Origin of the sequence: Nonomuraea sp. NPDC049419, assembly GCF_040676995.1 — a bacterium.
Lineage (GTDB): Bacteria > Actinomycetota > Actinomycetes > Streptosporangiales > Streptosporangiaceae > Nonomuraea > Nonomuraea salmonea.
In genome coordinates this window covers 340,395-396,691 of record NZ_JBFAQB010000003.1, presented here as the reverse complement: position 1 = coordinate 396,691, position 56,297 = coordinate 340,395, and the positions used below count along the sequence as shown (strand labels likewise).

The 56,297-nt window shown below is 73.3% G+C and carries 52 protein-coding genes and 1 pseudogene (2 of these 53 cut by a window edge); 19 read left to right on the top strand and 34 right to left on the bottom strand.

Annotation, left to right across the window (positions count from 1 at the left end; all coding sequences use genetic code 11):
* Positions 1-246, bottom strand: the beginning of a protein-coding gene (locus AB0K12_RS11870; RefSeq protein ID WP_364558698.1) for a MurR/RpiR family transcriptional regulator. Its footprint begins 636 nt before the window's first position; 246 of the gene's 882 nt are visible here — the first part of the coding sequence; its start codon is at positions 244-246; its stop codon lies off the left edge, out of view.
* Positions 247-415: 169 nt separating this feature from the next.
* Between AB0K12_RS11870 and AB0K12_RS11865 the strand changes: the two genes are divergently transcribed.
* From AB0K12_RS11865 to AB0K12_RS11845, 5 genes are all read left to right on the top strand, one after another.
* Positions 416-1,822: an MFS transporter gene (locus AB0K12_RS11865; protein WP_364558695.1), complete on the top strand. Its 1,407-nt coding sequence runs from the start codon at positions 416-418 to the stop codon at positions 1,820-1,822.
* Positions 1,819-2,241, top strand: a complete 423-nt coding sequence (locus AB0K12_RS11860; protein WP_364558692.1) for a GAF domain-containing protein — start codon at positions 1,819-1,821, stop codon at positions 2,239-2,241. The genes AB0K12_RS11865 and AB0K12_RS11860 overlap by 4 nt, the downstream gene beginning before the upstream one ends.
* Complete coding sequence (locus tag AB0K12_RS11855) at positions 2,238-3,443, top strand: amidohydrolase family protein (RefSeq protein WP_364558689.1); 1,206 nt, start codon at positions 2,238-2,240, stop codon at positions 3,441-3,443. The genes AB0K12_RS11860 and AB0K12_RS11855 overlap by 4 nt, the downstream gene beginning before the upstream one ends.
* A gap of 171 nt (positions 3,444-3,614) precedes the next feature.
* Positions 3,615-4,403 (top strand): alpha/beta fold hydrolase, encoded by a 789-nt coding sequence (locus tag AB0K12_RS11850; protein WP_364558686.1) that lies wholly within the window; start codon positions 3,615-3,617, stop codon positions 4,401-4,403.
* A gap of 81 nt (positions 4,404-4,484) precedes the next feature.
* The gene (locus tag AB0K12_RS11845; protein WP_364558683.1) at positions 4,485-4,622 is read left to right on the top strand and encodes a hypothetical protein; all 138 of its coding nucleotides are present in this window, start codon (positions 4,485-4,487) and stop codon (positions 4,620-4,622) included.
* An 18-nt stretch (positions 4,623-4,640) separates the two neighbouring features.
* On the opposite strand, the gene AB0K12_RS11840 is transcribed toward AB0K12_RS11845, so the two are convergent.
* Together AB0K12_RS11840 and AB0K12_RS11835 are read right to left on the bottom strand one after the other, a co-directional pair.
* Positions 4,641-5,303 (bottom strand): GntR family transcriptional regulator, encoded by a 663-nt coding sequence (locus tag AB0K12_RS11840; protein WP_364558680.1) that lies wholly within the window; start codon positions 5,301-5,303, stop codon positions 4,641-4,643.
* Entirely contained in the window at positions 5,300-6,439 is a 1,140-nt protein-coding gene (locus AB0K12_RS11835; RefSeq protein ID WP_364558677.1) for a CoA transferase, read from the bottom strand. The genes AB0K12_RS11840 and AB0K12_RS11835 overlap by 4 nt, the downstream gene beginning before the upstream one ends.
* A 114-nt stretch (positions 6,440-6,553) precedes the next feature.
* Here AB0K12_RS11835 and AB0K12_RS11830 point away from each other — a divergent pair, with 114 nt between their 5' ends.
* Entirely contained in the window at positions 6,554-7,717 is a 1,164-nt protein-coding gene (locus tag AB0K12_RS11830; protein ID WP_364558674.1) for an acyl-CoA dehydrogenase family protein, read from the top strand.
* A 4-nt stretch (positions 7,718-7,721) separates the two neighbouring features.
* Here the strand turns inward: AB0K12_RS11830 and AB0K12_RS11825 are convergent, their stop codons facing one another.
* The 5 genes from AB0K12_RS11825 to AB0K12_RS11805 form a co-directional block, all read right to left on the bottom strand.
* On the bottom strand, positions 7,722-8,786 hold the full coding sequence (locus tag AB0K12_RS11825; protein ID WP_364558671.1) for a C45 family peptidase: 1,065 nt from the start codon (positions 8,784-8,786) through the stop codon (positions 7,722-7,724).
* A 496-nt stretch (positions 8,787-9,282) separates the two neighbouring features.
* The gene (locus AB0K12_RS11820) at positions 9,283-9,948 is read right to left on the bottom strand and encodes a lytic polysaccharide monooxygenase (protein WP_364558669.1); all 666 of its coding nucleotides are present in this window, start codon (positions 9,946-9,948) and stop codon (positions 9,283-9,285) included.
* Between the two features lie 358 nt (positions 9,949-10,306).
* On the bottom strand, positions 10,307-10,978 hold the full coding sequence (locus AB0K12_RS11815; RefSeq protein ID WP_364558666.1) for a response regulator: 672 nt from the start codon (positions 10,976-10,978) through the stop codon (positions 10,307-10,309).
* Positions 10,975-12,093: a hypothetical protein gene (locus tag AB0K12_RS11810; protein WP_364558663.1), complete on the bottom strand. Its 1,119-nt coding sequence runs from the start codon at positions 12,091-12,093 to the stop codon at positions 10,975-10,977. Before AB0K12_RS11810 ends, AB0K12_RS11815 begins: the two co-directional genes overlap by 4 nt.
* The gene (locus AB0K12_RS11805) at positions 12,090-13,244 is read right to left on the bottom strand and encodes an ATP-binding protein (RefSeq protein ID WP_364558660.1); all 1,155 of its coding nucleotides are present in this window, start codon (positions 13,242-13,244) and stop codon (positions 12,090-12,092) included. The genes AB0K12_RS11810 and AB0K12_RS11805 overlap by 4 nt, the downstream gene beginning before the upstream one ends.
* Positions 13,245-13,599: 355 nt before the next feature.
* On the opposite strand from AB0K12_RS11805, the gene AB0K12_RS11800 reads away from it, so the two are divergent.
* From AB0K12_RS11800 to AB0K12_RS11785, 4 genes are all read left to right on the top strand, one after another.
* The gene (locus tag AB0K12_RS11800; protein ID WP_364558656.1) at positions 13,600-14,325 is read left to right on the top strand and encodes a SpoIIE family protein phosphatase; all 726 of its coding nucleotides are present in this window, start codon (positions 13,600-13,602) and stop codon (positions 14,323-14,325) included.
* A gap of 38 nt (positions 14,326-14,363) precedes the next feature.
* The gene (locus tag AB0K12_RS11795; protein WP_364558653.1) at positions 14,364-15,155 is read left to right on the top strand and encodes an SAM-dependent methyltransferase; all 792 of its coding nucleotides are present in this window, start codon (positions 14,364-14,366) and stop codon (positions 15,153-15,155) included.
* A gap of 7 nt (positions 15,156-15,162) precedes the next feature.
* A complete protein-coding gene (locus tag AB0K12_RS11790; protein ID WP_364558651.1) occupies positions 15,163-16,149 on the top strand; it encodes an endonuclease/exonuclease/phosphatase family protein in 987 nt (328 codons plus the stop codon).
* Positions 16,150-16,305: 156 nt separating this feature from the next.
* Complete coding sequence (locus AB0K12_RS11785) at positions 16,306-17,742, top strand: vanadium-dependent haloperoxidase (protein WP_364558648.1); 1,437 nt, start codon at positions 16,306-16,308, stop codon at positions 17,740-17,742.
* 54 nt (positions 17,743-17,796) lie between these two features.
* Here the strand turns inward: AB0K12_RS11785 and AB0K12_RS11780 are convergent, their stop codons facing one another.
* A complete protein-coding gene (locus AB0K12_RS11780) occupies positions 17,797-17,985 on the bottom strand; it encodes a hypothetical protein (RefSeq protein WP_355418876.1) in 189 nt (62 codons plus the stop codon).
* Between the two features lie 493 nt (positions 17,986-18,478).
* On the opposite strand from AB0K12_RS11780, the gene AB0K12_RS11775 reads away from it, so the two are divergent.
* Genes AB0K12_RS11775 through AB0K12_RS11765 form a run of 3 tightly spaced genes read left to right on the top strand, consistent with a single transcriptional unit; the run spans position 18,479 to position 20,847 of the window.
* Complete coding sequence (locus AB0K12_RS11775) at positions 18,479-19,453, top strand: winged helix-turn-helix domain-containing protein (RefSeq protein WP_364558645.1); 975 nt, start codon at positions 18,479-18,481, stop codon at positions 19,451-19,453.
* Between the two features lie 15 nt (positions 19,454-19,468).
* Complete coding sequence (locus tag AB0K12_RS11770; protein ID WP_364369237.1) at positions 19,469-19,750, top strand: hypothetical protein; 282 nt, start codon at positions 19,469-19,471, stop codon at positions 19,748-19,750.
* Positions 19,747-20,847, top strand: a complete 1,101-nt coding sequence (locus AB0K12_RS11765) for a transglycosylase SLT domain-containing protein (RefSeq protein WP_364558642.1) — start codon at positions 19,747-19,749, stop codon at positions 20,845-20,847. The genes AB0K12_RS11770 and AB0K12_RS11765 overlap by 4 nt, the downstream gene beginning before the upstream one ends.
* Positions 20,848-20,891: 44 nt before the next feature.
* On the opposite strand, the gene eccB is transcribed toward AB0K12_RS11765, so the two are convergent.
* The gene (gene eccB / locus AB0K12_RS11760) at positions 20,892-22,292 is read right to left on the bottom strand and encodes a type VII secretion protein EccB (RefSeq protein ID WP_364558640.1); all 1,401 of its coding nucleotides are present in this window, start codon (positions 22,290-22,292) and stop codon (positions 20,892-20,894) included.
* Positions 22,293-22,314: 22 nt separating this feature from the next.
* Complete coding sequence (gene eccD / locus AB0K12_RS11755) at positions 22,315-23,700, bottom strand: type VII secretion integral membrane protein EccD (RefSeq protein ID WP_364558638.1); 1,386 nt, start codon at positions 23,698-23,700, stop codon at positions 22,315-22,317.
* A 103-nt stretch (positions 23,701-23,803) separates the two neighbouring features.
* Between eccD and eccCa the strand changes: the two genes are divergently transcribed.
* Entirely contained in the window at positions 23,804-27,778 is a 3,975-nt protein-coding gene (eccCa, locus tag AB0K12_RS11750; protein WP_364558636.1) for a type VII secretion protein EccCa, read from the top strand.
* Positions 27,779-27,897: 119 nt separating this feature from the next.
* Here the strand turns inward: eccCa and AB0K12_RS11745 are convergent, their stop codons facing one another.
* The 8 genes from AB0K12_RS11745 to mycP are packed head-to-tail and all read right to left on the bottom strand — an operon-like array spanning position 27,898 to position 33,072.
* A complete protein-coding gene (locus tag AB0K12_RS11745; RefSeq protein WP_364558633.1) occupies positions 27,898-28,323 on the bottom strand; it encodes a hypothetical protein in 426 nt (141 codons plus the stop codon).
* Positions 28,320-29,192 (bottom strand): hypothetical protein, encoded by an 873-nt coding sequence (locus tag AB0K12_RS11740; protein ID WP_364558630.1) that lies wholly within the window; start codon positions 29,190-29,192, stop codon positions 28,320-28,322. The genes AB0K12_RS11745 and AB0K12_RS11740 overlap by 4 nt, the downstream gene beginning before the upstream one ends.
* Complete coding sequence (locus tag AB0K12_RS11735; protein WP_364558627.1) at positions 29,189-29,536, bottom strand: hypothetical protein; 348 nt, start codon at positions 29,534-29,536, stop codon at positions 29,189-29,191. The genes AB0K12_RS11740 and AB0K12_RS11735 overlap by 4 nt, the downstream gene beginning before the upstream one ends.
* Positions 29,537-29,541: 5 nt before the next feature.
* A complete protein-coding gene (locus AB0K12_RS11730) occupies positions 29,542-30,846 on the bottom strand; it encodes a hypothetical protein (RefSeq protein ID WP_364558624.1) in 1,305 nt (434 codons plus the stop codon).
* Positions 30,847-30,854: 8 nt separating this feature from the next.
* Positions 30,855-31,196: a hypothetical protein gene (locus AB0K12_RS11725; RefSeq protein WP_364558620.1), complete on the bottom strand. Its 342-nt coding sequence runs from the start codon at positions 31,194-31,196 to the stop codon at positions 30,855-30,857.
* Positions 31,197-31,202: 6 nt separating this feature from the next.
* Complete coding sequence (locus AB0K12_RS11720) at positions 31,203-31,493, bottom strand: WXG100 family type VII secretion target (RefSeq protein WP_345399826.1); 291 nt, start codon at positions 31,491-31,493, stop codon at positions 31,203-31,205.
* Positions 31,494-31,504: 11 nt separating this feature from the next.
* Positions 31,505-31,846, bottom strand: coding sequence for a WXG100 family type VII secretion target (locus AB0K12_RS11715; RefSeq protein ID WP_345399823.1), 342 nt, complete (start codon positions 31,844-31,846; stop codon positions 31,505-31,507).
* 59 nt (positions 31,847-31,905) lie between these two features.
* Positions 31,906-33,072, bottom strand: coding sequence for a type VII secretion-associated serine protease mycosin (gene mycP, locus AB0K12_RS11710; protein WP_364558617.1), 1,167 nt, complete (start codon positions 33,070-33,072; stop codon positions 31,906-31,908).
* Between the two features lie 133 nt (positions 33,073-33,205).
* Between mycP and AB0K12_RS11705 the strand changes: the two genes are divergently transcribed.
* Positions 33,206-33,829 carry a hypothetical protein gene (locus tag AB0K12_RS11705; protein WP_364558614.1) on the top strand — a complete coding sequence of 208 codons (624 nt, stop codon included), beginning with the start codon at positions 33,206-33,208 and terminating at the stop codon, positions 33,827-33,829.
* On the opposite strand, the pseudogene AB0K12_RS11700 reads toward AB0K12_RS11705, so the two are convergent.
* A pseudogene (locus AB0K12_RS11700) lies at positions 33,819-34,474 on the bottom strand (RNA-guided endonuclease TnpB family protein); the annotation flags it as partial. The gene AB0K12_RS11705 and the pseudogene AB0K12_RS11700 overlap by 11 nt on opposite strands.
* A gap of 57 nt (positions 34,475-34,531) precedes the next feature.
* On the opposite strand from AB0K12_RS11700, the gene AB0K12_RS11695 reads away from it, so the two are divergent.
* Both AB0K12_RS11695 and AB0K12_RS11690 read left to right on the top strand, forming a co-directional pair.
* Positions 34,532-35,749: a hypothetical protein gene (locus tag AB0K12_RS11695; RefSeq protein ID WP_364558611.1), complete on the top strand. Its 1,218-nt coding sequence runs from the start codon at positions 34,532-34,534 to the stop codon at positions 35,747-35,749.
* On the top strand, positions 35,746-37,929 hold the full coding sequence (locus AB0K12_RS11690; protein ID WP_364558608.1) for a protein kinase: 2,184 nt from the start codon (positions 35,746-35,748) through the stop codon (positions 37,927-37,929). The genes AB0K12_RS11695 and AB0K12_RS11690 overlap by 4 nt, the downstream gene beginning before the upstream one ends.
* A gap of 99 nt (positions 37,930-38,028) precedes the next feature.
* On the opposite strand, the gene AB0K12_RS11685 is transcribed toward AB0K12_RS11690, so the two are convergent.
* From AB0K12_RS11685 to AB0K12_RS11635, 11 genes are all read right to left on the bottom strand, one after another.
* A complete protein-coding gene (locus AB0K12_RS11685; protein WP_364558605.1) occupies positions 38,029-40,185 on the bottom strand; it encodes a transglutaminaseTgpA domain-containing protein in 2,157 nt (718 codons plus the stop codon).
* A gap of 98 nt (positions 40,186-40,283) precedes the next feature.
* Positions 40,284-41,405: a DUF58 domain-containing protein gene (locus AB0K12_RS11680; protein WP_364558603.1), complete on the bottom strand. Its 1,122-nt coding sequence runs from the start codon at positions 41,403-41,405 to the stop codon at positions 40,284-40,286.
* Positions 41,402-43,558 carry a hypothetical protein gene (locus AB0K12_RS11675; protein WP_364558601.1) on the bottom strand — a complete coding sequence of 719 codons (2,157 nt, stop codon included), beginning with the start codon at positions 43,556-43,558 and terminating at the stop codon, positions 41,402-41,404. The genes AB0K12_RS11680 and AB0K12_RS11675 overlap by 4 nt, the downstream gene beginning before the upstream one ends.
* 103 nt (positions 43,559-43,661) lie before the next feature.
* On the bottom strand, positions 43,662-44,414 hold the full coding sequence (locus AB0K12_RS11670) for a HipA domain-containing protein (protein ID WP_364558599.1): 753 nt from the start codon (positions 44,412-44,414) through the stop codon (positions 43,662-43,664).
* Between the two features lie 49 nt (positions 44,415-44,463).
* A complete protein-coding gene (locus AB0K12_RS11665; protein ID WP_364558597.1) occupies positions 44,464-44,778 on the bottom strand; it encodes a hypothetical protein in 315 nt (104 codons plus the stop codon).
* Between the two features lie 171 nt (positions 44,779-44,949).
* On the bottom strand, positions 44,950-45,702 hold the full coding sequence (locus AB0K12_RS11660; protein ID WP_364558595.1) for a methyltransferase domain-containing protein: 753 nt from the start codon (positions 45,700-45,702) through the stop codon (positions 44,950-44,952).
* Positions 45,699-46,763 (bottom strand): LacI family DNA-binding transcriptional regulator, encoded by a 1,065-nt coding sequence (locus AB0K12_RS11655; protein ID WP_364559822.1) that lies wholly within the window; start codon positions 46,761-46,763, stop codon positions 45,699-45,701. Before AB0K12_RS11655 ends, AB0K12_RS11660 begins: the two co-directional genes overlap by 4 nt.
* A 9-nt stretch (positions 46,764-46,772) precedes the next feature.
* A complete protein-coding gene (locus tag AB0K12_RS11650) occupies positions 46,773-47,492 on the bottom strand; it encodes a cupin domain-containing protein (RefSeq protein WP_364558594.1) in 720 nt (239 codons plus the stop codon).
* Positions 47,489-48,391, bottom strand: coding sequence for a PmoA family protein (locus AB0K12_RS11645; RefSeq protein ID WP_364558593.1), 903 nt, complete (start codon positions 48,389-48,391; stop codon positions 47,489-47,491). The genes AB0K12_RS11650 and AB0K12_RS11645 overlap by 4 nt, the downstream gene beginning before the upstream one ends.
* Positions 48,388-49,479, bottom strand: a complete 1,092-nt coding sequence (locus AB0K12_RS11640) for a Gfo/Idh/MocA family oxidoreductase (RefSeq protein ID WP_364558591.1) — start codon at positions 49,477-49,479, stop codon at positions 48,388-48,390. Before AB0K12_RS11640 ends, AB0K12_RS11645 begins: the two co-directional genes overlap by 4 nt.
* A 111-nt stretch (positions 49,480-49,590) precedes the next feature.
* Positions 49,591-50,610 carry a LacI family DNA-binding transcriptional regulator gene (locus AB0K12_RS11635; RefSeq protein WP_364558589.1) on the bottom strand — a complete coding sequence of 340 codons (1,020 nt, stop codon included), beginning with the start codon at positions 50,608-50,610 and terminating at the stop codon, positions 49,591-49,593.
* A gap of 113 nt (positions 50,611-50,723) precedes the next feature.
* Here AB0K12_RS11635 and AB0K12_RS11630 point away from each other — a divergent pair, with 113 nt between their 5' ends.
* Both AB0K12_RS11630 and AB0K12_RS11625 read left to right on the top strand, forming a co-directional pair.
* On the top strand, positions 50,724-51,983 hold the full coding sequence (locus AB0K12_RS11630; protein ID WP_364558586.1) for a serine hydrolase domain-containing protein: 1,260 nt from the start codon (positions 50,724-50,726) through the stop codon (positions 51,981-51,983).
* Between the two features lie 121 nt (positions 51,984-52,104).
* Positions 52,105-52,503 carry a hypothetical protein gene (locus AB0K12_RS11625; protein ID WP_364558583.1) on the top strand — a complete coding sequence of 133 codons (399 nt, stop codon included), beginning with the start codon at positions 52,105-52,107 and terminating at the stop codon, positions 52,501-52,503.
* Between the two features lie 47 nt (positions 52,504-52,550).
* On the opposite strand, the gene AB0K12_RS11620 is transcribed toward AB0K12_RS11625, so the two are convergent.
* From AB0K12_RS11620 to AB0K12_RS11610, 3 genes are all read right to left on the bottom strand, one after another.
* Positions 52,551-55,478, bottom strand: coding sequence for a M36 family metallopeptidase (locus tag AB0K12_RS11620; protein ID WP_364558580.1), 2,928 nt, complete (start codon positions 55,476-55,478; stop codon positions 52,551-52,553).
* Positions 55,479-55,700: 222 nt separating this feature from the next.
* Positions 55,701-56,213, bottom strand: a complete 513-nt coding sequence (locus tag AB0K12_RS11615) for an NAD(P)H-dependent oxidoreductase (RefSeq protein WP_364558577.1) — start codon at positions 56,211-56,213, stop codon at positions 55,701-55,703.
* Positions 56,210-56,297 carry the 3' portion of a hypothetical protein gene (locus AB0K12_RS11610; RefSeq protein WP_364558574.1) on the bottom strand. The gene runs 59 nt beyond the window's last position, so only the last 88 of its 147 coding nucleotides appear in the window; its start codon lies off the right edge, out of view; its stop codon occupies positions 56,210-56,212. The genes AB0K12_RS11615 and AB0K12_RS11610 overlap by 4 nt, the downstream gene beginning before the upstream one ends.

Sequence of the window (56,297 nt, the reverse complement as noted above, 5' to 3'; positions counted from 1 at the left end):
GGACAGGTAGCGGGCGCGCAGCTCCTGCTGGAGTGCGGGCCAGCCGGCGAAGCCGAGGGCCTGCGCCGTACGGGTGACGGTCGCCACGTTGACCCCGGCGAGCTGGGCCAGCTCCTGCGCCGACCCGAACGAGGCCCGGCGCGGCTGGGAGAGCAGCACTTCGAGCAGGGCGGCCGACTTGCCGCGCAGCCCGCGCGCCGGCAGCCGGTCGCGCAGCCATTCCTCGAAGCTGTCGGTGCCCGTCATCCCTCTCCTCGCCCGGCTCCTTGAGGCCCTTCGCGGGCATTCGGCGGGACACATGGTACGTGCTCCCGCCGAGGCAGACTTGCAAAGAACATTGCAATTTTAGCGAAACGCACTATATGTTGCTTCGCATTCGACCTGCAGGGCCAAGACCTGGGGAAAGGTGTGTTCGATGACCTTGTTGGCCCGTCTGGACCGGCTCCCGCTGAGCCGTCCCCACTACCTCCTCCTCCTGATCGGCGGCCTCGGCTACACCTTCGACGGCATGGACTCCGCCGTCGTCGCGTTCCTGCTGCCGAGCGCCCAGGATGCCTGGGGCCTGTCGAACGGCCAGCTCGGCATCATCGGGTCGGCGACGCCGTTCGGGTTCCTGTTCGGCGCGACGGCGGCCGGGCTGCTGGGCGACCGGATCGGGCGCAAGAAGGTCATGATGTACGCGCTCGCCTTCTACGCCGTCTTCTCGGTGATCGCCGCGTTCGCCCCCAACTATGAGATCTTCCTGGGCGCCCGCGTGCTGGCCGGAGCCGGCGCCGGCGCCGAGAGCGCGATCATCGCGCCGTTCCTGTCGGAGTTCGTGCCGGCCAAGCGGCGCGGCTGGTTCGTCGGCGCGCTGTCCGGGTTCTTCTCGTTCGGCTTCGTGGCGGCGGCGCTGATCGGCCGGTTCGTGGTGCCGACGTTCGACGAGGGCTGGCGGATCGCGCAAGTCGTCACCGCGCTGCCCATCCTCATGCTGCTGTGGTGGCGCCGCTCGCTGCCCGAGTCGCCGAGATACCTGCTCCAGCAGGGCCGTACGGGCGAGGCCGAACAGGTGGTCGCCGACCTGGAGCGCCGCGTCGAGCGCGCCACCGGAGCGCCGCTCCCGCCGGTGCCCGAGTCCGCGACCGCGCCGGCCGCGGAGACCCCCAAGGTGAACCTGCTCAGCGCCCTGCGCTTCCTGTGGAGCAGAGCCATGGCCAGGCGCACGGCGGTCATCTGGCTGATCTGGTTCGTGATCACGTTCTCGTACTACGGGTTCTTCTCCTGGATCCCCACGCTGCTCGTGCAGCGCGGCATCACGGTCACCAAGAGCTTCGAGTTCTCGATCATCATCTACCTGGCGCAGATCCCCGGCTACTTCTCCGCGGCCTGGCTGTCGGAGCGGCTCGACCGCAAGAACACCATCGCCATCTACCTCGCGGGCTCGGCGGTCAGCGCGTTCTGGCTGTCGCAGATGGACTCGCCCGTCACGATCACGCTCGCGGGCGCGGTGCTGTCGTTCTTCCTGAACGGCACGTACGCCGGCGTCTACTCCTACACCCCCGAGGTCTTCCCGACCTGGATCCGCGCGACCGGCACCGGCCTGTCCAGCGCGTTCGGCCGGGTCGGCAGCATCATGGCACCGGCGATCATCGGCTGGTCGGCCGCGAGCCTCGGCTTCGCCGGCGTGTTCGGGCTGACCACGGCGGTGCTGGCGGCCGGCGTGATCTGCGTGATGGTGTTCGGCCTGGCCACCGCGGGCCGATCGCTGGAAGAGCTGACCGAATCCACCACCACCGGATCCACCACCACCGGATCCACCACCGAGGAGGCGACCAAGTGAACGACCTGGACGAGCTGGAGCGGCGGGTCCGCGAGGAGGTGGGCGTGCGGCTGTTCACCGTCCTCGCCTGGGTGCCGGAACGCCGGGCCCTGCGCCGCGTGCACAGCAGCCACCCGGCCGAGTACCCCGTGGGCGGCGAGAAGACCGTCGAGGTGGCCCAGCAGTGGCTGAGCACCTGCATCGAGGGGCGCGAGCCGTACTTCGGCCGCGACAGGGCCGCCGTACGGGAGATCTTCGCCGACCACGAGCTGATCGAGAGCCTCGGCTGCGGCTCGATCATCAACGTGCCCGTGCTCGGCCGGGACGGCGAGGTCGCCGGGGTGCTCAACATCCTCGACGCCGAGGGCGCCTACGACGACGCATCGGTGGCCGCCGCCCAGGCGATCGCCAAGGAGTTCACGTTCGGAGGTGCCGCATGAGCCTGCTGCTGCGCAACGCGCTGCTGCTCGACGTCGAGACCGGCGAGTACGCCGAAGCCGACCTGCGCTGCGCCGGCGGCCGGATCGCCGAGACCGGGCGCGGGCTCGGCGCGCCCGACGGCACGCGGGTGATCGACGTGGCGGGCGCGCGGGTCGTGCCCGGCCTGATCGACGCGCACGTGCACGTCACCGCCTCCAGCGCGGACCTCGGCTCGCTGCGCTCGTTGCCCCCGTCGTACGTCACCGCCCACACCGCCCGCATCATGGGCGACATGCTGAGCCGCGGCTTCACCACCGTGCGCGACGCGTCCGGCGCCGACTTCGGCCTGGCCGACGCGCAGGCCGAGGGGCTCATCCGGGGACCGCGCCTGCTGTTCTGCGGCAAGGGGCTGAGCCAGACCGGCGGCCACGCCGACTTCCGCGGCCGGGGCGAGCACCTCACCGACGACCACCCGTGCTGCGCGGGCGTCGGGCGGGTGGCCGACGGGGTGGACGCCGTGCGTGCCGCCGCCCGGGACGAGCTGCGCAAGGGCGCCCACCACATCAAGGTGATGGCCTCGGGCGGCGTCGCCTCCCCCACCGACCGCATCGACTCGACCCAGTACTCCATGGACGAGCTGCGCGCCGCCGTCGAGGAGGCCGAGGCCGCCAACCGGTACGTCGCCGCCCACGCCTACACCGCCCGCGCCGTCAACCGGGCGCTTGAGGCCGGGGTGCGCTCCATCGAGCACGGCAACCTCATCGACGACTCCAGCGTGGAGCTCTTCCTGCGGCACGACGCGTTCCTGGTGCCGACGCTGGTCACGTACTGGGCGCTGAAGGAGGAGGGCCGCGACTTCGGGCTGCCGGAGAGCAGCTGGCGCAAGGTGGACGAGGTGCTCGAAGCGGGCATCGTCGCGCTCGAACGGGCCGCGCGCGGCGGGGTGCGGCTGGCGTACGGGACGGACCTGCTCGGCGGCATGCACCGGCACCAGAACCAGGAGTTCCGGCTGCGGGCCGAGGTGCAGTCGCCCCTCGACGTGCTGCGCGCGGCCACCACGGGGGCGGCTGAGCTGGTCGGGCTGACCGGCGAGCTCGGCACGCTCGCCGTGGGCGCGCACGCCGACCTGCTGGTGCTCGACGGCGACCCGCTGGAGGACGTCGGCGTCCTCGCCGACCCGAAGCACATCCGCCACGTCGTCCAGTCGGGCACGGTCGTCTAGCCACTGAGCGTCCGCGACCGGTCCGCAACGTCCGGCCGCTCGGCGCCCCAAGGCGAGATCCGGGGCGTCCGCTCGGCCCTCGGGGCGGGGCCGCGCGTCGCGGGGCCGCGCGTCGCGGGGCCGCGCGTCGTGGGGGTGCGGGCCGCCGGGCGGGTGCGTAACGTGAGGGGTGTGACGACGCTCGTGCGTGCCGCCCTGGTCGTCGCCGCGGTGGCGGTCCTGCTCCTCGCGCTGCTGTGGGTGTTCCAGCGGCGGCTGATCTACCTGCCCGACCGCGCCGCCCCGCCGCCGGCCGGGACGGTCGTGCCGGGGGCGCGTGACGTCACGTTCACCACCCGGGACGGGCTCGAACTCACCGCCTGGCACGTGCCGGGCCGGCGTGACGTGACCGTGCTGGTGATGGGCGGCAACGCGGGCAACAGGCTGCACCGGGCGCCGCTGGCGAGCGCGCTGGCGGCGCACGGTCTCGGGGTGCTGCTCATGGACTACCGCGGCTACGGCGGCAACCCCGGAGCCCCGGACGAGGAGGGCCTGTTCCGCGACGCGCTGGCGGCCCGCGACTGGCTGGGCGAGCGCCGGGTGGTGTACGTCGGCGAGAGCCTGGGCGCGGCGGTCGCGACCCGCCTCGCCATGGAGCGCCCGCCGCACGGGCTGCTGCTGCGCTCGCCGTTCCCCGACCTGGCGGCGGCCGGCCAGGTCAACTACCCCTTCCTCCCGGTACGCCCCCTCCTGCGGGACCGCTTCCCCGTCGCCGAGCAGATCCGCCGGGTCCGCGCGCCGGTCGTCGTCGTGTACGGCACAGCCGACACGATCGTCCCCGCCCGCCTGAGCCGCACGGTCGCCGAGGCCGCCGGCGCCACGGTCGTGGAGATGGACGGGGCCGGTCACAACGACCTGGAGATGCTGAACGGCCCCGCGTTGATCAACGCCGTGCTCGGCCTGGCGAGCCGGCCGGGCTAGAGCGGATGTATCCCCCGCGGCCTGTTCTGGCTCTGGACGTCTGGCTGCTGTCGCCGGCGCCTGTCGGCCGAGGTCGGCAGCGTGCGGATCGACGCGCGCGACGTCGTGGTGCCCGAGCACGGCCTGCGGGCCCTGGCCTGGTGGCCCGCCCGCGAAGGCGTGGAGGCGCTGCTGCTCGACCACAAGGGCCAGCCGCTGTCGTCGGTGACCTTGCGTTGACCCTGCCCTTCCTGGGGGTCAGGTGTCGAGCAGGGGGGCGAGCGCGGCCACCGCGTGGGCGCGGTGCACGTCGAGGGTGGCCACGGCGTCGTCGGCGGAGCGGCGGCGCAGCGCGTCGAGCGTCGCGCGGTGCTCCTTGATCACGCGCTCGCGGTTGCCCGCATCGCCGTAGTACATCGACCGGTAGGCGTCGGTCGAGTCCCACAGCGTACGGATCAGCCGGGCCAGCCGCGGCATCCCCGCGCAGTCGAACAACGTCATGTGGAACGCCCGGTTGGCGGTGGCCATGGCCGGCACGTCGCCCGCGGCGGCGGCCCGCTCGACGTCGTCCTGCGCGGCCTCGAGCCGGGCGAGGTCGGCGTCGGTGAGCCGGGAGACCGCCCGGCGCACGGCCTCCTCCTCCAGCAGCTCCCTGATGCGGTAGACCTCGCGCAGGTCGTCGAGGGAGAGCGTCTCGACGAAGTAGCCCCGGTGGGCCTCGTAGGTGACGAGGCCCTCGCCCTGCAGCGTTTTGAGCGCTTCGCGCAGCGGGACCCTGCTGACCTGGAGCTCCTCGGCGAGCGCGTCCTGCCGGATGGGGGCGCCGGGGCGCAGCCTGCCGGTGGTGATGGCCCGCCGCAGCTCGCCCAGCACGAACTGCTGGGCCGTGGGCGGCCTGCGTCGTGCCTGATCGGGACTCACCGCCCCAATATCTCACGAACCCATGCCTCGTCCTGCCCGAGCTCCGGCGGCCTGCGGCGGTAGGCGGGCGGGGTGGCGCTGAGCCGCAGCGGGTTCGCGACCTGGCCGACTCCGTCGAGGTCCACGGCCGGGCCGAGGCCGAGGCCGGCGGCGAGGGAGAAGGCGGCGGCCAGGTCGTTGATCGGGCCGCACGGCACGCCGGCCTCGGTCAGCCGGCCGAACCACTCGTCGGCCGTCCGCTCGGCGAGCGCCGCGTTCAAGGCGGCGACGAGCGGCTCGCGGGCGGCGACGCGGCCGGCGTTGGTGGCGTAGCGGGGGTCGCCGGCGAGGCCGGGCCGGTCCAGCGCGGCGCACAGGGCGCGGAACTGGCGGTCGTTGCCCGCCGCGATGACGATCGGGCGGTCGGCGGCCTGGAACACCTCGTACGGCACGATGCTCGGGTGCCGGTTGCCCATGGCGCGCGGCACGACCCCGGCGGCGGCGTAGGCGGAGGCGTGGTTCGTGAGCGCCGACAGCAGGGACGACAGCAGCGACACCTCGATGCGCTGCCCCTCGCCGGTCCTGTCGCGGTGGCGGAGCGCGGCGAGGATGCCGAGGCCGGCGTGCAGGCCGGTGATCACGTCCACCAGCGCCACGCCCGCCTTGGTGCCGGGACCTTCCGGCTCGCCGGTGACGCTCATGAGCCCGCCCACGGCCTGCGCGATGAGGTCGTAGCCGGGCAGGTCCGCTCCGGCGCCGGAGCCGAAGCCGGTGATCGAGCAGTAGACGAGCCCGGGGTTCAGCTCGCGCAGCGTCTCGTAGCCGAGCCCGAGCCGGTCCATGGCGCCCGGCTTGAAGTTCTCCACCAGCACGTCGGCCCGGGCGGCGAGCGCCTTCGCGACCTCGGCGTCCGCCTTGAGGTCGAGGGCGATCGAGCGCTTGTTGCGGTTGACGCCCAGGAAGTACGTGGCCTCGCCGCCGGCGTACGGCGGCCCCCAGGCCCGCGTGTCGTCACCGGCGCCGGGCCGCTCGACCTTGATCACCTCCGCGCCCAGGTCGGCCAGCAGCATGGTGGCGTAGGGGCCGGCCAGCACCCGGCTGAAGTCGGCGATCAGCAGCCCCGACAGCGCGCCGCTCATGCCGGCCCCGCGCCCCACGCGCCGTCCCCCTCGGCCCAGCGGCCGGCGATGAGATGCAGAACGTCCATGGTCAACGCACCCTAACTATGCCATATTGGATTTTCAATATTGGATCCAACATACGGAGAGGTTATGATCGCACCCACCGACCTGTTCTCCCTGGACACCCTGCTGACCGAGGAGGAGCGCGAGATCAGGAGCACGGTCAGGCGCGTGTGCGACCGGGAGATCCGGCCGCACGTCGCGGGCTGGTTCGAGGCCGGCGAGCTGCCCGCCCGCGAACTGGCCCGCACGCTCGGCTCGCTCGGCGTGCTCGGCATGCACCTCGACGGGTACGGCTGCGCCGGCATGGGCGCGGTCGCGTACGGCCTCGCCTGCCTGGAGCTGGAGGCCGCCGACTCCGGCCTGCGCAGCCTGGTCTCCGTGCAGGGCTCGCTCGCCATGTACGCCATCTGGAAGTACGGCAGCGAGGAGCAGAAGCAGGAGTGGCTGCCCGCGATGGCGGCAGGCGAGCGCATCGGCTGCTTCGGCCTGACCGAGCCCGACTTCGGCTCCGACCCGGGCGGCATGCGCACCACGGCCAAGCGCGAGGGCGGCGACTGGGTGCTGAACGGCACCAAGATGTGGATCACCAACGGCTCGGTCGCCGACGTGGCGGTGGTCTGGGCGCGTACGGACGAGGGCGTGCGCGGCTTCCTGGTGCCGGCCGGAACGCCCGGCTTCACGGTCAACGAGATCAAGCACAAGATCTCGCTGCGCGCGAGCGTGACCAGCGAGCTGGTGCTCGACGGCGTGCGCCTGCCCGCCGACGCGATGCTGCCCGGCGCGCGCGGCCTGTCGGGGCCGCTCGGCTGCCTGAACGAGGCCAGGTTCGGCATCGTGTTCGGGGCGATGGGGGCGGCGCTCGACTGCCTGGAGACGACGCTGTCGTACGTGGCCGGCCGCGAGGTGTTCGCCAGGCCGCTGGCGTCGTACCAGCTGACCCAGGAGAAGCTCGCGGACATGGCGCTTGAGCTGGGCAAGGGGCTGCTCCTCGCGGTGCACCTCGGCCGGCTGAAGGAGGCGGGGACGCTCACCCCCGAGCAGGTGAGCACCGGCAAGCTGAACAACGTGCGCGAGGCCCTGGTGATCGCCAGGAAGTGCCGCACGCTGCTCGGCGCGAACGGCGTCACCCTCGAATACCCGGTGATCAGGCACGCGGTGAACCTGGAGTCGGTGCTGACCTACGAGGGCACCTCCGAGGTCCACCAGCTGGTCATCGGCAAGGCGCTGACCGGCGTCGCCGCCTTCAAGTAAGGGCTCAGAACGTCTGCCAGGTCGCCTCGGTGACCTGGCAGGGCCCGCCCTGGTGCACCCGCAGCCGCCCGGCGGGCAGGTCGAGCCCGATCGTGGCGAGCGTCTCCCACCGCTGGTTGAGCGGCTGGGTGAGGTCGGGATGCGCGCAGACGGGCGCGCCGGGGGCGTGGCTGAGCATGGCGAGCGCCCGCGCGTTCTGATCCTCCTGGCTGAGCCCCTCGACGTGGTCGCTCAGGTGGCGGAACCGGTCGTAGGTGCCGGGCCGCTGGGTGGCGTGCCGCTCCCCCACCGCGAGGTCCGCGTCCAGGAAGTGGTTGCAGTGCAGCAGGACGCCGTCGGGCCCCGGCGGGATGACGGCCACGCCGGCCGGGGAGATCTCGATGGATCCGGCGTCCGACTCCGTCACCACCGTGATGACGGTCGAGGCCGAGACCCGGGCCGAGCGGGCGATCCCGGCGGCCTCCTCGACGGTCGCCGCCTCGTCGAGGATGCGGCGGGCGATCAGGTGCACGGGCACGCCGAGGTCGGCGGTGTCGGAGTCGTGGCGCAGGATGTTGAAGTGCACGCCCAGCCCTGCGGTGCCGACCCCGATCTTGGCCAGCGCCCCTGCCTCGGTGAACGTGCGCACGACGTGGCCTGGGCGCGGCTCCAGCTCCCACAGGATGGGCGCGTCGCGCAGGTGGTCATGCCAGTCCCAGGTCTGCACCGTACGCGGCGGGCCGCTCTCGGGCAGCACCACCGAGGTCGAGCACTCACCGTGCCCGATCGCGTCGATGGCGGCCAGGATCTCCGTGCGCGCGTTGACGACGGCGACCTGCCACGGCTCCAACCCGGCGCCCGCGGCGATCCCGGCCATCTCCTCCGCCAGGTTCGGCGCCCAGCCGGCACTGCGGTCAAGAGCCCGCTCGCCCCACGCGCGCACCTGCGCGGGGGTGGCGCCGGCCACGGCGAACAGGTCGGTGTAGCCGGCGTAGTTGGCGGCGATGTGCTTGCGCAGGTGGGCGCCGAGTTCCTTGCCGCGGAGCCTGGGTTCGGTCTGGCTGGACGAGAAAGTAGGAAAAGTCATCATTTGTCCATCACATCGGCGAGCCGCGGATCGTCGGCGGCGAAGTCGGCGCGGACGCGCTCGTACCGTTCGGCGTCGATGTCCTGGCTCGGCTTGAACATGGCCTGTACCGACCGTACGGGCACGCGGAAGGCCACTACCCCGGGCAGCAGCGCGCGGAACCTCTCCCGCGGGGCGGGCGTCGGCTCCCAGGACGGCTCGCGCAGCGACGCCGTACGCCTCCCGGCGGCACGGTGAATCCGGCACTCGCACCACGACAGCGGCAGCCACCGCGGCCAGGTCGCCGGCTCCTTCGCACCCGCTTCGGAGCACCCGCACGCCCACTTCGCCGCGATCCGGCACCGATACGCCAGAAGGCCCTCGCCGCCTCCCCTGCGGAGGGAGGCGGCGAGGGCCCTTTCCGGCCGGCCGGTCGTCAGGTCGTGGGATGCCGGTCCGCGACCACGACGGGGAGAAGTGCCTGCTTGGTGTTCCCTCGGCCGGGAGGTCTCCGGGTTTTTCAGCTGAAGGTGACGTCGCTGCAGAAGTAGTACGTCTGGTCCATGTGGGACGCCTTCCAGATCGTGTAGACGACGTGGCGGCCGGTGCGCGAGCCCTTGTTGAGGCCGGTGATCATGTACTCGCCGCCGGGGGCGTACCTGGGGGTCTCTCTGATCAGTTCCAGGTGGTTCCAGCCGAGGGGCGTGGTCGTGGCGTCGTAGCCCTGCCTGGTGATGTAGACCCTGATGTAGTCGGCGCCGTGGCGGGCCTGGTCGGTCAGCCGGATGTCGAACGTGCCGCCGAGGCTCGTCGTCTTCCACGCGCCCGGCGTGTCCATCGAGCGGTAGCGGCCGTCCTGGGTGCGGCCGGCGCTGCAGAGCTGGCCGTTGGGCACGGCGGCCTGGTGGTTGCCACCGACGTTGTCACGGTAGAGGCCGTTCCAGTTCCACATGGCGTTGGTGTTGTCCTGCCACGCCTGCCAGCACATCGGGTCCTGCTGGGCCATGGCGGGGTTCTGGAAGTCGCTGCCCCAGCGCAGCCAGCAGCCGTAGTTGCGGGAGGCCGGGTCGACGACGGAACCGTGCGCCGATGCGGTGCCGGTCAGCGGCACGAGCAGGATCATCGCGATGGAGAAGAGCAGGACCAGGGCGCGCGGCGCCCTGCGGCGGTGCGGTGCTTGGGGCATGTGCGGTCTCCGTGTTCCGGTCGGGGGGTTGCCGGTGAAGAGGAGCGCTCCTGGTGGGGGGACGGTATCTGACGGCCGCGGTCCGGCCAAGTGATGCCCGCTGTCAGGCCCGCAAAGGGAGGTCCCGCGTCGGGGTTGAGCTGCGGAAAGGGCTTTCCCGATATCGCTCAGAGACTTGAAACTTTCAAAGAAGCAGAACGGTAGTCAGGGCACGACGGAGAGTGATGAACCTCGGGTAGGTTGCGTGCCGTCCCGGGAATCCCCCTACCGAGCAGGTGACGGCACCTGCCATCGATCGAGCGCACCGTTCTTCCCGGCAGGCCGCCCTATACCGTCGACGTGCCGGGGGCCAGGGTCCTCATCCCTCTTCCCGTGAGGTCTTCGCGGCCAGGGAGGTGTAGACGGTGACCTCGTCCGGCTGGACCAGCCCGTCCTGGATGGCGCAGATGAGGAGTTTCTCCTTGGTGGGGGCGGGGCGGCCGGCGGCGGCGTACTTGACGCGGGCGCGGTCGATGTACTGCCGCACCGTACGTTCCTTGATCCCCATGCGGGCCGCCACCGACGCCTTCGACATCGACTGGAACCAGTAGAGCAGCGCCATCCGCTCCTTGTCGGACAGCTGCGGACGGTGCGGGCCCTCGTCGGTGGCGATGGCCTGGGCCATGGGAGGCGTGACGCTGGGCCGGTCGGCGGCGACCTCCATGATGGTCTCCAGGCACGACTCGCGGGTGGCGCGGCCCTTGCCGATGAAGGCCGAGGCGCCGGCGTCGAGCGCGGCCCGGACGATCTCCGGCTCCTCGTGCTCGGAGAAGACGATGACGCGCTGCCCGCCCGCGCACAACCCGGCGATGCGGTCCATGACCATCGTGCCGTTGAGGTTGAGGTCGAGCAGCAGCACGTCGGCGGCGACGCCGCGGACCGACTCGATGGTGGGCCCCTGGGCGACGAGCGTGACGGGACCAGGCGGGCCGAACCACGACCGTACGCCGTCCACCACCACTTGGTGGTCCTCCACCAGCGCGACGGTCACGGGCCCTCCCAGATGCTGTTGACCCACACCTCACCTCCCTGCCGCTGGTAGCTGACGACGACCCCGCTGGCCTCGCGTACGGGGCTGGGGCTGACGGGCAGGTCCTCGTTGTCGGCGACGACGGCGACGCTGACCATCGTGGACATGGCCGACACGGTCACCCTGGCCCGCGACCTGGCGCCGTCGAGCGCGCGGACGGGCGCCCTGAGCAGGTCCTCGCGGACGCCGTCCGGCAGCTCGGGCAGCCGTTCGCCGAAGGGCGGCGCGGTGACGAGGACCTGGCGGCGCTCGGCGGCGTCGATGCGCTCGCGCAGCACGGACACCAGCTCGTCGGGCACGTCCTCGCGTTCGGTGATGAGGCGGCGCAGCCGGGCGGCGCCGGCGGTGCAGTCCTCGCGGACGCGCGGGTCGCCGGGGTCGGCGCCGTCGGCGAGCTGGTGGAGCAGGGTATCGGCGACGTCGCGGATGGCCTCGTAGCGGCGCAGCCGGTCGGCGTGGATGCGCTGGGCGGACTCGCGCCAGGCGTCGTCGGCGGCGAGCCTGCGGGCCAGCAGCACGGTCTCCTCGGCGCGGGCGCGCAGCATGTGGCAGCCGGCCATGTAGCCGAGCTGCATGGTGACGCCGCCGGCGATGACGACGAGGTATTTGGCGATGGAGACGCGGTCGAGCGAGCCGGAGAGCGCCATGGCGAGGAGCATGATGCCGGCGTTGGCGCTCAGGAAGGCGATCATCTCGGCCTTCCAGCGGGGCCGGTTCCAGCACAGCATGACGGCGAGCCAGCCGACCGAGCCCCAGCCCCAGTCGCTGATGCCGAGCAGCTCGCCGGGGCGGCAGGCGAGGATGACGGCGACGTCCACGGCGAGCGCGGCGGCGGCGAGCTCGCGGATGCGCGCGGGACCGCTGGAGGTACGCGCCAGGGCGAGCGCGCCGATCACCAGGATCACGGAGTAGACGACCCAGGCGACGAGCGCGACGATCGGCCAGCGGAAGGAGCTCCAGCCGGTGAGGGTCACCGTGAGGTCGTAGCCGAGGTGCCAGACGGCGGCGATGACGACCGCGCCGAGCGCGGTGTAGCGGGCGTAGCGCTGGGCTACCTGCTCGATCTCCTCGGTCATGGCCGCCACCACAGGCTGACGCGGGTGCCGCGGTCACCGGAGGTGATGGCGGCGCCGCCGTTCGGCAGGGAGCGCATGGTGTCGAGGATGGAGCCGCGGACGCCGAACCGGTCGGGCGGCAGGCGGTGCTGGTCGAAGCCGCGCCCGTGGTCGGCCACCTCGACCCTGATGGCGCCGTCGCGCCGGCCGCAGACCAGCTCGGCCTCGCGGACGCCGGCGTGCAGCGCGACGTTGGCGAGCGCCTCGGTGACGGCGCGGGCGAAGCGCTCGGCGACCTCGCCGGGGACGGTCTCGGGGGTGAGGTCGCGGCGTACCTGGAGGCCGTCGGCGCGCCCGGCGACCTCGTCGAGCAGCGCGTCGAGCGCGATGGGCGCGGAGTCCGCGGTCGGCTGGTCGCGCAGCTTCTCCAGCGCGGTGAGGTCGGCGCCGGCCTGGGCGCGCAGGGTGGCGGACGGCTTGTCGTACGTGCCGAGCCCGACCATGGTGAGCGTGTGCAGCGCGGTCTCGTGGATGCTGCTGACCTGGCGCAGCTCGTCCTCGCGGCGCAGGCGTTCGACGATGAGGGCGATCCCGGCCTGGGCGCTCTGCCGCAGGAAGGCGTCGGCGGAGGCGGCCGAGCGGCGCAGCAGCGCCATCAGCAGCACGATGGCGAGCAGCTGCACGATGTTGACCCCGAAAGGGCCTGTCACGTCGTGCGTGGGCGAGGCGATGCGGACGCCGGCCGCGAAGGACACGGCCACCGCGAGCCCGGCGGGCACGGCCAGGCGGGGACGCCATTGGGCGCCGGCCAGGACGATGGTCATCGTGACCAGCCCCGAGACGAAGCTCGACCCGGTGTTGAGCGCCTCGGGCGGCACCAGGTGGACCTGGGCCAGGCAGAGCGCGACGGTGGCGGCCACATCACCGGCCACCAGCCAGTGCGGCAGCGGCAGCGCGCGCAGGAAGACCCGCAGGTGCAGCGCGGTCCAGGCCAGGTGGACGAGCAGCATCGGCACGAGCCAGCCGAGCGAGACCGGAGGTACGGCGCCGAACAGCGCGGCGACCACCGCCACCGCCCCGACCGCGCCGCGTGCGCCGGAGGCCGTGCGGGCGACCGCCTTCTCCAGCTGCCTGGTGGCCGAGTCGTATCTCGTGGAGCCGGAGTGAGCCATGAGCCGTCCGCACGCGAGATGGGCACAAGACGGGACTCACGATAACGCAGGGCATGATGCTCCATAAGGCGTCAAATCCTGTTGTCACCAGGGTTTCCGGCCTTGTCAAGATCCCGCCCGCTCCCGGCGGGGTCGCCGGGTACGCGGTGGGGTCGCGCGTGATGGCTGGCATGTGTGTGTCATCCTCGTCACCGGGGTGGCCGCGGTGCTCTGCATGGTGTCGGCCCTCACCTCGAAATCTGTCCTCGCCCGGACGTCACGACATGACGGTCGATCGGCCGTCAGTTGCCGCGCGCGTAAAGAGCGTTCACTGGACCGGTGTGCCGCGGTGATCGCGGCAGGGGGAGGGGACCTCATGACGGTTTTCGTGATCACGTTCCTGCTGGGCTGCCTCTCGGTGATGACGGTCAGGGGCAGGCAGGGCAACTGGCCGGCGGGCATGCCGGTGTCGCGGTCGCGGCTGGTGGCGGTGGGCGGCACGTACGAGGGCGGGCAGGCGAGCCCGTCCGACGCGTACGTCGTGCAGGAGCGGATGATCGCCGCGGCCCGCGGCGCGGGCGGCGGGGCGCACGCGGCGGCCGGGCTGACCCTCGGCACGGTGGTGGCGGCCCGGCCGCAGCACGGCGGCGTGTGCGAGGAGGACCTCGACGCGTGCGCGCAGGCCGCCCATCGCGCGGTGCGGGCGTCGGGCGACGGCCTGGCCAGCGCCCTGGACCTGGTGGTGCTCGACCGTACGGAGACGCCGCGGCTGCGGTTCCTGCACGCCGGCGGCGGCACGATCTGGCACTGCCCGAAGGGCGGGCAGGCGCGGCTGCTGACGACCCCCGCGTACGGCGAGTGCCGCGTCGGCCTGCCTGGCCCGTTCGGCCCGCAGGTGGGCACGGTGACGCTGCGGCCGGGCGACCGGGTGGCGATCGCGAGCGAGGGGGCGCTCGAGGCGCTGGGGGCGGAGCGGCTGAAGGTGCTGTTCGCGGCGGGCGCGTCGCCGGCGTCCTGCCTGGACCGCATCTACGACGAGATGGCCGCCCAGGAGCCGAAGGACGACGCCACGGTGATCATCGCGGAGTTCGTGACCGCCTGAACGCCGGAAAGGCCGGGTATGCCCGTAAGATCGTCCATGTGAGCGCACCACACGGCATCAACCCGAACATCCCTCACTCCGCCCGGGTCTACGACTACTGGCTCGGCGGCAAGGACAACTTCGAGGCCGATCGCCGGGTGGCCGAGCAGACGATGGCCGCGGTGCCGGGCATCCGCGAGAGCGCCAGGAACAACCGGGCCTTCCTCGGCCGGGCCGTGCGCCACCTCAGCCGGCTCGGCGTCCGGCAGTTCCTCGACCTCGGCACGGGCATCCCCAGCCAGGGCAACACGCACGAGGTCGCGCAGGCGGAGGCGCCCGAGTCGCGGGTGGTCTACGTCGACAACGACCCCATCGTGATGGCGCACGCCAGGGCGCTGCTGACCAGCACGCCCGAGGGGCGCACGGCCTACATCGAGGCCGACGTCCGCGAGCCGCGCACGATCCTGGAGCACCCCGACACGCTGGCCACGCTCGACTTCACCCAGCCGATCGCGCTCGTCATGGTGGCGATCCTCATGCACATCTCCGACGCCGACGACCCTGAGGGCCTGGTCAAGGCGTACGCGCAGGCGCTGCCGGCGGGCAGCTACCTGGTGCTGAGCCACCTGACGCTCGACCTGATCGACAAGCGGACGGCCGACGACTACGTGTCCGCCACGAGCTCGCAGGCCATGCACAGGACGCCGCGCACCGGCGAGCAGATCTCCCGCTACTTCGACGGGTTCGACCTGCTGGAGCCCGGCCTGGTGGCGGTGTCGAAGTGGCGGGAGACGCCGCTCTTCCCCGACGAGCCGGCCTGGATGTACGCCGGGGTCGGCCGCAAGCGCTGACGACGACGTGAGTACGACGGTCACCGCCGAGCAGCCCCCGGCCGACGAGCTGCCGGCGCCGCGGCGGCGCCGCCGGTGGATGACGTGGACGGCGGCCGTGCTGCTGGCGTTGTGGGCGCTCGTCCGGACCTTCGGGTGGGAGCGCGGCTCGTTCGAGGCGCAGCTCATGACCGTCACCCCGTACGGCGTGGTGCTGGCGGCGCTGACCGCGGCCGTGGCGCTGCTGCGCCGCAACCGGTGGGCGGCGCTGGTGGCCGCGCTGGCGTGCGTGACGATGATCGCGCTGGTGGCGCCGCGTACGGTGGCCGCCGAGCAGCCGCCCGCCAAGGGCGCGACGCTGCGGGTGCTGTCGATCAACCTGTTCGGCCGGGCCGACGCCGCCGCCGTGGTGGACGCCGTCCGCCGGTACGACGTGGACGTCTTCAGCGCCCCCGAGCTGACCCACGCCGAGGCGGACCGGCTCGACGCGGCCGGGCTGCGCGGGCTCCTGCCGTACCGGGTGCTGCAGGCGGAGGCCGACGTGAGCGGCAGCGGCATCTACGCCCGGCATCCGGTCACGGAGCTGACCGGCCTGTTCACGCCGATCGGCCACAACATGCCGGCCGCCGCCCTGACGCTGCCCGGCGGCAGCCGCGTGGAGGTCGTCTCCGTGCACCCCAACCCGCCGCTGGGCCGCAAGGAGCTGGAGTGGAAGGCGTCCCTGCGCGCCCTGCCCGGCCCCTCGCCGTCGGTGGTGCGGGTGCTGGCCGGCGACTTCAACGCCGGCCTGGACCACCGCCCCTTCCGCGAGCTGCTGGCCAGGGGGTACGTGGACGCCGCCGACCAGCTCGGCCAGGGGCTCACGCCCACGTGGCCGAACTTCCGGCCGATGCCGCCGATCATCGCCATCGACCACGTGGTGGCGGACCGGCGGGTGGCGGTGCGCGACTTCGCGGTGCTGGACGTTCCCGGGACCGACCATCGCGGCGTGTTCGCCGAGCTGCAACTGCCCTGAGCCGTTCCGGGGTAGGGCGATGTCACCCCGAAGATAGCTCGAATACATGTTCGAACATGGGATCGTCTCCTGATGCACAGGGGGTCCGACGCAACGCTCAGGAGGCGATGACCCATGCCCGCTCGACGACCCTTGCCCGTTCCGTCTCGACGACACATGCCCGTGCTCAGACGCTTACGCACGCTCGCCCCTGCCGTGGTGGCGGCGGTCGCGCTCGTCCTGCCCTTGACGCCCGCCCACGCCGAGACCGGGCGGCACGGGCCGAGCGTGGTGGTGCGCTGGAACCAGGCGCTGCTGCAGGCCGTGCGCACCGGCACGCTCGGCCCGCCTATGGTGGCGCGGGCGCTGGCCGTCGTGCACACCTGCGCCTACGACGCCTGGGCCGCCTACGACTCCGTCGCCGTGGGCACCCGGCTGGGCGGCTCGCTGCGGCGTCCCCCGGCCGAGCGCACCACCGCCGCCAAGACCGAGGCCATCAGCCACGCCGCGCACCTCGCCGCCGTCGATCTCTATCCGGGGCAGCGGGCCGTGTTCGACGCGCTCATGGCCGACCTCGGCTTCGATCCGGCCGACCCGTCGAGCCGCCCGGCCCGTACGGGGCTGGCCGCCTGCCAGGCGGCGCTCGACCACCGCCACGCCGACGGCTCCAACCAGGCCGGCGGCTACGCCGACACCAGCGGCTACGCGCCCGTCAACGCCCCCGTCCCCGTCGCCGAGCCGCTGACCACGCTCGCCCAGCCCGGCCGGTGGGCGCCGCTCACCTACCTCAACGCGGCCGGGAACCTGGTGACGCCGCCGTTCCTGTCGCCGCACTGGGGCGGGGTCGCCTCCTTCAGCGGGGCCGCGCGCTCGCTGGCCGACCGGGTGCCGGCGCCGCACGCGTACGGGTCCGCCGGGTTCCGCGACCAGGCCGCCGAGATCGTCGCCACCACGGCCGCGCTGGGCGACAGGGAGAAGGCGATCTCCGAATACTGGTCCGACGGCCCCAGCAGCGAGACGCCGCCAGGACACTGGTGCCTGTTCGCCCAGCAGGTCTCCGCGCGCGACCGCCTCGGGCTCGACCAGGACGTCAAGCTCTTCTTCGCGCTGGCCAACTCCGTCATGGACGCCGGCATCGCCTCGTGGGAGGTCAAGCGCGACCGCGACTCGGCCCGGCCGATCACCGCGATCCGCTTCCTGTACCAGGGGCAGCGCATCCCGGCGTGGGGCGGGCGGACCGTCGACGGGGCGTCGTGGGTGCCGTACCAGCCGCCGACGTTCCCGACGCCGCCGTTCGGCGAGTACGTGTCGGGGCACAGCACGTTCAGCGCGGCGGCGGCCGAGGTGCTCAAGCGGTTCACCGGGAGCGACGCGTTCGGCGGGCGGGCGGTCGTCGCCGCCGGGTCGTCGCTGGTGGAGCCGGGGGTGACGCCCGCCAGTGACGTGACGCTGCGCTGGAGCACGTTCAGCGCCGCCGCGGAGGAGGCCGGCCTGTCGCGCCGGTACGGCGGCATCCACTTCAAGGCCGGCGACTTCGAGGGCCGGGCGCTCGGGCGGGCGGTCGGCGCGGCGGCCTGGGAGCGCGCGACGGCGTACTGGACCGGGCGCCACTGACAGCGGAGCGCCCGCTCCCCCTGGTGGGAGCGGGCGCCGTCGTGCTGCGGAAGGTCAGGCCGCGCTCTCCTCGGCCACTCGGGGGAGCACGTCGAGGTCGTACGCCCCCGACTTGACGGCCGCGGTGAACGCCTCCCAGTCGCGGCGAGGTACTTCCAGGACCACGTCCGGGTGATCCACGTGGATGACCTCCACGTGGTCGTTGATGCGCTTCGCCGCGACGCGGCCGGCGTCTTGTGTCATCTGCAGCACTCCTCTCGGTGCGATGCGGGCTCCGCCCCGGCCGCCCGTTCGCAGGGGGACCGGGGCGGTTGCCGGAAGCCTTCCATCCCGGCGGGGCTCGCTGCCACCAGCCTGCCGGGTGGCGGTGGAAAAAGGCATCACGCGGTGGTCGGTCTTTTGGTCTCGGTGCAAGAAACGCGTTCCGCCGGTGCTTCTGGAGTGCGGGGAGGCGCCCGCCGCCTATGGGACGTATGCCGCAACGGGGGTTTTAAGCCACTTTTAAGGCAGGAGTTAGCGAGGGGGCGTAGTTTCGCGCAGCGAATAAGCCGCCTTTGCGAGAGAGCACCCGATGAAGATCATTTGACCACCGGCCGGACACCGCCGAAACGAGCGGCACTTAGTCCCGTGAATCGCCCGCTTTATTGATGTTTCGAGCTTCGTTGAAGCATTCCTCCGGCGATGTCTTCCCTGTCTACAGTTCCTACCTGTGGGGGCCCAAGTAACAAGGACCAATGTGCGGAGCGAGTTGATCATCGACTCTGCACCGCAGCTCTCCATCTCGATCTCGACCAACCTCACGGCGCTCGCCATGATCGCCGACGCGCTCGCCGGCCGCCGCCGCGGCCTGCCGGAGCTGTGGCGGCGGGCGGTCGGCGCGCGGGTCGGCCCGCTCGGCCACGAGGCCGTACGTCCCCTGTCCGCTCCCGGGACCACGCTCGCGCCCGACAGCCTGGTGCCGCGCTCCCCCGCCGGCGGCGACGTCTCCGTGCAGGCCCAGATCACCGCCCTGCAGGACCTGCCGCCCGACGCCCTGGTCAAGGACCTGGAGCGCACGTACGGGCCCGGCGCGCCGCCCCCGCACTGGCGCGCGGCGGCCGACCGGCCGGGCCACTGGCTGCGCGGGTACGCCAGCGCCCTGGCCGACGTCTGGAACGCCACGGAACCCCTGTGGAAGCGGGCCCGCCCGCTGCTGGACAGGGAGGTCGAGCGGGTCGGCGTGACGACCGTGCGCGGCGGGCCTGAACTGCTGCTCGGCGCGATCAGTGACCGCATGGTGTACGGCGAGCGCGGGCTGGTCGTCTCCGACGTGGGCGGCGGCACGTACGAGCTGGGCGACCGGCGGATCGTGCTGGTGCCGATGCTGGCCGGACGGGACGCGCTCATCATCGGCGTGGACGACCCCGACGCCGTCTGGATCGCCTACCCGGTGCCCGGGGCGGACTCGCTGTGGCGGCGGCCCGTCGCGCCCGCGGTGGACGAGCTGTCCGCGCTGGTCGGGCCGGTCCGCGCCGACCTCCTCTGCGCTCTGGACCAGCCGATGACCATGTCCATGCTGGCGACCGACATGAAGATCGCGCCCAGCGGGCTGACGTACCACTGCGACCGGCTGCGCGCCGGACGGCTGATCACGAGGGAGCGCCGGGGGCGCGAGGTGTGGATCGCCCGCACCCACCGGGCCGAGGAGCTGCTGGAGCTGTTCCGGCGCTGAGGAAGGAGGGAGCCGATGGCGCTCACGTTCCACCGCGAGGCGCTGGAGGGCTGCGGCGCGGCGGCGAAGTCGGCCTCGGGGGCCTTCTCCGGCCTGATCGGCGCGGCCGTCCCCGGCGCGGCGGCCTTCGGCGCCGTCTCCGGCTCGGAGGCGCTCGCGACGGCGACCGCCGGCCTGCGCGGCGCCGCCGAGCAGGCGAGCAGGACGCTGGGCAGCCGCCTGGAGGCGGTGGACCGCACCCTGGACGCCGTCGACCGCACCTACACCGCAGCCGACGCCCAGGCGGTCAGAAGGTGAGCGTGCTCGACGAGGTCAGGTCGGTGCCGGGCGGGGCTGAGCTGGCCGGGCTGGCGGAGCGGCTCATCGGAGATCCGGGGGCTGTCGCCGCGGCGGCCGGTGCGTGGCGGGCGGCGGCGAGTACGGCACGGCAGCACACCGGTGCGCTGGTCACCGCCGCCGGTGACGTGCGGACGGCCTGGCAGGGCGGCAGCGCCGAGGCGTTCGCCGGGTACATGAGCACGCTGACGGGCGCCGGTGACCGGGTGGCGCAGGCGCTGGAGGAGGCCGCCGGTCACCTGGACTCGGCCGCCGAGACGCTGCGCGCGGCCGAGTCGCAGGCGCTGGAGGTGTGCCAGGGGTACGCCTCCGCCGTACGGGAGCTGCGCGCCGCTACCCCGCCGCCCACGGAGGAGCAGCTGACGCAGAGCGCCGCCCCCGCGCTGAACGAGGCCCGCGACATCCTGCAGCGGCTGGTCACCGAGACCGGCTCCACGCTGTCGAGCCTGGCGGGCAAGATCACCACCGCCACCGCGGGGATCCCCGACGTGGCCGCGGCCGTGCCGGAGCCGGACGCCCAGCCGTTCGCGCCCCGCGCCGGGCAGCCGCTCGGCTGGTCGCCGGCGTCGCGCGGCGATGGAGGCGGCACCTCCCTCGCCGGGCACGGCACCGGCGCGGGCGGGCACGGCGGCACCACGGGCGGGTTCGGCGGCTACGGCCCCAGCGGCCCGCCACCGCCCGGCGGCGGCCCCGCGCCCCAGGGCCAGGTGGCCGGCTGGATCAACCAGGCCATCGAGATCCTCAAGGCGCACGGCTACCCGGCCGACAAGATGCACCCGAACGACATCTATATGATCATCAAGCACGAGTCGGGCGGGAACCCCCACGCCATCAACAACTGGGACTCCAACGCCGTCAAGGGCACCCCGTCCAAGGGGCTCATGCAGACGATCGACCCGACCTTCCAGCGCCACAAGCTGCCCGGCCACGACGACATCTACAACCCGGTGGACAACATCATCGCCGGCGTCCGCTACGCCATCGCCCGCTACGGCTCGGTTGCGAACGTCCCCGGCGTCGTCGGCATGAAGACCGGCACCGGCTACCGCGGCTACTGACCCACGGGGCCGCTGGGGGGCGGTGGGGCGGCGAGCCGCGGTGGCTACTGGGGGTCTTCGAGGGCCGGCCTGGCGGCGCGGGCCGGGTCCAGGACCGGGCCCTCCGGGATGAGCTGGAGCAGGTTCAAGGGCACGGGGGTGGCCTGCGTGGTGGCGTAGCCGAGCTTGCCCAGCGCCTCCTTGCCGGGCACGGCGTAGCGGCGGCCCTCCTGGGTGATCAGGTAGTAGGAGCGCACGGCCCCGAGCTGGCCGTCGCCGGGCAGCACGCCGGCCAGCACGGCGCGGCCTGGCGGGAGGCGGACGAGGTCGGTGGCGTCGCCGCGCGGCGCGGGGAGCCGGGCGCCGGTGGTGAGGCGGACGCGGGTGGAGCCGGTGGCCGTCTCTGCGTAGACCACGCAGAGCGGGCGGGCAGGGTCGTACGCCGTCATCTGCGGCATCTCGGCGGGCAGCCCGTCGGCGGGCAGGGCAGTGCGGGAGCGGGGCGCGGCGTTGGCGGTGGCGGCGTCCACGGGGATCTCCCTGACCGCGCCGCCCCCGTACGCGGCCCTGCTCGCCGGATCGCTGAGCAGCAGCGCCGCCTGGGCCTGGGTGATGGGGGCGAGGCCGTCGCCGAGCTGGACGTACCAGCGGGCCTGGCCGCCCGCGACGGCCCCCGCGCGGAACACCTGCCCCACGGCGGCGGCCTTACCGCCGGGCCCGGTGACCGGCCGGCCGCGCCCACTGATCGCGGGGGCGGCCAGGTCGGGGCCTTCGGGCAGCGCGTTCAGCCAGGCCACCGGGACGGGCGCGGGGTCTGCGGCGGTGAGCCCGCGGGCGATGCCGGCGGGCACGCGCATGCGGGTGCCGCGCCAGACGGCCCACCGCTGCCCGCCGGCGTCCACCAGCAGCGCGCTCCCCTCGGCGACCGGCGTGCCGCCGACGTCACGCCCGGCGACGAGCGTCACGTACGGCTTGCGGCCGGTCGGCTCGGCCCGCTCCTGCACGCAGGCCGACCAGGGGCCGCGGGCCAGGTGCGCGGGGCCGGGCAGCGAGTCGGGCGCGCCGGGGATGCCGATGGGCACGCCCCGCTCGTACGCGGTGAGCGCCTCGCGCGCCACGACCCGCTCCTTGACCTGCCCGGACGCCAGGACGAGCCGGGCGGAGGCGTAGTTGGCGACGGGGACGAGGCGGCGCTGGTCGTGGCTGTAGACGTAGCGGGCGCCGGTCTCGCGCTCGATGATCAGCGTGCCGGGCTCCTCCAGGGACGTGGTGCCCCCGGGCCGCAGCAGCCCGTACACGGCGAAGCCGACGCAGAGCAGCACCGCCACCATGATCCCGGCGAGGAACCCGATGGTCTGGCGGCGCAGCGGCCACTCCGGCTGGTTGGGCTGGGCACGCAGCAGCGCCAGGCCGATGCGCTGCACGGTGAGGCGATACGCCTGGTAAAGGTCACGCTGGCTGTGCAACTGCGCCTCTCCGGTTAGTCGGCTAGCTGACCAGGCCGCGGATGGTCTCGTACAGGTCCATGACGGCCAGTGCGAGCGGGATGAGGGCGATCATCAGCAGGATGTCGAAGATGTCGCCCACCCGGCCCCAGAACGGGGACGGCCGCGCGGTGGCCAGCCACAGCGCGGTGCCGGCCACCCCGAGGGCCAGCACCACCAGGCCGGGGACGATCCCGTAGAGCAGCACGGCGTCACCGGCGGTCAGCACGGCTCCTGCGGCGGGCAGCGCGACGCCGGCCAGGGTCGCCGACAGCAGCCAGGCCCGCTGGCCGCGTCCCTCGAAGACGCGGGCCCGCATGAGCAGCGACAGCGACAGCGCGCCGCTCATCACCAGCGCCGCCCAGGTGCCCTCCAGCACCAGCAGCGCCTGCGCGCCGAGCACGACCAGCGCGACCGTGCCGAGCAGGCCGGCGCAGAAGCGGTCGGCGGCCACGGTCTTGTCGATGACGAGCTCACCGTCGAGGTCGCCGCTCTCCCGCCGCAGCTCCTCCGCCGTGGTGGGCAGCGCGGGCAGCGGCATGCCGGCCAGCCGGAACGACAGCGAGGGGATGACCGTGGTGAGCCCCACGGCGAGCGCGGCCAGCACCGCCGCCGCCCCCGCCGCGGGCAGTCCGAACGCCATGACGACCCCGCAGCCGAGCAGCCCGCAGAGCGCGGCGGCGGCGATGCCGAGGAAGCCGGGCAGCCCCTGCGCCACCGCGAACCCGGTGGCGGTGGCCAGCATGAGCGTCACGCCGCAGGCGGCCAGCAGGTTGTCCGGCTGCAGCACGGACGGGCCCGAGGCGGGCGCGACCAGGCCGGCGACGAAGCCGTAGGGCAGGGCGGCGTACCCGATGACGGCCCCTGACCGGTCGTCGCCCAGCGCGCGGGACAGCGCGACGGCCACCACCAGCAGCAGCACCGCGACGACGCCCGCGACCAGGGCGGCGGGCGTCCACGGCGGCCCCGCGAGCGGCGGCGCGGCGGCGCCGAGCGCGAGCAGGCAGGCGGCGGCGCGCAGGCCGTAGGTCCTGGTGACGGCGGGCTGCCAGCGCCCGGTGCGCTCGATGACGCCGGTGGCCACGGCGTCGGCCACGTCGTCGAAGACGGGCTCGGGCAGCTCGTGGCCGCGCGGGCGCAGGTGCAGCAGCTCGCCGTCGTGGACCTGCAGCTCCGCGAGGGTGACGCCGGGGTCGAACGGCGGCCCGCCGAGCCGCTGCAGCGCCCAGCCGCCGTGCGCGAGGCCCGCCTCGGCCAGCCCGTCGCCGGCGATGCGCAGCACGGTCGGCAGCAGGTTGCCGAGCGGGATGTCCGGCGGCAGGCCGAGGTCCAGGAAGCCGCGCGGGGTCACGACGGTGACCCGGCACAGGTCGGTTCCGGTGGCGCTCACCCGGACGAGTGTAGGGAGCGGACTTCTCCGGCGGCGGCCGTGACACGTCTAGAAATTTTGAAATATCCGGCATATCCCTACGTCAGGGGCTTTCATGGGGCCGGTGAGCGGGAGCCTGATCGTGGTACGCAGGCCCGAGCGGCGCAGGCCGCCGGAGCCTCCGGGGGGCGAGGTGCTCCTGGAGCCGCCGCCGGAGATCCCCGAGACGGTCACGGGCGGCGGCCTGACGCAGCTGCTGACATACCTGCCGATGATCGCCGGGGCGGGCGCGATGGCGCTGATGTTCACCGGCGGGTCGGCGAGCAACCCGATCATGCTGGTCTCCAGCGGCCTGTTCGCGGTCTCCATGATCGGCATGAGCGTCGGCCAGATCACGCGCAACGCCGGCGAGCGCCGCAACCAGCTCAACGGCCTGCGCCGCGACTACTACCGCTACCTGGAGCAGGTCAGGAAGCGCGTCCGTACGGCCGCCGCGCAACAGCGCCGCGCCATGACCTGGAGCCACCCCGACCCGGCCGCGCTGTGGTCGCTGGTGATGACCAGCAGGCTCTGGGAGCGCCGGCCCCGCGACGACGACTTCGCGCAGGTCAGGATCGCCACCTCGGCGCAGCGGCTGGCGCTGCCGCTCATCCCGCCGGAGACCCGTCCCGTCGAGGACCTCGACCCGCTGACGGCGGGGGCGCTGCGCCGGTTCGTCCGCACGCACGCGACCGTGCCGGGGCTGCCGGTGGCGCTGGCGCTGCACTCGTTCGCCAGGGTCGTGGTGTCGGGGGACCCGGTGGCCACCCGCGACCTCGTACGCGCCGCGCTGGCCCAGGCCGCGGCCCTGCACGCGCCCGACGACCTGCGGATCTCGGTGTGCGCGGGCCGCGAGCGGGCCGGGGAGTGGGAGCCGGTCAAGTGGCTGCCGCACGCCCTGCACCCGGCCGAGGAGGACGGCGCGGGGCCGGTGCGGCTGGTGACGGGCGACCTGGGCGAGCTGGACGACCTGCTGGGGTTCGAGCTGAAGGACCGGCCGCGCTTCAGCAAGGGCATGTCGGCGGACGCGGTGCCGTACCACGTGGTCGTGGTGGACGGCGGGACGGTGCCGTCGGGCAGCCAGCTCGGCCTCGACGTCATCGAGGGCGTCACCGTGATCGACCTGGGCGGTGGGGTGCCGCAGGCGCCCGCCCAGCTCACGCTGCGCCTGGAGGTCACCGCCGACGAGGTGGTCAGGGTCGCGGCGGACGAGCTGGGCAAGGAGGTCAGGACGCCGCTGGGCCGGCCCGACCGGCTGGCGGCGCCCGCGTTCGCCGCGCTGGCCAGGCAGCTCGCGCCGATGCGGACCGGCACCGGCGGGCCCGAGGAGGAACGTGACGTGTTCGCCACGAACACCACGCTCACCGACCTGCTCCGGCTCGGCGACGCCCGCCGCCTGTCCACCGGCGTCACCTGGCAGCCGCGCCCGGTGCGCAACCGGCTGCGGGTGCCGATCGGGCTCGGCGCCGACGGCCGGCCCGTCGAGCTGGACATCAAGGAGGCCGCCCAGGGCGGCATGGGCCCGCACGGGCTCGTGGTCGGCGCGACCGGCTCGGGCAAGTCGGAACTGCTGCGCACGCTCGTCCTCGCGCTGGCGATCACCCACTCGTCCGAGACGCTGAACTTCGTGCTGGTCGACTTCAAGGGCGGCGCCACCTTCCTCGGACTCGACACGCTGCCGCACGTCTCGGCCGTCATCACCAACCTGGAGGACGAGCTGCCGCTGGTCGACCGCATGCACGACGCGCTGCACGGCGAGCTGGTACGCCGCCAGGAGCTGCTGCGCGCGGCCGGCAACTTCGCCTCGCTGCGCGACTACGAGCAGGCCCGCGAACAGGGCGCGGAGCTGAGCCCGCTGCCGACGCTGTTCATCGTGCTCGACGAGTTCAGCGAGCTGCTGTCGGCCAAGCCCGAGTTCGTCGAGCTGTTCGTGATGATCGGGCGGCTCGGCCGTTCGCTCGGGGTGCACCTGCTGCTGGCCTCCCAGCGGCTGGAGGCGGGGCGGCTGCGCGGGCTCGACACGCACCTGTCGTACCGGATCGGGCTGCGCACCTTCTCCGCCGCCGAGAGCCGGGCCGTGCTGGGGGTGGCGGACGCGTACTCGCTGCCGCCCGAGCCGGGCAACGCGTACCTGATGTTCGAGACGACCGGGATGACGCGGTTCAAGGCTGCGTACGTGTCGGGGCCCTACCAGGTGGCGGCGCAGAGCCCTGCCACGGCGGCCCGCTCAGGCCACCGGGGGAAGATCGTCTGGTACGGCCCAGAACGCGTGCCGCTGCCGCCCGTCGCCGACACTCCGCCCGTCGTCGAGGACAAGGGCAAGCAGGACAGCCTGCTCGACATCGTGGTCTCCCGGCTGGCCGGCAAGGGGCCCGCGGCGCACCGGATCTGGCTGCCGCCGCTGAAGGAGCCCGCCTCGCTCGACCGGCTGCTGCCCCGCATCGAGGCCACGCCCCGCCACGGGCTCACCGCCGCAGGGACCGCGCAGGAGCGTCCCGGGCGGCTGCACGCCGTCGCGGGGATCGTGGACAGCCCGTTCGACCAGCGGCGGGATCCGTACTGGCTGGATCTGTCGGGCGCGGCGGGCAACGTCGCGATCGTCGGGGCGCCGCAGACCGGCAAGAGCACGCTGCTGCGCACGCTCATCGCCTCGCTCGCGCTCACCCACACGCCTCGGGAGGTGCAGTTCTACTGCCTGGACTTCGGCGGCGGCACCCTGTCGGCGCTGGCCGGGCTGCCGCACGTCGGCGGCGTGGCCACCCGGCTGGACGCCGACGCGGTCCGCAGGACCGTCGCCGAGGTGCGGGGCGTGCTGGAGCGGCGCGAGCGGCTGTTCGTGGAGCGGGGCATCGACTCCATGGCCACCTACCGGCGCATGGTCGCCTCCGGCGCGTACGAGGGCGACGGCTGGGGCGACGTGTTCCTCGTCGTGGACGGCTGGGCGACGCTGCGCCAGGAGTACGAGCAGCTCGAACCCGACCTCGGCGACCTCGTCACGCGCGGGCTCGGCTTCGGCGTCCACGTCGTCGGCACCGCCAACCGGTGGCTCGAGTTCCGCGCCGGCGTGCGCGACCTGCTCGGCACCCGGCTCGAACTGCGGCTCGGCGACGCCTTCGACTCCGAGATCGACCGGCGGGCCGCCGCCAACGTGCCGGAACGCGCCCCGGGGCGCGGCCTCACCCGCGAGGCGCTGCACTTCCTCGCCGCGCTGCCGCGCATCGACGGCCGCGGCACCGTGGACGACCTCGCCGACGGCGTGTCCGCCCTGGTCGAGGCGGCCGCTGCGGCCTGGCCCGAGCAGGGGGCGCCGCCCGTACGGCTGCTGCCCGCCCTGCTGCCCGCCCACACGCTGCCCGTGCCGTCCGGCGACGGCACCCGCGTGCCGGTCGGCATCGACGAGGCCGCGCTCGCACCCGTCCTGCTGGACTTCGACACCGACCCGCACTTCGTGGTGTTCGGCGACACCGAGAGCGGCAAGAGCAACCTGTTGAAGGTGATCGCGCGCGGCATCGCCTCCGCGCGCACGCCGCTGCAGGCCCGCTTCATCGTCATCGACTACCGCCGGACGCTGCTCGACGCCACCGACACCGAGCACCGCATCGGGTACGCCGCCTCGAGCACCGCCGCCGCGACCCTGCTCAAGGGCGTGCAGGAGGTGCTCCAGGACCGGCTGCCGCCGCCCGACCTCACCTCGGAGCAGCTCCGCACCCGGAGCTGGTGGACCGGGCAGGACCTGTACGTCATCGTGGACGACTACGACCTCGTCGCCACCTCCGCCAACCCGCTGGCCGTGCTCGGCGAGCTGCTCCCCCAGGCCCGGGACATCGGCCTGCACCTCGTCCTCGCGCGCGCGATGGGCGGGGCGGGGCGGGCCATGCTGGATCCCGTGGTGCGGCGGCTCAAGGAGATGAACACGCCCGCCGTGCTGCTGTCGGGGCCGCGTGACGAGGGCCAGCTGTTCGGGAACGTCCGGCCTCTTGTGCTGCCTGCTGGGCGAGGGGTTCACGTGGATCGGCGGGCGGGCGAGAAACTCATCCAGACCGCCTACCTGCCGTCCTGAGCCCCACCCGCCCTGCCGGCTGCCCCGTCGGCCGTCTGTCGGCCACCCCCCCAGGCGGCCTGCCGGTTGCCCCGTCGGCTGGCTGTCGGCCGCCCTCCAGGTCCCCTGTGCGTTGCCTTCTAGAGGCCGCGCTCTATCCGGGACAGCTCGGCCATCGCCTGGTCCATCGCGGACTCGTACGCCTCCCGTGCCTCGCGCATCCGGAGGTCGGCCGGGTTGTCCTGGGCCGACAGGTCCAGCGGGCCGTCGCCCACCACGTCGCGCAGCAGCTCCGCCGAGCGGGTCTGCAGGTCGGCGAGCGCCTCGGCGATCAGGCCGAGGATCGTCTCCGACAGGCGCTGCGAGCCCCACCGCATGGCCCTGGGGTCGATGTCCAGGCCGGTCACGCCCTCCGCCGAGCACTCGACCCTGACCAGGTCGTCGGGGTCGCTCGCGGTGCCCTTGGCGGCCAGGACCTGCTGGTAGAGGTCGTCCAGCCCGTCGGCGGGGTGCTGGGAACGGGCGATCAGCCGGTCCAGGGCGCCTTCGTCGGACATAGCCGTCATGTCTCCGTCTCCGTGCTCGGGTCGTGGGTCGTGGGCAGCTGAGCGTCGAACGGTGCCGGCCCCTGCGGCGCCAGGCCCTGCGGCGCCAGGCCCTGCGATGCCGGCCCCTGCGGTGTCAGGCCCTGCGGTGTCAGGCCCTGCGGTGTCAGCCCTTGCGGCGCCAGGCCGGGCGGAGCCTGCCCCGGCGGGGTCTGTTGCAGCTTCGTGGCGCTGAGGCGGTCGGCCACCGCCTGCTGGCCCAGCATCCCGCCGCCTGCCGCCGCCGCTCCCCCGCCGAGCGCCAGCTTGCCCGGCGAGACCTGGGCGAGCCGCCCCGCCACCTTGCCCAGCACGCCCTGCCCGCCCGTCACGAACTGCCGCACCCGGGACGCGATCACCCCGGCCTGCCGGTCGGCCCTGATGCCGAACTGCGTGGCCGCCACCTCGGAGGCGACCCGGGTGAACGGGTTGAGCTGGGCGACCTTGTGCATCACGCCGGCCGTGAGGATGCTCGCGCCGGTGAGGAAGACGGCCTTGCCCGCGGCGTCGTACACGTCGGCGGTGACGTTGAGCGTGCGCGCGGACGCCGCAGGCAGCGCGGCCTTCTCCCCGGCGTCGGACGCGTAGTCCGCCACGGCGCCCATGGCCAGCTCGGCGCTGGCGGCGGTCCAGGTGACGCCCTTGGTGGCGGTGTCCACGACCTCGGGGTGGCGGCGCAGGCCGGCCGAGAGCGTCTCGTAGCCCTCGGCGGCCCGCCGCTGCTCGGCGGTGTCGCCGTACATGAGGGGCAGGATCAGCATCGCGTAATGGGCGCGCCGGAAGCCGAGCAGCATGGAGCCGGTCGCCGCCATGGCCGAGCCCTCGATGACGGACTGCGGCTGCTCCATCATCGCGACGCCGCCATGGTCGCGGCGACGGAGGCGGAGGCGGCGTTGCCGTCCACGTAGCCGTTGGCGGTGTCGTACGCCCGGTCGTGCAGCTCGGCGACCTGGTCGCGCTTGGCCAGCAGGTACCGCTGCGCGGCCTCGTTGACCTCGTCGAACGAGCGTCCCAGGGCGCCGCCCAGCATGCCGAAGGCGCCGTACGCGCCGGAGGAGAGCCGTACCCGGGCGACGGCCCTGGTCATCTCCTCCAGGTCCCGCATAGGCGTGTCGGCCAGGTCACGGCCCATCTCCCTGACGGAGTCCGCCACCACGGCGACGGCGTCGGCGTCCATGTCCGGTGTCCCTCTCATAGTCGTCAGCTCACCACCGGTGGTGGCGTGTCCACGGACGGGCGGAAGAAGTCGTCGTCGGCGGGGCGGGTGCCGAGGCGGCGGGTGCTCTGGCGGTCCGGCGCCGCCCCCGCGGCCATCGGCATGAACGGCACACCGCCCGCGCCGGCCATCCCGGCCGCGCCCGGCTCACCGCCGAGGCCGCCCGGCGGTCCCATCGCCGCCGCCCGCCCGCCCACCACCGGGACACTGCCCGGCCGCACGGAGGGACCCTGGGCGGTGGCGGTGTCGCGGCCGTGCGGGACGAGGCCGGGGTCGGCACGAGCCGGGGCGACGGTCTCGGGCAGGACCCCGGTGGGACCGACCCCGGTAGGACCGACCCCGGTAGGACCGACCCCGGTAGGACCGACCCCGGTAGGACCGACCCCGGTGGGACCGACGCCGGTCGGACGGGTCGTCGACGGCCGGCCGATCTCCGCCGGCCGGCCGACGTCTGCCGGTCTGCCGGCGTCCGTCATGCCCGGTTGCGCCGTGGCCGCCGTCACGCCCGACGTGCTCGTCAGCGTCGATGAGCCGGGGTGGCCGTGGGGGCCGGTGCCGGGCTGCGGGACAGTCCCTGGCAGGGCCGTTCCTCCGGGTCCCGTCATGGAGCCGGGCGAGGTCGGGGTCCCCGGCGCGGTGCCGGCCGTGGGGTCCGGCGTGCCGGCCGTGGGGTTCAGCGTGCCGGCCAGCGACGTGCCGGGCCGTGCCGGCGTCGAGCCCGGCTCGCCGGGCGGCGGCAGGTACGGTGCAGGCGAGGCCGGCTCCTCGTCCCACGGCAGCCGGTCGGGCAGGGCCGAGTGCCCGGTGTGGAAGGCGGTGTTGAGCCGGGCGATGAACGCCCGCGCCGCGCCGTCGGGGTCGTTGGTGGGATGGGCGGGGTCGGTCGAGCCCGAGCCCATCGCGTAGTGGGTCTGCGGCTTGGTGGCCTGGTCGAAACGTTCCTTGGCCGTGGTCAGCTCCTTGGCGACGCCCTCCAGCGAGGGCGGGACGTCCTCCAGCCGGTCCCGCAGCGCCTGGAGGTAGGTCTGGAGCCGGTTCATCCGGGTGAGCATGGCGCGGGCCGACTCCCCGCCCCAGTTCCCGTCGGCCACCAGGCGGGCCGCCCCGTCACCGAGCGTGGTGATCGTGGTGGTGAGCAGCTCGGCCGTCTGCCGGTACGCCGCCGCGACCGGCCCGAACTCCTCTGGCCTGGTGGACATGATCAACGTCCTGATCGCGTCGCGGCCCCCGTACCCCTGCGGGTCGCCGCCCTGGAGGCAGCCGGTCTTGATCGGTTTCGGTTCCGGCACGCGTTCCTCTATCTGTCCGTACGTCCCGCCACGCCCGCGGCCCGCTGGTCGGCGTCGCGCACGGTGGCCGCGGTGTCGGCCAGGTCGCCGATGACCCGCTGGACCTGCTCCAGCACGAACCGCAGCGACTCCCCCGTGGCCTCGCGGGCGCTGCGGACGGTGCCCGCGTACCCCTGGGCGACGTCCCACGTCCCGGCGGCGCCCGGGGTGAGGTCGGGCACCTGGAACCGCGCCGCCTCCAGGCGCGGCAGCAGCTCCCGCTGCAGCTTGCCTGCCACGTCGAGGAGCGCGTCAGGCCGGCAGGTGACCTGGTCCCCGGCGGCGGCCGGGTCGATGAGCGGCTCGTTCACCCGGGCTCAGGTGGTCCAGCGGCGGATGTTGACGTGCTCGGCCTCGCGCATGATGCCGGTGGCCTCCTGGAGCGACGGCCCGAAGCGCTGCATGGTGTCGCCCATGGTGACGACGGCCTCGTTCCACTGGCGCTTGGCCTCGAGGTAGACGCCCTTCGCGGCGCCGTCCCAGGTCTCCAGCACCTTGAAGTCGGCCTCCAGGTCCGTCAGCTCGCCGACGAGATTGGTGTACGCGCGGCCCAGCTCGGCCGCGATCTCTTCCATCTCGTCGAAATTGGCGACGATGATGTCATTCATGTCGGCTCCTTTCAGGAAACGGGCCCGGAGTATTCACCGCCGGCGAGCGCGGCCCGGAGTTTCACCGCGACGTCGCTCGCCTGGGTGTTGGCGTCGTTGTACTGGATGCCGGTGGCCTTCAGGTTCTCGCCGATCGTGTTGAGCGCGTCGATGACCTTTCTGAACTGCGGGGTCCACTCCGTGAGCACCTGCCGGTAAACGGTGGCCGCCTCGCCCTGCCAGGCGCTGCCGAGCGTCTCGGGGATCTGCGTGAGCCGGTTGTAGATCTGCTCGATGTTGGCGACGGCGAGCTGTGCGCGTTCTGCGGCACTATGCTGGCTGCCCTCGGTATAAGTCGTCGGTTGATTGACCACGCTGCTCCTTTCGGCGGGCTTTATCCCGCATCAACGTAGGCGGGCCCCGGCGGGCGAGGCTACGATTTCAACTTTCCTGTAAATGTCCCGGCGCCGCCCTGGCGCCGGCGTCGGGCTCTGTGCAGCATGAGCGCCGCGAACACCACCAGCGCCGTCACCCCGGCCGCTCCCGCGGTGATGCCGACGGCGATCGCCCGCGTCCGCTCGTCCTGGACGGGCGCCCTGGCCAGCACGACGGGTGGCGCGCCGGCGGCGCTCATGGTGGCCGCGGGCAGCACCGAGGTGACCGCCTGCAGCGGATTGACCAGTCCGGCGCCGGTTCCCGCCGCGCCGCCGCCCTCGGCGGTCTGCTCCAGGCGGCGCTTGACCTGCCAGTGGTCGAGGTCCGGGTGCCGGGCTCTTACCAGGGCGGCGACGCCGGAGACGAAGGGGGCGGCGAAGCTGGTGCCGTCGAGGCCCGTACGGTAGCCGCCGCCCGTCCACGCACTGGTGATCCCGGCGCCTGGCGCGGTGACGGAGATGCGGGTGGCGCCGTTGGAGAAGCCCGGCTTCTCGCCGTCGGGCGCCGCCGCGCCGACCGCGATCACGCCCGGATACTCGGCCGGGTACGCCGGCGAGGCGGCGCCGCCGTCCTGCTCGACGTTGCCGGCGGCGGCCACGATCACCGCGTCCTTCTCCTGCGCGTACGCCACCGCCGCCTTCAGCTCGGGCGCGTCGTGGGCCTGCACGGACACGTTGATCACGTCGGCGCCCAGGTCGGCGGCCCGCCGGATGCCGGCCGCGAGCCGCGACACGTCGCCCGACCGGCCCTCAGTCTGCTTGATCGACAGGATCCGCGCTGCCGGGGCCACGCCCATCACCGGGACGCCGCGCCCGGTGAGGTCCTGGCCGGCGATGATGCCGGCGACCGCGGTGCCGTGGCCGACGCAGTCGCGCGCGTCCGTGCCCGTGAGGTCCGCCTGGCCGGTGACCACGCCTCTGAGCTGCGGGTGGGTGGCGTCCACGCCGCTGTCCACGACCGCGACCCGCACGCCTTCACCTCTGGTGAGCCGCCACACCTGGGTGAACCGCAGGCGTTCCTGCGGCCAGGGCGTGCCGGTGACCTCGGCGACGCCGGGCTCGGGGTCGCAGGTGACCGCACGGGCCGTGTCGGTCATCGGCGTCGGGGTCACCGGGGCGGGGGTCAGCGCCAGGAGGAGGGCGGCGCCGTACCAAAGGAAAGGCACGAAAACGGAGTCTCGCCGACATTTCCGGCCTCCGACGCTCTCTTAGAAATATCTTGAAATGGCACTGCGCCCGGCGTAACGGCAGGTAGGCATGTGCTGGCATGTCCAGCGCTATGGCCCACGGAGAGTGAGCATGACCGTACCTGCCGCCGAGGGTGGCGACGCCCACGGCAACCCCAGGCCGGGCATCGGGCTGTCAAGGCTGCAGCGGCCGACGAGGACCGTCGGCCATGAGGACGCCATCTCCTCCCACGAGGAGCACATAGAGGCGCGCGGCGTCGAGGACGCCTACGCCGACCACATCCACGACCACCGCAACGGCGACTACCCGCCGGAGCCGCCGCCCGCCCCGACGCAGGCGCAGCTCGACGAGCTGCTCGCGGCCAACCGCGTGGACCCGGGGACGACGAGCAGGACGATGTTCGTCAAGATCGGCGAGTACGAGGACCCGGCGTCCGGCAGGCCGCTGCCGACGTCGCCGGTCGAGCGGCTGCGCCAGGACCTCGAACGCCTCCAGGGCGCGGCCGGCGAGAGCCTCAAGGTCCGCCTCCTGCGGGCCAGACTCAGCGAACAGGACCTCGGCACCTGGCAGGCCGCCACCGACCTCAAATACACCACCGACCAGGCACAGGCCACCCTCGACCAGGTCATCACGCGCGTCACGCAGGTGTACGAGGCCGTGGTGCAGGCACTCGACGAGACCGTCAAGACCGCGAAGAACGCCGACCGGTCCATCGCGGGCGGCGTCAGGAAGTGACGGAGGCCCGTTGACATCCTCCCCCTCGGTGAACGAGGGGGATTCCCACGGTCGCCCGTGAGGCTTCCTGCTTCACAGCCGGTCGCCCGTCCGAGAGGACTCTCGTTGAGGTCTTACACCAGCTCCCCAGGCGTTTCAGCTCTCCGCCAGCCCGGCGGCGAGCACGTTCCTGGCCGCGTTGACGTCCCGGTCATGGACCGCGCCGCAGGCACACATCCACTCCCGGACGTTCAGCGGCATCTTCTCCCGCAGGGCCCCGCACGCCGAGCACAGCTTGGAGGAGGGGAACCAGCGGTCGACCGCCACCACGCTCCGCCCGTACCACTGCGCCTCGTACTCCAGCATCGAGCGGAACTCCCGCCAGGACACATCGGAGATGGCGCGAGCCAGGCGGCGGTTCTTGACCATGCTGCGGACGGTCAGGTCTTCCACCACTTGATTCTCGCGAACAAGCCGTGTCGTGACCTTGTGCAGGTGATCTCTTCTGCGATCGGCGATCCGGGCGTACACCCTGGCGACCTTCACTCTGGCCTTGCCCCGATTGTTCGACCCCTTGGCCTTGCGCGCCAGGGCCCGCTGCGCCTTGGCCAGCCTGCGCCGGTCGGCGCGCTCATGCTTGGGGTTGACGATCTTCTCGCCGCCGCTCCGCAAGCGTCCGATTCCTCCCCCGCCTGAAGGCGGGGGACTCCACGGAGGTATCTGATGACCGACTACTGGGTCGGAACGCTCAAGGACAGCCGGGAGCCGCAGATCGACGGCACCCAGCCGCTGGGCGGCGACGCCGAGAGCAGCGACGGCGTCTCCGGCCTCATCCAGTCCACCAAGCCGGAGAAGGTGGCCGAGGCGGGACGCCGGTACACCGAGATCGCCGAGATGTGCGCCACGTCGGTGGAGGTGCTGCACACCGAGGCCGCGCGCATCGCCCAGACGCTGGGCGGGGAGTCGATCGAGGGCATCTTCGACACGATCGGGGAGCTCCAGCGCGACCTCGCCCGTCTCAGCTTCGCCGCCAGGTCCGTGGGGCAGCCCCTCGTCTGGTACGGGGCCGAGGTGCTGCCCTGGTTCCACCACAACGTGCCCAGGACGGGCAGCGTGGACCTCGACGACTGGATGGGCGACGTCGTGGGCACCGACACCAACGCCCACGCGCTCGCCCGGCACCACCTTCAGCAGCTCAACCGCTTCATCCAGGCCGTCTACCACTCCATCGACGACCAGGTGGAGCAGCGGACCACGGCGCCGCAGACCTCGCTCACCGACCCGTCGTTCGACCCGCGGCTGGGGCTGCCGAGTGGGCTGACCGCCAACCCGTACGGGGGCCTCGGCTCGACCCCCGGCTTCGACGGCCCAGGACTGCCCGGCTCCGGCGGCCCGGACCTGCCGCGCCTCGACGACCCGTCCCTCCAGGACCCGTCCCTGCGCGACCCCTCCGCCCCGGCCCCGTCGGCGCAGGACCCCTCGCTGCAGAACCCCTCACTGCAGGACCCCTCGTTGCAGAACCCCTCACTGCAGAACCCGTCCCTGCAGAACCCCTCGCTGCAGGACCCGTCACTGCGGAACCCGTCCCTGGAGAACCCGTCGCTCAACCAGCCCGACCTGCGGAACCCGGCCACGCACCTGTCCAGCTACCCCACCCCTCAGGTTCCGGCCACCCAGTCGATCGTCCCCGGGATGCCCACCGGCGCAGGCCCCTCGACGCTCCCCGGCAGCGCCGCCGCCACCCAGCTCGGCGGCGCGCCGGGCGGTCCAGGCGCGCCGGGCGCTGGCGGCATGCCGGGCGGGCCGATGGGCATGATCCCGCCGATGGGCGGCGCCGGGGGTGCCGGGCAGGAAGGCGAGCGGGAGCGCATGAAGATGCCGCTCACCGAGTACGACCCGTTCGACAGCGATGACCTGGGCGGCCCGCCCCTGATCACATGACCCCACCCACCGACCGGGTCCCCGGCCCACCCCGACGGGTCCATGGCAGCCGCCCACCCGGACCCGCCCGACAAGCCGGTGACGTCCAGCCGCCCGCACCCGCCCAACAGGCCCGCGGCCCGCACCCGCCCGGACCCGCCCACGAGGCCCGCGGCCCGCACCTGTTCAGATCCGCCGAACGGGTTCGCGGTTACCACCTGGTCGGGCCTGCCGGTCAGGACGGCCCCTGGACCCTGTATCGGGCGCGCTCGGTGGCCACCATGGCGGACGTCCTGGTCAAGACGCTGGCCTGCCACCGCGTGGGCAAGCGGGCGCTCAAGCGGATCATCCGCGGGTTCGCCTTCCCCGGCGAGCTGGCCGCGCACCCCGGGGTGATCCCCGTCCTGGAGGTGGGCGCGACCGGGGACGGGCGGCCGTACCTGGTGACGCCTCCTCACGACGGCCTCACCCTCGCCGAACGCCCGGACCGCGACCGTCCCATGCCGATTGAGCAGGTCGCCGGCCTGCTGGCCGCGGTGGCGCGCGCCGTCGCGGCCACTCATGCGGCGGGCGGCGTACACGGACGCGTCACGCCCTCGAACGTGGTCATGACCCCGAACGGCGTGATGCTGACCGGCTTCGCGATGTCGGCCCTGATGTCGATCGCCGAGCTCCCGGACGGCACCCCACCGTCGGTCCACGCCTCCCCCGAGGAGTTGGAGGGCCGCCCACCATCCCCCGCCTCCGACGTCTACACCCTCGCCTCGACCACCTACGAACTCCTGACCGGCCACCCTGCCTTCCCCCTGGAAGACGCCACCAACACCGCCAGATTCACCCTGGCCGTCCTGACCGAACCACCCCCGCCCCTACCTCCCACAGTCCCTGAGCCCCTGGCCACCCTCCTCGCCCAGGCCCTCTCCAAGGACCCCGCCACCCGCCCCACGGCCACCACCCTCGCCGCCACCGCCCACCGTTTCGCCAGCGGCCCTCCGCGACCTCACATCACCGGCGCTCCCGCCGCCGGAAAGGGCGCCACTGCCCCCGACGTCCAGCAGGCCGCCCCCGCCGGCTCTGCCGCCGACCAGCGTTTCGGCGTCGATGGCTCCGGCCCCTCGTCAGTGGCGCCTCCCCCGTTCGGCGGAACCGCCGCGTCCTCGGCCGGTCCCACAAGCGGGTCTGTGCCTGGAGCGGCGGCGGATCAGCCGCGCACCGCCCGGCTCCCGGAGCCCGGTCCTGTGCCGGAGCCCGGTCCTCGACTTCCCCGCACGGCTCGCCTCCCCGCGTCCGGGTCACCAGGCAACCAGGAGCTGTCGGGGCCCAGGGAGCTGGTGTGGACCGTGGACTCCGAGCGGTCTCGGGTCAGGCCGCCGGCGGGGCCTCAGCCGTTCCTGCCGACGCCGCCCGAGCCCGGCTCGTCCGCGCAGGCACCGGATGGCCAGGCACCGGCTGCCCAGGCGCCGGCTGCCGCGGAGGGCGGGCGGCGGGGGCGGACGCCGCTGGTCGTGGCGGGCGTGTCGGCGCTGGCCGTGCTGGCCGGTGCGGGCAGTGTGGCGCTGGCGATGAGCGGTGACCGAGGCGCCACGCAGACCGCCGACCACCAGGCGGCCGCCACCCAGCCCCCGGACACGGGCGTACGGGACGGACAGCCTGGCGAGGGCGACACGCAGAACAGCCCTCATGACGGGCAGCCGCAGGATGGCCAGGTTCAGGACGGGCGGCCTCAGCCCCTTCGGCCTGACGCGCGGGCCACCGGTGACCGTTCGCAGCCCGAGCCGTCGCCGGCCCCCGAGCAGAGCACGGCCGGCCCCGCCACCTCACCACCGGCCACGCTCAGGACCCCCGGCCCCGCCACCCTCACCGCCTACCGCCCCAAGAGCCTCAAGCTGGTCGCCGACAACGGCACCACGGTGACGCTGTCCTGGAAGACGGCACGCAGGACCGAGTACCCGGTGATCGTCCAGCAGGCCCCCGACGACCGCCTGATGTCGGCCCCGGTCGGCAGCACCACGTACACGGTCGGCAAGCTCGACCCGGGCACCGGCTACTGCTTCAAGGTCGGCGCGGTGGTCGCGCTCGGCCGGCCGTCCTCGGTGGCCTGGTCGTCGGCGCTGTGCATCAGAGGCGCCGCGGAGACCGGCGCGGAAGACGACGTCCAGCCCCCGATCGTGCTTCCCCTGGTCACCCCACCGACCGGCTGACCCCGTCCGTCACGCCGACGAGCCCCGACCAGGCCGCCGACCCCGCCGGCGGGGCCTGATCACCGCCTCCAACCGACCGGCCCGGCCGCCGGGCCGGCCTCAGCTGATCAGTGACAGGGGTGACAGCCGGCCGGCGGCCCGGCGCAGGAGGCTCACCCTCTGCCTGACCAGGGCGTCCACCGTCGTTTGGTGCCGCCAGGCGAGGTCGGCGTCGTCCGCGTTCACGGGGGTGTCGCCGAAGGTGGCCGCATTGGCGAGGGCGGCGAGGGACGTGAGGGGCGCGCGGGCGGCGGGGTCCAGGGAGCGTTCGGCCAGGGATGCCACCTCGCCCGCCGTCAGCGTCCCTGAGGTGACGGGGAGGCCGGCGGTGCGGAGGCGGGTGAGGGTCTGCTGCCAGGCTCCGATGACGCGGGCGGCCGGTGCGGCGGCGCTGCGGCGGCGCGTCCGGCGTACCAGGGGGACGAGGGCGGCGGCGAGCACATAGGCCGCCGCCAAGCCGCCGATCACCGCAGCCCACACCCCCGGTCCGATCGAGGCGTCCTTGCCGGAGGTCGAAGGTGGGGTGGGGCGCTTGGTGGGGGTCTTGGTGGGCTTGGGCGGGGTGGCGTCCTCGTTGATGGCCTGCTCGATCTCCTTGGCCTGCTTGGGCGCGCCTTCGGCGACGTCCCCGCCCTCGCCGGAGCGCGTACGGGACGGCGTCGGATAGAACGGCACCCACCCGATGCCGTCGAACTCGACCTCGGCCCACGCCAGCACGTCCCCGCCGCGCACCTGCCGGACGCCGCCCCGCTCCTCCCCCGGACGGAACCCGACGACGATCCTGGTCGGCAGCCCGATCGCCCGCCCCAGCAGCGCGAACGACGCCGCGAACTGCTCGGTCGTCCCCCGCTTCGACTCGGTCAGGAAGAACTCGATGCTGCGGTAGCCGTGCCCGGGTGGCGCGTTGACGTCGTTCACGGCGAGTTTGCGCAGGTAGGCGGCCAGTTTGGCGGCCTGCTGGCTCGGGCTGCGGGCGCCGGCCGTGGCGCGGCGGGCGATCTCGCCGAGGCGGGCGCGCTGGGGCGGGGTGCGGCCGTCGGGGCCGTCGGGCAGCCGCCGCTGTTCGGGGTCGTCGGCGGGTGACGCCTGTCGCAGCTCCGCCGCCGGATATGTCCGGACTCCTGATGTCACCTGGTACGTCAGCCCCTCCCGCGCCCGCGTGCTGGCCAGCATGCCGGTGCCGGGGTCGACCACGAGGCCCGTACCGGTCGCCGCGAGCGGCCGGTCGGCGGCGGGCAGCCAGGGCCCCGGCAGCTTCTGCACGGTGAACCGCTGCTCCACGGTGTCGCGCGCGGCGTCGCCCGCGCCGGGGACGCGTCCGCCGGTGGGGAGGAAGCCGGCGCTGGACGTCCAGCTCACGCCGTCGAACCGGTCGAGGACGGCCAGGCGCAGGTTCGCCTCGGACGTGGTGCGGACCGTGAACAGCTCGCGCCGTGGGTTCTGCAGCCAGGCCGACACCTGGTCGAGGGCGCTCACGCCCTTGATCGGCCGGGGTGGGGGCTGCTCGACGAGGGTCCGTACGTCGAAGGGCTTCCCGGCGACGGGCAGCACCGGCGCGACGACGACGGCGGCCACCACCAGCCCGGCCAGCAGCGGCACCCCGGCCGCCACCGCGAGCGGCGACCTGCCGGCCCTGACCAGCCCCAGCAGCAGCACGAGCCCCGCGAACCCGGCCGCATAAGGCACCACCGTCCCGCCCCCTGCCACCCCGAGCACGACGGCCGCCCCGAACACCGGCAGCGCCGCCACGGCGGGCAGCATCGGGGTACGGCGGCGCAGCGCCAGCTCGGCCGCCACGGTGGTCGCCGTCCAGACCAGGAAGCTGACCAGCGCGATCGCGGGACTGCCCGGGGCGGCGGGCAGAATGGTGGTCAACAGCCACCCGCCCGCGTCACGCACACCCAGCAGCGCCGCCCTGACGGCCGCGGGGCCGGGGAGAAACCCGAGCCACGCCTGCTCCCTGAACACCGTGGCCGACACCACCGTCAGCCACCCCAGCACGCCGACCGGCACCGTCCCCCACAACGGCAGCCGCCCCGACAACGTGAGCGCCAGCACACAAGGCCCCGCGGCGGCCACCCCGACGACGGGCAGCAACGCCTCCAGGGCGAACACCCCGTCGAACGCCAACCCCGCACACGCCACCAGCAACCCGGCCACGACCACGGCGGCCACCCGCCGCCCCAACGGCTCCTGCTGCTGATCCCGCGCCACCATCCCAGAACGGTCAACGGCCTGGGATGCCGCACGACCCCGACCGGGCGCACGCCCCCCGACGCGCCCCGTCTCTTGGGGAGGGGTGGGGGAGGGGCCGGTCAGCGTGGCCATGCTGCCGCCAGTTCGTCCAAGTTCGACGCTTCGATGACGGTTACCCCCGCGGCCCGCGGCGCGCCCGCCTCAGGTGGGCCCACGTGGACGAACAGGGCCTGGCCGAAGCGGCGGCGGACGGCCGCCGCGTCGGCCAGGGCCCCATACCCGCCGCTGATCAGCACCAGCGCTCCGCCCGCCCCCGCGTGGCGGAGCGCGTGCAGCGGCGGTTCGGCCCGGTCCGAGCGTTCGACCAGCGCGAGCCGGTCCAGGACCTGCTCGTCCTCGCCCGGCCCGCCCTTGGCGTGGACCAGCTCGCCCTCCCCGGTGAGCACCCGCACGGGAAACCGGTCCCGGGTGACGGCGCAGGCCGCCGACGCCGCGACGTCCACGGCCAGCTCGAACTCGTCGTCCCCCTCGTACGACGAGCTCCGGGTGTCGAGGACGACCACGGTGTCCGGCAGGTTGACATCGGTCAGCTCCTTGACCATGAGCACGCCGGTCCTGGCGGTCGAGCGCCAGTGGACGTGCCGCAGCTCGTCACCGACGACGTACTCGCGCAGGCCGTTGAAGCTGCTCGCGCCGGACGGCGCGGAGCGGGAGGCGAGCCCGTCGAGGTGCCGTCGCCGCCCGGAGCGCAGCGGCCCGAGCGGCACGGTGCGGGGCCGGACGAGCAGCAGGTCGGCCCGCCCGTACGCGATGGAGCGCCGCGCCAGCCCGAACGGGTCGGCCCGGTCGAGCAGCAGCGGCCCCACCGGCGTGCGCCCGCGCCGGCGGGTGGGCAGCCGGTACGACACCGTCCGCGCCGCCCGCCTGCCCAGCGACGGCACCTCGACCGTCACCGTGGTCTCCCGGCACGTGTCCCGCGCCACCAGCCCGGAGTGCCGCCACCGCCCGGCGTTGCGCACGTGCAGGACGGCCACGGCCGGCTCACCCCGCGCCACCTTGACCGGCGTCACCTCGCGCCGCACCTCCAGCCGGGCGCCCCTGAGCGTCCACAGCGCGCCGGCGCCGACGGCGGCCAGCCCGGCCACGGCCGGCACCGCCGCCTGGGAGTAGCCGAGCGGCGCCCCGGCCGCGTAGACCAGCACGGACGCCACGGCCAGCCCCCACCCCGCGCGAGTGATCATTCGCACTCCCACAGCGGGGCGGCGGGGAAGCCCCCCTTCGGGGTGTCGACGAGCACGTCGTTGAGCCAGCCGTTGCCCCGGGGCGATTCGATCTTGTTCCAGACGTCGCTGCTCTGGCCCGTGTACTGGTCGGTGTAGGCCGGGCCCTTCTGCTGGCAGAGCACGGTGAGCGTGATGTACTCCCCCTTCGGGATCCTGCCCGCCTCGCCGCCGCCGGGCGCCGAGCGGATGAGCGTGTTGGTGTCGTTGTTGTTGGCGTTCTTGAACTGGGCGGACGGCGGGCGCAGCTCGGCGGTGGCCTCGGCGCGTTCCTGGCTCTCGCCCGCCTCGTTCCTGGCGCGCAGCGTCCAGGTGTAGGACTGGCCGTTCTTGAGCCCGGTCACCTCGGCGCTCGTGCCCTCGGGCTGGGCGGGGTGCTGGCCGGGACCTTCCAGCGTGTACGTGACGCCGTCCGCCGCGTTGTCGGGAGCCGCCCAGGTGAGGTCGGCCCCGTGGTTCTTGCCCTTGGCGGTGAACGACGCGGGCTTTCCCGGGGCGACGCAGGGACGTACCGGGATGGACGGGGCCGACTCCACCTCGCCGCCGGCGTACTCGGCGACGACTCGGAACGAGTACTCCTGGTCGCACCGCCCGCCCGTCACCCGGAACTGGAACGGCCCGTCCGGCCGCACCTTCGACGGCGTGACGTCGGCGCCGCCGGGGGCGCCCTTGAGCGTGTACCCCGTCACGTCGCCCTTGGCCGATGGCGTGAAGACGACCTCCATCCAGCCGGGGCCCGAGTCCGCGGTGACAGCGCCGGGCGGGTCGGGGGTGACGGTCGGCGTCGGGGTCGGCGTGGGAGTCGGGGTGGGCGTGGGAGTCTTCGTGGTGGTGGGGGTCGGGGTGGGCGTGGGGGTCGCGGTGACCGTCACCGTCGGCACGGCCGTCTTCGTCTTCGCCGGCACCGTCGTGGTGGCGGTCGGCCTGGTCACGGTCGTCGGCTGCACCACGGTCGGCGTGTACGTCGGGATCGGCAGCGGCGTCGGGCTGTCCTTCTGGCCGAGCGCCTCGTCGTACTTGCCGACCCGGTGTCCCCTGCCGTCCTCCTCGATGACCAGGGCGGCCTCGCTGAACTGGTCGTTCACCCAGAGCAGCCCGTCCTTGACGAACACCTCAAGCGGCCCCGCCTTGCCCGTCACCACCTTGTCGGCCTCGAACCGCTTGGCCACCGTGTCGTACACGATGAGCTTGCCCGTGCTCTCGTCGGCGATGTAGATGCGCCGCCCGAGCGCCTGCGGCGCGCCCAGCTTGCCGCCCTTGACGGCGACGGTGGTGAGGGCGCCGGTGGCGGTGTCCACGAGGACGAGCGCGCCCTGCTTCGGCGCGAGGATCGGCACCACCTGGCTCTCGGCGACGGCGGGCACCAGCAGGCCGGCGCTGCCCGCGCCGGTGACCGTGCTGGGCAGGCTGACCTGCAGCCGGGTGCCGGTGCCGCCGATCACCATGGCGGTGGCGGCGGCGGAGTCGGTGACCAGCGGGACGCCGTTCGCGATCGTCAGTGTGAGCGGGTCGCCCGGCTCGCCGACCGTCACCGCCTTGCCCTGCTGCGCGCCGTTGATCTGGACAAGCGTGCCCTCTTCGGGCACGGGCACCCACAGCGTGCCGTTCTTGTCCAGTCCGGCCTGCCCGAGCGGCGGCTTCAGCGTGATCGGGGCGCCGACGGTGTCCACGGTCAGCGGGTCGAGCTGCTGCACGGTGCCGCCGCGCGGGTCGATCCCGTACGCCTTGCCGGCGCCCATCACGATCTGCATGCCGCCCGCGCCCAGCTTGCCCGTCTGCGCGACTTCGAGCTGGGTGGGGTCGATGCGGCTGACCTGGCCGGTGGACTCGTCCATGACCAGCACGTTGTCGCCGTCCTGCACGACCTTCAGCGCCTGCCCCTCGGCGGAGGCCAGGTCCACCCGGCCGTCCAGCTGCCCGGACAGGCCGTTGGCGTGCACCACCTCACCGTTGAGCGCGCTGGCCAGCCAGGCGCCCACGTCGGCCAGCTTCGGCCGGGCGCTCGAGACGCCCGTGCCCAGGAACAGGCCCACTCCCACCAGCGCGGCTGCCAGCACGGCCGCGACGACCCCCGCCGCCCGCCGCCCCGCCGCGCTCCCCCACCGAACGGCCACCGATTCACATCCCGCGAGCTTCGTCCGCATACGTATCCGCGGACACACTAGGCCGCACTCCGGGGCCGCCGACCTTCCTTCAAAGAATGTGGAAACGTCCGGCTCAGGAACCCTGCCGCGTCTCAGCGACGAGGGGCAGCGTCCGCAGCCGCCCCTCGATGTGGGAGGTCACGAACGCGGGAACGTCCGCCTCTGCCTTGGCCTGCGACCACGACTCGGCCAGTGCGATCACGGTGTCCCGCACGACGCCCGCCACCCGGTCGCCGTCGAGCCCCGCCCGCCGTGCGAGGCTGCGGAAGTTGCCGAACGTGACGGCCTTGGCCACCTTGCCGCCGTTCACCGGGAAGGCCAGCTCCTCGGTGCGGAAGTCGTCGTAGGAGGACACGGAGACGAGGTCGTAGGCCGGGGACAGCCGCGCCGTGACGCCGTCGGGGTAGCGCAGCGTCCAGTTCTTCAGATGAGCGTCCAGGTTGCCCATGACGACGATCGCGGCCAGACGGCGTACGTACTCCTCCAGGTCCTGCGGGCAGACCGTGCTGATGACCCGGGCCAGGCCACCGTAGGTCGCTCTGTCGTCCTTGGAGGACACGGCGACCTCACGCACCTGAGCGAAGTCCTCCTGATGAACGCGCCCGCCGGGCAGCCGGTCGAACCGCCTGACCGCGAGCGCCGTCTCCGCCGCATCGATCAGGCCGTCCGGCAGGCCCGTGAGCCGCGCCCCTTCGACGAGACGGATCTCCGGGACGTCGATGCCGGCCAGCCTGGCCCAGGTCATCATGGCGTACTCGTTCGCCGGCACCTCCGGCAAGCGCCGGTCCGGGAGCTTGACGATCCAGTCGCCTCCCTGCCCGGACATGGGCGCACCAGGAGGTCCGCCAGAGGCCCTGCCTCGTCCGACGGCTGGATCAGGTGGTTGGCCAGCCGGATCCCAGGCCGCTCCTGTCGTCCACGATCGGTACGAGCGGTATGCGGGCGTCGAGGAGCTCGATGGCGTCGATCGGTTCGCCTGGGCCGGTCAGGAAGCGCGGCCCCAGCGCGAGCAGGCTCAGGACGTTGACCTTGGCCTGCGGGTGGTCGAGTCCGATTCGCGTGAGGTCGGGCTTCCATGGGGCCATCGGCGTCGGCAGCGACTCGATCAATCGCTGCGCGCTGTCCACCGGCTGCGTGTGCACCTGCTCGGCGAGGTGCGTCGCTTCCTCCGGATGTCCGTGCGGCGTCACTCCGAGCACCGCTCCGCGCCAGATCCAGCGGCCGGGGAGGTGGGGAGGCGGATCCGGCCGCGCCGCGCGAAGTCCACCAGTTCGCCCAGTGAGAGTCGGCAGACCTTCGGCCGGGTCACCGCAGCCACCGCGCCCTCCCTCCCTGGCCCGCATCACTGGATGGTGCCGATCTTATGGCTCGGTGCGGGCGAGGAGGGCGAAGCGGTGGGCGGTGGCTTTCAGGGGGGCGCGGGTCTCGTGGAGGGTGCGGAGGTGCGGGGCGTACGTCTGGACGTCGAAGGCGGGGATCTGCCACGGGACCATGCGGAGGAAGAGGACGAGGGCGCCTATGTCGTGGAATCTGGTGGTGAAGGTGGCTTCGGCGCTCCAGACGACATCCAGGCCCGCATTCCGGAGACCATGCGTCGCTTCGGCCAGGCTCCAGGTGGCGTTGTCGTGGGGTGGGGCTTTCAGAGCCGTGTTGAGCTCCTCCAGGTCGCGGCCGGCCACCTGCTGGGTGAGGAAGGTGCCGCCCCGGGTCAGGAGGCGGCGGATCTCGTGCGGGTCGTACGCCTCGTGGCGGCTGGTGATCAGGTCGAACGAGGCGTCAGGGAAGGTCTCCGTGGTGTCCGTGACCTCTACGCCCAGGGGTGCCAGCCTTCTCCTCGCGACCGGGAGGTTGGGGGCGTGGCGCTCGGTCGCGGCGGTTCCGCGCGGGAGCGGAGCCAGGGAGGCGAGCAGCTCGCCGCCGCCGGTGCCCAGGTCGAGCAGGGCCTTCGTGGCGGGGAGGTGGTCGCGGACGACTTGCTCGTAGTCCCAGGGCAAGGTGCCCTCGTACGTGATCCGGCCTTTCAGCGCGCTGAAGTCCCAGCCTTCGAAGTCGGCGGTCAGTGCCTCGTCGATCAGCTCGTCGTAGCCCATGAACGCGATTCTGCCGGACGTCATCGGGGTGGGGTGCTGGCGCGGAGGACGACCTTCGTGGTGAGGCCGGGAGGGGTCTGGTCGTTCGACAGGGCGAGGCGGACGGCGGCGGCGCCCGCCTCGCGGAGCGGGACCGCGACCGAGGTCAGGGCGGGGACGACGTCCACGGCGGGCGCGATGTCGTCGAAGCCGGCCACCCCGATGTCCGTCCCCGGCCGCAGCCCGGCGTCGCGCAGCCCGGTCATCGCGCCGATCGCCATCACGTCGTTGACCGCGAACACCGCGTCCACGTCCCCCGACCGCTCGGCCAGCCGACGCGCCGCCACGTAGCCGCCGTCCCTGGTGAAGCCGGTCTCGACGGCGAGCGGCTGGGGCACGCCGGAGCCGGCCAGCCCGGCCAGAAAACCCTCGTGCCGCTCGCGGGAGGTGCGCAGCGCGGCGGGGGCGTGCAGGACGGCGAAGCGGCGGTAGCCGGCGCCGAGCAGGGCGCGGGCGAGGTCCGCCGCGCCGCCCCCGTTGTCGATGGTCACGGTCGGGTACGGCAGGTCGCGCTGGCTGATCATGACGACCCTGCCGCCCGCCGTCCGGTACGCCTCCAGCTCCTCCACCAGTGCGTCCCTGGTGCCCGCCCCGTCGATGCGGCTGCCGGTCACGATGACGACGCGCGGGCGGCGGCCCCTGAGCGTCCTGACGATCTGCAGCTCGCGTTCCGGTGAGCCGCCCGCCACCGCCATCGTGAGGATCAGCCCCGCTGCCTCGGCCCCGGCGGCCACGCCCGCGGCGATGGCGGAGAAGTACGGGTCGGCCACGTCGCGCACCACCAGCGCGACGGTCCTGGTCGAGCCCTTCGCGATGGCCTGGGCCGACAGGTGCGGCCGGTAGCCGAGCCGGTCGGCGGCGGCGCGCACGCGGGCGACGTTCTCCGCCCTGACGTTGCGGGCGCTGCCGTTGAGCGCCCGGGAGGCGGTGGCCACGGACACGCCCGCCTCCCGCGCGACATCATGCAGGGTCGCCGGCCCGCCTTCTCGTGGCGCCCCATCGGGCGGCCCGCCCGAACCCGGGGTCTCGTCGCCCGTGCCGGTCATCATCCCTGGTCAGGTCGGGGGGTGGAGGATGGGGTGGGTGACGTCGTGGGCGCGGAGGCGGCCGCACATGCCCCACCGCTCCTCCGTGGGCGACTCCATGAGCGCCGCGTCCAGCAGGTGGCCGCCGTCGCCGCGTTCGAGGGCGTCGAGCACGGCGGACGTGCGGCGGGTCTCCTCGGCGACCGTACGCTCCCAGATGCCCCGCCACTCCCCCGCCCGGTCACGTACGAGCGCGACCGCGCTGTCGTAGAAGGCGCGCAGTGCGCCGGGCCCGCCGTCCACGAGCCGCAGGAACCCCTCGACGGCCAGCTCCCTGCGCCGCCGCACGGCCTCCTCGACGTCGGCGGAGGGCAGGGTGGCGGCGGCGCGGTAGCGGGCGGGGTCGGCGACGACGTGCGGCGGGAACGTCATGACCGCGTCCCCCGCCTCGGGCAGCCCCGCGTTGGACATGACGACCACCACCTCGAGCCCGCCCCTGTTGACGGCGCGGTGGATGGTGCCGGGCGTGAACCACACGGTGGTGCCGGGCAGCAGCTCGGTCTCGCGCAGCCCGCCGGCGTCGAGTGTCTGGAGCGTGCCCTGCCCGCCGATCACCACGTACGCCTCCGTCGAGGCCGTGTGCAGGTGCGGCGTGCCGCCCTCCAGGCCGTCGGCGCAGGCGTTGCCCGAGTAGACCGACAGCCGGCTGACGGACGTGCCGCCGGGGAACGCCCCGGGAACGGCGGTCATCGCAGCGCCTCCCTCCCCAGCTCGGCGAGCTTGGCCGTGCCGTCCTCGCCCCGGTCGCCGTCGGCGATGACGACCGCGTACCGGAAGCTCAGGCTCTGCCCGTCGGGCAGCGGCACCTCCTCGCTGAAGAACGGCGCGGGGCACAGGCACGCGAACATCTCGGTGCGGGCGAACCACTGCGGCGGGTGCTGCGGGTTGGCGGTGTCGTCGACCATGACGATCGTGGAGTGCTCGCCGGTCTCGTCGTGCCGGCCGCGGAAGCCGAACCACTCGGCGCGCGTGCCGCGCAGCTCGTCGCCACCCGCCCCGGCCGGCGACTGGATGAGACCGCCGGTGAACGAGCGGGGCCCGCGCCAGAACAGGCCGCCGTAGCCGGCGTTCTCGCGGCCCTTGGTGGTCGGGGAGCCGAAGTCGAGGGTGGCGCCTGACACGTTCGTCATGACGGTCTCGAAGACCAGCGCCCACGCGCCGTCGTCCACGACGGACGCGCTGAGCGCGCGCCGCTCCTCGATGACGGGCGCGCCGGCCTGGGACGTCCAGTCGAGCGCGTGCCCGATCTCGACCCGGCCGCCGCCGGCGGTGAGGTTCGTCATCTCGCGGTGGACGGCGCTGCCGTTGTTGTCGAGCTGGCGGTAACGGCCGTCGGTGAACGTCGGCCCGCCCCAGAAGTTGTGCTCGCCCACGTGCGGCAGCGACCAGGCGATGCCCTTGTGCCACACGTGGTCGTGCGGCCGGTAGAGCGACACGAGCGCGCCGCCGAGGGTACGGATCGGGTGGAGGTACGGCTTGGGCGACTCCAGCACCGGCGTGTCGGGGCGGTAGACGTAGGTGAACAGCTCGGCGTCGCCCGCGGCGACGGTGACCGACTTACCGACGGTGTGGGTGGCCTGCAGAGTCACTGGTTCCTCCAGGGGGCGCCGGTGCCGTCCATGCGGCGGGCGAACGGGCTGTCCGCGGTGATCTGCCCGGCCCGTACGCGCTCGCCGGTGAAGGCGGAGGCGTAGAGCGCGGCGATGAACTCCATCGTGCGGCGGGCTTCCGTGGTGGTCACCGGCGGCTGCTCGCCCTGGTCGAGCGCGTCGAGCACGGCCGCGAACCAGCCGGTGTGCCCGCTCGATCCCTCGGTGCGGTCGGCGCCCCACAGCGACTTGACGTCCTCATGGGCGGGGGCCGGGGTGACCGTCCAGTCGTCGTCGGTGTAGCCGTACAGGTGCTCGACCTCGATCGTGGCGCGCTCGTAGTCGAAGCGCAGCACGGACGTCTCGCGCGGCGACAGCACCGAGTTGACGACGGTGGCCATGGCGCCGCTCTCGAACGTCACCAGCGCCATCGACACGTCCTCGGTCTCGACGGGACGTGCCTGCCGGGCGGCCATGGCGGTGACCTCGGTCCACGGGCCGAGCACCGACAGCAGCAGGTCGAACTGGTGGATGCCGTGCCCCATGGTGGGGCCGCCGCCCTCGGACTCCCAGGTGCCGCGCCACGGGACCGCGTAGTAGTCCTCGCCCCGGTACCACTGGGTGAGGCTGGTGGCCACCAGCGGGCGGCCCAGCTCGCCCGCCCCGGCCAGGCGGCGCAGGCGGGCCGCTCCGGCGCCGAAGCGGTGCTGCAGGACGGTCGCGACGTGGGCGCCGGTACGCTGCTCGGCCTCGATCAGCGCGTCGAACTCGGCCAGCGAGAGCGTCGGCGGCTTCTCCACCAGGGCCGTGACGCCTGCTTCCAGGCAGGCCATTGCGATGGGGGCGTGCAGCTGGGGCGGGGTGCACAGGTGGGCGACGTCCAGCTCCTGCTCGCGCAGCAGCTGGTCGGCGCCGGCGTAGGCGTGGGGGATTCCGTACTTGTCGGCGAACTCGCGGGCCCGGCCGGCGTCCACGTCGGCCACGGCGACCAGCTCTGCCCGTCCTCCGGAGCTCTGCACGGCCCTGGCGTGGGCATGGGCGATCCCTCCGGTGCCGATGATCGCGGCCCGGTACTGCTGTCGAGACATGGGTTCCTTCGTCCGGTGGTCAGGTCGCGCGGCGCCGCGTGGGAAAACGTATTCCGCAGTCTGCCCCGCCCGTCACATAAGCGTCAAGAGCACCCATCCCTGGGCAGGACCTTACGGACGGGTGGACTGGCGAGGGATCAGGTGGCCCGCCATCCGGAGGTGCCGGGCCGTGTCCGAAGGGGTCAGGGCATAGCGGATCGCCTGGGCGCCCGCCTCGGCGAGCGGGAGGGCGACCGTCGTCAAGGGCGGGGTGACGTCGCGGGCCAGGGGGACGTCGTCAACGCCCGTCACGGACACCTCCTCGGGGACGTCCACGCCGGCGGCCCGGAAGCCGGACAGGGCGCCGATGGCGATGGTGTCGTTGACCGCGAGCACGGCCTGCCGCCCGTCCAGGCCACGGGCGGCCAGGTCGCGGGCCGCCGCGTAGCCGCCGTCCCGGCTGACCGGGCAGGGCAGGACGAGGATGTCGCGGACGCCGCCGGCGGTCAGCCCGGCGACGCACCCCGCCGTACGGTCGGCGAGGTTGCGCAGGCCGGGCGACCCGGCGAGAATCGCCACCCGCCGGTGCCCGAGCCCGGCCACGTACGCCCCCACGAGCCGCCCGCAGCCGTGGTTGTCGAAGCCGATCGTGTCGAAGGGCAGGTCGGTGTCGCCGAAGATGACGGCCCGGCCGCCGTCCCGCTCGTACGACCGCAGCTCCTCGGCCAGCCGGCCGTCGGACGCCCCCGCGAGGAACCGGTTGGAGGTGACGACGAGCGCCCGGGGCCGCAGCGACCGCAGCACGCGCACGGTCTCCGCCTGCCGCGCGGCGTCCCCCATGGTGGCGGACACCGTGACGAACGCCCCGGCCGTGCTGGCCTCCCGCTCCATCGCGGCCACCACCATGCCCATCGACGGCGTGGTCAGGTCGTCGGCCACGAGCGCGATGGAGTCGCCCGCCGTGCGCATGGCCCTGGCGGCGGCGTCGGCGGTGTAGCGCAGGTCGGCGGCGGCGGCGAGGACGCGGGCCGCGTACTCGGGGGCGACCTTCCTGGCGCTGCCGGCGAGCACGCGGGAGGCGGTGGCGACCGACACCCCGGCGGCGGCGGCCACGTCGCGCAGCGTGACCGTGGGCCTCGCCGCGTGGGGCATCCGCTCTCGTCCTTCCGTGGGGGATTGCAGCGTACCCCTTATGACGGCTGTCATATGGAGGTCGTGACAGCGGCGACTGCCCCGGGCGGTGCGCAATCGATCATGCTGGCGGCATGACGAAGCGACAGTTTGCCAAGAAGGCCGGACGCCGCGCCGCCGCCGTGGCGGCGACGCTCGGTGTGCTGTTCGCCGCGAGCCCGGCGCAGGCCGCCACGGGCGAGGGGCTCGATCGGCGGGCGCTGCGCGAGGCGCTCGACGCCGTGCACGACGCGGGCATGTACGGCCTGTACGGCGAGGCACGCGACGGGGCGAAGAGCTGGCGGGGCGCCGCAGGCGTGGCCGACGTGCGGACGAACCGCCCGGTCAAGCCGGACATGGTGCACCGGGTGGGCAGCATCACCAAGACGTTCACCGCGGTGGCCGTGCTGCAGCAGGTCGCCCGCGGCACGATCGAGCTGGACGCCCCGATCGGCCGCTACCTGCCGGACGTCGTGCCGGGCGAGCGCGGCCAGAAGATCACCGTACGGATGCTGCTCAACCACACCAGCCACATCGCCGACCTGGTCGGCCCGGCGTTCCCCTCCCTGTACGAGAACTCCGCGCAGAGCCTCGACGACCACCGCTTCCGGAAACTGACCCGGCTGCAGACGGCGAAGTTCGGCCTCGACGCCCCGCCGACGGGCGAGCCCGGCGCCACCCCCGGTGTCTACTCCAACACCAACTACGTGCTGGCCGGCCTGCTGCTGGAGAAGGTGACGGGCACGAAGGCCGAGGACTACATCACCCGTCACGTGATCCGCAAGGCGGGCCTGCGGCACACGGCGTTCCCGCGCACGCCGCACATCCCCGGCCCGCACTCGAAGGCGTACGAGTCGATGCTCGGCCTCATCGACCCGCCGCGCGACTACAGCGTGTACGACATGTCGTGGGTCACCACGGCGGGCGCGCTGACGTCCACGATGGACGACCTCAACCGCTTCTACCGCGCGCTGCTGCGCGGCGAGCTGATCGGCCCGGCCGAGCTGGCGGAGATGAAGAAGACGGTGCCGGTCGTGGCCGGCGGGGTGCTCGACTACGGGCTCGGCATCTACGCCTACGACCTGCCGTGCGGCCGGTTCTGGGGGCACAGCGGCAGCGTGTTCGGCATGGCGACGGAGTCGGCGACCAGCGAGGACGGCGAGCGCCAGATCTCGATGGGCGTCAACAGGACGAAGTACCAGACCATCGACGAGAACGGCCAGGTCGTCCCGCACGCCATCGACTACGCCAGCGCGCGCTTCGTGGTGCTCGGCGCGTGCGGGGACGTGCAGGCCAGGACGGCGAAGCAGGGGTACGTCCCGTTCGCCGCGGATGGGGTGCGGGTGAAGCGCTGAGGGGTGTGGCGCCGATCACGTTCGTTGTGTGGATTCCTGCGCAGTTGTTGCGGTGCGTCCTCCGTAATGTCCCTCTTGCCGGAAACACCCCGGCAGCACCGACCAGGGGGAGGAACCCGAAATGCGTAAGACCTTTGCGATCGCCGCGCTCGCCGGTTCGATGGCCGTCACCGGCCTCGCGATGAGCGCGCCGGCCCAGGCCGCCACTCAGACCGCGCACTCGACCGGGACGTCCTGGGGCAAGTTCTTCTCCAGCGACCACAAGGCGTACACGTTCGGCAAGACCTGGAAGTCGCACGGCAAGGTCTACACGAAGTGGTACGGCGTGGACAGGCGCGGCGGCAAGAAGGGCTGGGTCTGGTTCGAGGTCTACCAGAACGGTCACTGGACGAAGTTCAACAAGGCGTGGGACGGCAAGGTCGTCGGCACGTGGAGCGGCCGGGGCATCAAGAAGGTCTACACCTTCACCTGCTGGGCCGGGAAGTTCGACAACTGCGGCAAGAAGTACCGCATCTACTAGAAGGTAGAGGCCCGCGGCCCGGCTTCCGGGCCGCGGGCCTTTTCCCGTCAGTGCGAGAACGCCTGCAGCTCGGCCGCCCTGACCTGGTCCCGCTGCGGGCTGGCCGTGGCGCAGTCCGTCGCGGAGTTCGGGTCGTTGTCCTGCTCACCGGCGTACAGCGGGTTTCCGGTGCACTGGGTGGTGAGGGCGCGCAGCATCAGGTGCGTCGCGCTGGTGTCGCGCACGTCGAACGACTTGATCAGCATGTTCGCGCCGCGCGGGCGTGGCAGCGAGGCGTCGAAGGCGTTCTTCTGGCTGGTGTACATCTTCTTGAAGCTCGCCGGGTCGGCGCAGTTCCTGCTGCACGCCAGCACCTCGAAGGAGCGCAGGCTGGAGAAGCGGTTCTGCGCGCCAGGGTCGGCCGGGTCGCCGACGTTCGGCCGCAGCATGGCGCTGACCTGCACCCGGCTGATCTTGACCGGCTTGTCGCCTGCCAGGTCCACCACCACCGACTTGCCGGCCGGCGCGCCGGTGAGCGAGGCCCAGTTCGTGGCCTCGGTCTCGTCGATGAGCTTGTCCTGGTTGACGCCGTCGCCGCCGGCCGTCGCGCCGCTCGCCGCCGACGCGTGGTTGCGCGGCAGGACCAGCGGGAGCGGCAGCTCGACGCCGGGCACGACCGCGTACGTCAGCCGCCGGTGACCGAAGCCGGGGCCCGCGACGACGAAGCCGTACACGCCGGGCGTCATCGTGACCGTGTCGCCGAGCTCGGTCGCCGGGTCGGTGTCGGCCACCGGGACCGCGCGGGCCTCGTAGTCGCCCACGTACAGCCGCAGCACCGCGCCCTTCGCCTCGCCGAGCGGCTTGAGCTTCAGCGAGCCGTTCTCGCCCCTCGGGTCGACGAAGCTCGGCGTCGGGTCGGCGTCGCCCGCGCCGCGGCTGGACGCGCCCTCGCCCAGGCCGTGCTCGGCGAACGCGCGCCACATGATGTCCTGGTTCTTGCCGCCGAACCGGATCGCGTCGGCCGCGAGCAGCGCGTCACGGTGGTCGACGTAGCTGACCGCGCCCGAGGCCATCAGCAGCAGCGCGTCGAACGACAGCTGCGCCCAGCGCCGGTTGCCCGGGCACTTCTCGACCGGCGTCTTACCGTCGGCGCACGCCTGCTGCTGCTTGGCCGTGCCCGCGCCGTACCGCTTGACGAAGGCCGCCCGCACGTCGAACTGCGTCGCCGACCAGATCTCGCCGTCCGCGTGCGCCTGCGCCCCGACGATGTCGTACGCCACGTCGCTGTAGTTGAGCGGCGACTTCGACATGTCGTAGTTGCGGATGCCGCGTTCCTTGTCGCCGGTCACGTAGCCGCCCGTGACGTACGGGGTGCGGCCGGCGGGGCGGAAGCCGTACTCGTTGAGGTACTCCATGGAGAACAGGTCGGACGTGCTCTCGTTCATGGCTCCGGCCTGGGCGCCGCTCCAGCCGGAGTTCGGGCCGGCGATCATGCGGCCGGAGATGGCGTGCGTGTACTCGTGGGCGATGACCGACATGTCGTAGTCGCCGTCCACGCACGGCGAGTAGAACGAGCCGGCGATCGGCTGCCACAGGTACATGTTGGTGATCGGCGCCACCCCGTCGGGGCCGGTGATCTGGTTGGCGTTGTCCCGTACGGACAGCACCCGCGCGCCCGCCTGCGCGTTGCCCTGCTCGGGGTCGCCGCCGAGCCCGCCGCGACCGCCGTTGTCCGCCTGCATGTTCCAGGCCGTCTCGGTGAAGCCGAGGCGGTAGGACCAGTCGTGCATGCGGTTGTGCGCGACGTGCAGGTTGGAGATGGCCGCTTCGAGGTCGGCCTCGCCTGGCTGGTCGAACACGGCCGGGTCGCACTTGGCCTTGTGCCAGGTGTTCTTCCACGGGTAGCGGTAGTCCCTGGTCGGTGTGAGCACGTTGGTGCGGGTGCCGACGGAGAACGGGTCGCCGCTGGCGCGCTTCTCGTACGTCCTGGCCGCGTTGCCGACGCTGGTGTTCGTGGGCTCGTTCGTGAGGTGGTCGACGTCCCACGGCTTGCCGGCCGCCGGGTCGCCGCCGATCACCCGGTCACAGCCGGGGCCGGGCGCGGCGCACCACTTCTGGCGGGTGTCCTTGGAGGAGTAGTCGTCACGCGGGTTCGACGGGAAGACCGACCACTCCGGGTTTCCCGGGTCGGCGTGGTGGTCGGCGTGGTGGTCGGCGTGGTGGTCGACGAGGTTCTCGCGGGTGAGGATCGCGCCGGTGACCGCGTCCACGTGCGTCGTGTACGCCGCCTCCGCGCCCTGCGCGCCGCCGATCAGCACCACCTGGTACGCGCTGTGCACCTCGCCGGGCGCGGGCACCGCCACCTCCGTGGCCTGCTTGGTGACGGCCGTGGCGAGGTCGATGCCGCCGTCCTCGGCCGCGATCTCCATGGCCCGCTGCGCGGTGATCGCGGCGGCCGGCGGCGTGCCCGTCTCGCGCGACAGCGACGACGTGACGTGCCTGACCTGGCCGTCCGTCACGCCGATCGCGACCAGCCCGTCCACCCCGGCGGGCAGGTCGCCGAAGCGTTGGCGCAGCAGCACCGCGTGCCCGGGACCGATGGGGTTGACCGCGACCGTCTCCAGCGCGTCGATCGAGGCGGCGGACAGGCCGAAGAGCTGCTCGCCGGCCTTGAGGTAGTCGCGCGCCGCCTTCTCCGGGTCGCCGCCGAGTCCCTCCGCCAGCGGCTGCGCGCTGGTGATGGTGGCAGGGGTGCCGAGAGCGTTCCAGCGGACCTCGGCGGCGGACCCCGCGACGCGCCGCTCCGCCGACGCCGGGGGCGGCACCCGGCCCTGGCGGTTGTCCACGTCGGGTTTGCCGTGGAGCTCCGCCTGGAAGTCGTGGATCTCCGGAGCCTGCGCGGCGGGTTCGCCCCGTGCCGCTCCGGTGAGGGGAAGGGTCGCCGCGGTCATCGCGACGACGACGAGTGAGCTGCGTAACCAGGACCTGGTCGACACGTTTCCCTCCTGCGTGCCTGAGGATGCGCAGCGTCGCGCATCTCGGCAAGAGGAAATCACCGGCCAAGAACCCTGACAAGATCTTGTAAAGGCGCAAATATCAGCGTATAAGCGGGAAATAAAGGCCGGCCCAGCAACCCGCGCGCCACCAGGACGGGCCGGACGACGCCGTCCAGTGGGCCCGTCAAGTGGGCCCGTCAAGTGGAGCGGTCACATGGGCGTTCAGAGGGTGGCGTTGATCTGCGGGGCGACGCGTTCCGACCAGATGGTGAGCACCTCGTCCAGCCGGGGCAGGTCCGCCTCGACGACGGCGAGGCCCGGCGTGGGGACGGTCGCGCCCAGCTCCACCAGCAGCGGCCGCAGGTGCACCTCGACCGCGAGCGCGTGCCGGGCGTCGCCCATGACCAGCAGCGGCAGCGCCGCCTTACCGGCCAGCGCCTGCGGCGGCAGCCGGTCCAGGAACGCCTTGAGCAGCCCGGTGTAGGTGCCCTTGTAGGTGGGGCTGGCCACGACCAGCACGCTCGCCTCGGCGACCAGCTCAAGCGCGACCTCCACGCCGGTGGAGACGCCGGGGCTGAGCAGGTGCGGGCCGAGCGCCGACAGGTCGATCACCTCGTACGAGTCCGCCGCCCCCAGCCGGTCGAGTCGTTGCCCGACGGCCTTGGCGGCCTCGACGGCCACGGTCAGCGTCCTGGACCCGGAGCGCGGGTTGCCCACCAGGGCGACGACGCTCATCGGCCCACCACCGCCGCGATCACCCGGAGCCGGCCGCCGGGCACCCGTCGTTCGCTCACCCACTCCTCCTCAGCCTCGTCGTCG

What these genes read in the sequence shown, in the direction of transcription:
- AB0K12_RS11865 (WP_364558695.1), top strand. Translation starts at nt 416, where the DNA reads ATGACCTTGTTGGCCCGTCTGGACCGGCTCCCGCTGAGCCGTCCCCAC.
- AB0K12_RS11855 (WP_364558689.1), top strand. Translation starts at nt 2,238, where the DNA reads ATGAGCCTGCTGCTGCGCAACGCGCTGCTGCTCGACGTCGAGACCGGC.
- AB0K12_RS11830 (WP_364558674.1), top strand. Translation starts at nt 6,554, where the DNA reads ATGATCGCACCCACCGACCTGTTCTCCCTGGACACCCTGCTGACCGAG.
- AB0K12_RS11825 (WP_364558671.1), bottom strand. Translation starts at nt 8,786, where the DNA reads ATGATGACTTTTCCTACTTTCTCGTCCAGCCAGACCGAACCCAGGCTC.
- AB0K12_RS11820 (WP_364558669.1), bottom strand. Translation starts at nt 9,948, where the DNA reads ATGCCCCAAGCACCGCACCGCCGCAGGGCGCCGCGCGCCCTGGTCCTG.
- AB0K12_RS11810 (WP_364558663.1), bottom strand. Translation starts at nt 12,093, where the DNA reads ATGACCGAGGAGATCGAGCAGGTAGCCCAGCGCTACGCCCGCTACACC.
- AB0K12_RS11805 (WP_364558660.1), bottom strand. Translation starts at nt 13,244, where the DNA reads ATGGCTCACTCCGGCTCCACGAGATACGACTCGGCCACCAGGCAGCTG.
- AB0K12_RS11800 (WP_364558656.1), top strand. Translation starts at nt 13,600, where the DNA reads ATGACGGTTTTCGTGATCACGTTCCTGCTGGGCTGCCTCTCGGTGATG.
- AB0K12_RS11785 (WP_364558648.1), top strand. Translation starts at nt 16,306, where the DNA reads ATGCCCGTGCTCAGACGCTTACGCACGCTCGCCCCTGCCGTGGTGGCG.
- AB0K12_RS11780 (WP_355418876.1), bottom strand. Translation starts at nt 17,985, where the DNA reads ATGACACAAGACGCCGGCCGCGTCGCGGCGAAGCGCATCAACGACCAC.
- AB0K12_RS11770 (WP_364369237.1), top strand. Translation starts at nt 19,469, where the DNA reads ATGGCGCTCACGTTCCACCGCGAGGCGCTGGAGGGCTGCGGCGCGGCG.
- AB0K12_RS11745 (WP_364558633.1), bottom strand. Translation starts at nt 28,323, where the DNA reads ATGACGGCTATGTCCGACGAAGGCGCCCTGGACCGGCTGATCGCCCGT.
- AB0K12_RS11740 (WP_364558630.1), bottom strand. Translation starts at nt 29,192, where the DNA reads ATGATGGAGCAGCCGCAGTCCGTCATCGAGGGCTCGGCCATGGCGGCG.
- AB0K12_RS11735 (WP_364558627.1), bottom strand. Translation starts at nt 29,536, where the DNA reads ATGAGAGGGACACCGGACATGGACGCCGACGCCGTCGCCGTGGTGGCG.
- AB0K12_RS11720 (WP_345399826.1), bottom strand. Translation starts at nt 31,493, where the DNA reads ATGAATGACATCATCGTCGCCAATTTCGACGAGATGGAAGAGATCGCG.
- AB0K12_RS11705 (WP_364558614.1), top strand. Translation starts at nt 33,206, where the DNA reads ATGACCGTACCTGCCGCCGAGGGTGGCGACGCCCACGGCAACCCCAGG.
- AB0K12_RS11695 (WP_364558611.1), top strand. Translation starts at nt 34,532, where the DNA reads ATGACCGACTACTGGGTCGGAACGCTCAAGGACAGCCGGGAGCCGCAG.
- AB0K12_RS11690 (WP_364558608.1), top strand. Translation starts at nt 35,746, where the DNA reads ATGACCCCACCCACCGACCGGGTCCCCGGCCCACCCCGACGGGTCCAT.
- AB0K12_RS11685 (WP_364558605.1), bottom strand. Translation starts at nt 40,185, where the DNA reads ATGGTGGCGCGGGATCAGCAGCAGGAGCCGTTGGGGCGGCGGGTGGCC.
- AB0K12_RS11680 (WP_364558603.1), bottom strand. Translation starts at nt 41,405, where the DNA reads ATGATCACTCGCGCGGGGTGGGGGCTGGCCGTGGCGTCCGTGCTGGTC.
- AB0K12_RS11670 (WP_364558599.1), bottom strand. Translation starts at nt 44,414, where the DNA reads ATGTCCGGGCAGGGAGGCGACTGGATCGTCAAGCTCCCGGACCGGCGC.
- AB0K12_RS11660 (WP_364558595.1), bottom strand. Translation starts at nt 45,702, where the DNA reads ATGACGTCCGGCAGAATCGCGTTCATGGGCTACGACGAGCTGATCGAC.
- AB0K12_RS11655 (WP_364559822.1), bottom strand. Translation starts at nt 46,763, where the DNA reads ATGACCGGCACGGGCGACGAGACCCCGGGTTCGGGCGGGCCGCCCGAT.
- AB0K12_RS11650 (WP_364558594.1), bottom strand. Translation starts at nt 47,492, where the DNA reads ATGACCGCCGTTCCCGGGGCGTTCCCCGGCGGCACGTCCGTCAGCCGG.
- AB0K12_RS11640 (WP_364558591.1), bottom strand. Translation starts at nt 49,479, where the DNA reads ATGTCTCGACAGCAGTACCGGGCCGCGATCATCGGCACCGGAGGGATC.
- AB0K12_RS11635 (WP_364558589.1), bottom strand. Translation starts at nt 50,610, where the DNA reads ATGCCCCACGCGGCGAGGCCCACGGTCACGCTGCGCGACGTGGCCGCC.
- AB0K12_RS11630 (WP_364558586.1), top strand. Translation starts at nt 50,724, where the DNA reads ATGACGAAGCGACAGTTTGCCAAGAAGGCCGGACGCCGCGCCGCCGCC.
- AB0K12_RS11625 (WP_364558583.1), top strand. Translation starts at nt 52,105, where the DNA reads ATGCGTAAGACCTTTGCGATCGCCGCGCTCGCCGGTTCGATGGCCGTC.
- AB0K12_RS11615 (WP_364558577.1), bottom strand. Translation starts at nt 56,213, where the DNA reads ATGAGCGTCGTCGCCCTGGTGGGCAACCCGCGCTCCGGGTCCAGGACG.